General features: G+C 71.5%; 56 protein-coding genes (1 of these 56 cut by a window edge). 18 read left to right on the top strand and 38 right to left on the bottom strand.

The genetic code is table 11. The features are described 5' to 3' along the window. Positions 1 to 516 precede the first annotated feature (516 nt). The 6 genes from rdgB to FYW99_RS16815 all read right to left on the bottom strand — a co-directional run bounded on the left by rdgB (position 517) and on the right by FYW99_RS16815 (position 4,844). Complete coding sequence (rdgB, locus tag FYW99_RS16840; protein ID WP_150252967.1) at positions 517 to 1,122, bottom strand: RdgB/HAM1 family non-canonical purine NTP pyrophosphatase; 606 nt, start codon at positions 1,120 to 1,122, stop codon at positions 517 to 519. 56 nt (positions 1,123 to 1,178) lie between these two features. Beyond that, positions 1,179 to 1,898, bottom strand: coding sequence for a ribonuclease PH (rph, locus tag FYW99_RS16835; protein ID WP_082768660.1), 720 nt, complete (start codon positions 1,896 to 1,898; stop codon positions 1,179 to 1,181). 81 nt (positions 1,899 to 1,979) lie between these two features. Next, positions 1,980 to 2,732 carry an MBL fold metallo-hydrolase gene (locus FYW99_RS16830; RefSeq protein WP_150252966.1) on the bottom strand — a complete coding sequence of 251 codons (753 nt, stop codon included), beginning with the start codon at positions 2,730 to 2,732 and terminating at the stop codon, positions 1,980 to 1,982. A gap of 348 nt (positions 2,733 to 3,080) precedes the next feature. Then, on the bottom strand, positions 3,081 to 4,028 hold the full coding sequence (locus FYW99_RS16825) for a PLP-dependent cysteine synthase family protein (protein ID WP_150252965.1): 948 nt from the start codon (positions 4,026 to 4,028) through the stop codon (positions 3,081 to 3,083). Positions 4,029 to 4,035: 7 nt separating this feature from the next. Beyond that, the gene (locus tag FYW99_RS16820; RefSeq protein WP_017567442.1) at positions 4,036 to 4,314 is read right to left on the bottom strand and encodes a MoaD family protein; all 279 of its coding nucleotides are present in this window, start codon (positions 4,312 to 4,314) and stop codon (positions 4,036 to 4,038) included. 95 nt (positions 4,315 to 4,409) lie between these two features. Further along, a complete protein-coding gene (locus tag FYW99_RS16815; RefSeq protein WP_061083708.1) occupies positions 4,410 to 4,844 on the bottom strand; it encodes a M67 family metallopeptidase in 435 nt (144 codons plus the stop codon). Between the two features lie 133 nt (positions 4,845 to 4,977). On the opposite strand from FYW99_RS16815, the gene FYW99_RS16810 reads away from it, so the two are divergent. Together FYW99_RS16810 and FYW99_RS16805 are read left to right on the top strand one after the other, a co-directional pair. Continuing rightward, a complete protein-coding gene (locus tag FYW99_RS16810) occupies positions 4,978 to 6,279 on the top strand; it encodes a nicotinate phosphoribosyltransferase (RefSeq protein ID WP_150252964.1) in 1,302 nt (433 codons plus the stop codon). Positions 6,280 to 6,331: 52 nt separating this feature from the next. Further along, the gene (locus FYW99_RS16805) at positions 6,332 to 6,901 is read left to right on the top strand and encodes a nicotinamidase (protein ID WP_150252963.1); all 570 of its coding nucleotides are present in this window, start codon (positions 6,332 to 6,334) and stop codon (positions 6,899 to 6,901) included. An 84-nt stretch (positions 6,902 to 6,985) separates the two neighbouring features. Here the strand turns inward: FYW99_RS16805 and FYW99_RS16800 are convergent, their stop codons facing one another. From FYW99_RS16800 to FYW99_RS16745, 12 genes are all read right to left on the bottom strand, one after another. Continuing rightward, positions 6,986 to 7,849, bottom strand: coding sequence for an alpha/beta fold hydrolase (locus FYW99_RS16800; protein WP_150252962.1), 864 nt, complete (start codon positions 7,847 to 7,849; stop codon positions 6,986 to 6,988). Between the two features lie 89 nt (positions 7,850 to 7,938). Further along, positions 7,939 to 8,946, bottom strand: a complete 1,008-nt coding sequence (locus FYW99_RS16795; protein WP_150252961.1) for a tryptophan--tRNA ligase — start codon at positions 8,944 to 8,946, stop codon at positions 7,939 to 7,941. Between the two features lie 66 nt (positions 8,947 to 9,012). Beyond that, positions 9,013 to 9,999 carry a zinc metalloprotease gene (locus FYW99_RS16790; protein WP_150253000.1) on the bottom strand — a complete coding sequence of 329 codons (987 nt, stop codon included), beginning with the start codon at positions 9,997 to 9,999 and terminating at the stop codon, positions 9,013 to 9,015. A 135-nt stretch (positions 10,000 to 10,134) separates the two neighbouring features. Beyond that, on the bottom strand, positions 10,135 to 11,859 hold the full coding sequence (locus FYW99_RS16785; protein ID WP_150252960.1) for a DEAD/DEAH box helicase: 1,725 nt from the start codon (positions 11,857 to 11,859) through the stop codon (positions 10,135 to 10,137). Between the two features lie 158 nt (positions 11,860 to 12,017). Continuing rightward, on the bottom strand, positions 12,018 to 12,227 hold the full coding sequence (locus FYW99_RS16780; RefSeq protein ID WP_150252959.1) for a hypothetical protein: 210 nt from the start codon (positions 12,225 to 12,227) through the stop codon (positions 12,018 to 12,020). Positions 12,228 to 12,243: 16 nt separating this feature from the next. Further along, positions 12,244 to 13,041 (bottom strand): class E sortase, encoded by a 798-nt coding sequence (locus tag FYW99_RS16775; RefSeq protein ID WP_150252958.1) that lies wholly within the window; start codon positions 13,039 to 13,041, stop codon positions 12,244 to 12,246. Positions 13,042 to 13,082: 41 nt separating this feature from the next. Continuing rightward, complete coding sequence (locus FYW99_RS32380) at positions 13,083 to 13,232, bottom strand: hypothetical protein (protein ID WP_223839091.1); 150 nt, start codon at positions 13,230 to 13,232, stop codon at positions 13,083 to 13,085. Positions 13,233 to 13,726: 494 nt separating this feature from the next. Next, entirely contained in the window at positions 13,727 to 13,969 is a 243-nt protein-coding gene (locus FYW99_RS16765) for a DUF3039 domain-containing protein (protein ID WP_017567454.1), read from the bottom strand. Positions 13,970 to 14,033: 64 nt separating this feature from the next. Then, positions 14,034 to 14,612 carry a YqgE/AlgH family protein gene (locus FYW99_RS16760; RefSeq protein WP_150252957.1) on the bottom strand — a complete coding sequence of 193 codons (579 nt, stop codon included), beginning with the start codon at positions 14,610 to 14,612 and terminating at the stop codon, positions 14,034 to 14,036. 52 nt (positions 14,613 to 14,664) lie between these two features. After that, a complete protein-coding gene (locus FYW99_RS16755) occupies positions 14,665 to 16,071 on the bottom strand; it encodes an NAD-dependent malic enzyme (RefSeq protein ID WP_150252956.1) in 1,407 nt (468 codons plus the stop codon). A 305-nt stretch (positions 16,072 to 16,376) separates the two neighbouring features. Further along, a complete protein-coding gene (locus FYW99_RS16750; RefSeq protein WP_150252955.1) occupies positions 16,377 to 17,105 on the bottom strand; it encodes a cytidylate kinase-like family protein in 729 nt (242 codons plus the stop codon). A gap of 316 nt (positions 17,106 to 17,421) precedes the next feature. Continuing rightward, a complete protein-coding gene (locus FYW99_RS16745; protein WP_150252954.1) occupies positions 17,422 to 18,384 on the bottom strand; it encodes a tetratricopeptide repeat protein in 963 nt (320 codons plus the stop codon). A gap of 484 nt (positions 18,385 to 18,868) precedes the next feature. On the opposite strand from FYW99_RS16745, the gene FYW99_RS16740 reads away from it, so the two are divergent. Both FYW99_RS16740 and FYW99_RS16735 read left to right on the top strand, forming a co-directional pair. After that, entirely contained in the window at positions 18,869 to 19,645 is a 777-nt protein-coding gene (locus FYW99_RS16740; RefSeq protein ID WP_150252953.1) for a helix-turn-helix domain-containing protein, read from the top strand. Beyond that, positions 19,642 to 19,815, top strand: coding sequence for a DUF397 domain-containing protein (locus FYW99_RS16735; protein ID WP_150252952.1), 174 nt, complete (start codon positions 19,642 to 19,644; stop codon positions 19,813 to 19,815). The genes FYW99_RS16740 and FYW99_RS16735 overlap by 4 nt, the downstream gene beginning before the upstream one ends. Positions 19,816 to 19,867: 52 nt before the next feature. On the opposite strand, the gene FYW99_RS16730 is transcribed toward FYW99_RS16735, so the two are convergent. After that, positions 19,868 to 21,595 (bottom strand): acyl-CoA mutase large subunit family protein, encoded by a 1,728-nt coding sequence (locus FYW99_RS16730; RefSeq protein WP_150252951.1) that lies wholly within the window; start codon positions 21,593 to 21,595, stop codon positions 19,868 to 19,870. Between the two features lie 71 nt (positions 21,596 to 21,666). After that, positions 21,667 to 22,188, bottom strand: a complete 522-nt coding sequence (locus FYW99_RS16725; protein ID WP_150252999.1) for a MarR family winged helix-turn-helix transcriptional regulator — start codon at positions 22,186 to 22,188, stop codon at positions 21,667 to 21,669. Between the two features lie 663 nt (positions 22,189 to 22,851). On the opposite strand from FYW99_RS16725, the gene FYW99_RS16720 reads away from it, so the two are divergent. The 3 genes from FYW99_RS16720 to FYW99_RS16710 all read left to right on the top strand — a co-directional run bounded on the left by FYW99_RS16720 (position 22,852) and on the right by FYW99_RS16710 (position 27,838). Then, positions 22,852 to 24,531: a glycosyl hydrolase family 18 protein gene (locus tag FYW99_RS16720; protein ID WP_150252950.1), complete on the top strand. Its 1,680-nt coding sequence runs from the start codon at positions 22,852 to 22,854 to the stop codon at positions 24,529 to 24,531. A gap of 422 nt (positions 24,532 to 24,953) precedes the next feature. After that, a complete protein-coding gene (locus FYW99_RS16715; protein WP_150252949.1) occupies positions 24,954 to 26,912 on the top strand; it encodes a glycosyl hydrolase family 18 protein in 1,959 nt (652 codons plus the stop codon). A gap of 128 nt (positions 26,913 to 27,040) precedes the next feature. Beyond that, positions 27,041 to 27,838 (top strand): alpha/beta fold hydrolase, encoded by a 798-nt coding sequence (locus FYW99_RS16710; RefSeq protein ID WP_150252948.1) that lies wholly within the window; start codon positions 27,041 to 27,043, stop codon positions 27,836 to 27,838. 44 nt (positions 27,839 to 27,882) lie between these two features. On the opposite strand, the gene meaB is transcribed toward FYW99_RS16710, so the two are convergent. Next, positions 27,883 to 28,839 carry a methylmalonyl Co-A mutase-associated GTPase MeaB gene (meaB, locus tag FYW99_RS16705; protein ID WP_150252947.1) on the bottom strand — a complete coding sequence of 319 codons (957 nt, stop codon included), beginning with the start codon at positions 28,837 to 28,839 and terminating at the stop codon, positions 27,883 to 27,885. A gap of 239 nt (positions 28,840 to 29,078) precedes the next feature. Continuing rightward, a complete protein-coding gene (locus FYW99_RS16700; RefSeq protein WP_150252946.1) occupies positions 29,079 to 30,266 on the bottom strand; it encodes an acetyl-CoA C-acetyltransferase in 1,188 nt (395 codons plus the stop codon). 228 nt (positions 30,267 to 30,494) lie between these two features. On the opposite strand from FYW99_RS16700, the gene mce reads away from it, so the two are divergent. Both mce and FYW99_RS16690 read left to right on the top strand, forming a co-directional pair. Beyond that, entirely contained in the window at positions 30,495 to 30,959 is a 465-nt protein-coding gene (gene mce / locus FYW99_RS16695; RefSeq protein ID WP_150252998.1) for a methylmalonyl-CoA epimerase, read from the top strand. Positions 30,960 to 31,339: 380 nt separating this feature from the next. Further along, on the top strand, positions 31,340 to 32,635 hold the full coding sequence (locus tag FYW99_RS16690; protein ID WP_150252945.1) for a DivIVA domain-containing protein: 1,296 nt from the start codon (positions 31,340 to 31,342) through the stop codon (positions 32,633 to 32,635). A gap of 240 nt (positions 32,636 to 32,875) precedes the next feature. Here the strand turns inward: FYW99_RS16690 and FYW99_RS16685 are convergent, their stop codons facing one another. The 4 genes from FYW99_RS16685 to FYW99_RS16670 all read right to left on the bottom strand — a co-directional run bounded on the left by FYW99_RS16685 (position 32,876) and on the right by FYW99_RS16670 (position 35,968). Then, a complete protein-coding gene (locus FYW99_RS16685) occupies positions 32,876 to 33,616 on the bottom strand; it encodes an alpha/beta hydrolase (RefSeq protein ID WP_150252944.1) in 741 nt (246 codons plus the stop codon). A gap of 32 nt (positions 33,617 to 33,648) precedes the next feature. Continuing rightward, a complete protein-coding gene (locus FYW99_RS16680; RefSeq protein ID WP_190394687.1) occupies positions 33,649 to 33,981 on the bottom strand; it encodes an ATP/GTP-binding protein in 333 nt (110 codons plus the stop codon). Positions 33,982 to 34,198: 217 nt separating this feature from the next. After that, positions 34,199 to 35,410, bottom strand: coding sequence for a 3-hydroxyacyl-CoA dehydrogenase (locus FYW99_RS16675; protein WP_150252943.1), 1,212 nt, complete (start codon positions 35,408 to 35,410; stop codon positions 34,199 to 34,201). A 171-nt stretch (positions 35,411 to 35,581) separates the two neighbouring features. After that, the gene (locus tag FYW99_RS16670; RefSeq protein WP_150252942.1) at positions 35,582 to 35,968 is read right to left on the bottom strand and encodes an SCO5389 family protein; all 387 of its coding nucleotides are present in this window, start codon (positions 35,966 to 35,968) and stop codon (positions 35,582 to 35,584) included. 210 nt (positions 35,969 to 36,178) lie between these two features. Here FYW99_RS16670 and nucS point away from each other — a divergent pair, with 210 nt between their 5' ends. The 9 genes from nucS (at position 36,179) to FYW99_RS16625 (ending at position 44,965) form a co-directional block, all read left to right on the top strand. Continuing rightward, entirely contained in the window at positions 36,179 to 36,856 is a 678-nt protein-coding gene (gene nucS / locus FYW99_RS16665) for an endonuclease NucS (RefSeq protein ID WP_061078069.1), read from the top strand. A 199-nt stretch (positions 36,857 to 37,055) separates the two neighbouring features. After that, positions 37,056 to 37,967, top strand: coding sequence for an ABC transporter ATP-binding protein (locus FYW99_RS16660; protein ID WP_150252941.1), 912 nt, complete (start codon positions 37,056 to 37,058; stop codon positions 37,965 to 37,967). Then, positions 37,964 to 38,821: an ABC transporter permease gene (locus FYW99_RS16655; protein WP_150252940.1), complete on the top strand. Its 858-nt coding sequence runs from the start codon at positions 37,964 to 37,966 to the stop codon at positions 38,819 to 38,821. Before FYW99_RS16660 ends, FYW99_RS16655 begins: the two co-directional genes overlap by 4 nt. Further along, complete coding sequence (locus FYW99_RS16650) at positions 38,818 to 40,128, top strand: sensor histidine kinase (protein ID WP_190394686.1); 1,311 nt, start codon at positions 38,818 to 38,820, stop codon at positions 40,126 to 40,128. The genes FYW99_RS16655 and FYW99_RS16650 overlap by 4 nt, the downstream gene beginning before the upstream one ends. Beyond that, the gene (locus FYW99_RS16645; RefSeq protein ID WP_150252938.1) at positions 40,125 to 40,757 is read left to right on the top strand and encodes a response regulator; all 633 of its coding nucleotides are present in this window, start codon (positions 40,125 to 40,127) and stop codon (positions 40,755 to 40,757) included. Before FYW99_RS16650 ends, FYW99_RS16645 begins: the two co-directional genes overlap by 4 nt. A gap of 85 nt (positions 40,758 to 40,842) precedes the next feature. Next, the gene (locus tag FYW99_RS16640; protein WP_150252937.1) at positions 40,843 to 41,508 is read left to right on the top strand and encodes a DUF1707 SHOCT-like domain-containing protein; all 666 of its coding nucleotides are present in this window, start codon (positions 40,843 to 40,845) and stop codon (positions 41,506 to 41,508) included. Between the two features lie 244 nt (positions 41,509 to 41,752). After that, the gene (locus FYW99_RS16635; protein WP_150252936.1) at positions 41,753 to 43,366 is read left to right on the top strand and encodes a M20/M25/M40 family metallo-hydrolase; all 1,614 of its coding nucleotides are present in this window, start codon (positions 41,753 to 41,755) and stop codon (positions 43,364 to 43,366) included. 304 nt (positions 43,367 to 43,670) lie between these two features. Then, positions 43,671 to 44,267: a cob(I)yrinic acid a,c-diamide adenosyltransferase gene (locus FYW99_RS16630; protein WP_150252935.1), complete on the top strand. Its 597-nt coding sequence runs from the start codon at positions 43,671 to 43,673 to the stop codon at positions 44,265 to 44,267. 248 nt (positions 44,268 to 44,515) lie between these two features. After that, positions 44,516 to 44,965 (top strand): hypothetical protein, encoded by a 450-nt coding sequence (locus FYW99_RS16625; protein WP_150252934.1) that lies wholly within the window; start codon positions 44,516 to 44,518, stop codon positions 44,963 to 44,965. 169 nt (positions 44,966 to 45,134) lie between these two features. Here the strand turns inward: FYW99_RS16625 and FYW99_RS16620 are convergent, their stop codons facing one another. The 12 genes from FYW99_RS16620 to atpB form a co-directional block, all read right to left on the bottom strand. Then, positions 45,135 to 46,340, bottom strand: a complete 1,206-nt coding sequence (locus tag FYW99_RS16620; RefSeq protein WP_150252933.1) for a cation:proton antiporter — start codon at positions 46,338 to 46,340, stop codon at positions 45,135 to 45,137. 109 nt (positions 46,341 to 46,449) lie between these two features. After that, the gene (locus FYW99_RS16615; protein WP_150252932.1) at positions 46,450 to 46,965 is read right to left on the bottom strand and encodes a hypothetical protein; all 516 of its coding nucleotides are present in this window, start codon (positions 46,963 to 46,965) and stop codon (positions 46,450 to 46,452) included. Between the two features lie 93 nt (positions 46,966 to 47,058). Continuing rightward, positions 47,059 to 47,370: an MTH1187 family thiamine-binding protein gene (locus tag FYW99_RS16610; RefSeq protein ID WP_150252931.1), complete on the bottom strand. Its 312-nt coding sequence runs from the start codon at positions 47,368 to 47,370 to the stop codon at positions 47,059 to 47,061. A 44-nt stretch (positions 47,371 to 47,414) separates the two neighbouring features. Beyond that, positions 47,415 to 47,897: a DUF2550 domain-containing protein gene (locus tag FYW99_RS16605; protein ID WP_190394685.1), complete on the bottom strand. Its 483-nt coding sequence runs from the start codon at positions 47,895 to 47,897 to the stop codon at positions 47,415 to 47,417. Positions 47,898 to 47,927: 30 nt separating this feature from the next. Then, positions 47,928 to 48,317 carry a F0F1 ATP synthase subunit epsilon gene (locus FYW99_RS16600; protein ID WP_061078083.1) on the bottom strand — a complete coding sequence of 130 codons (390 nt, stop codon included), beginning with the start codon at positions 48,315 to 48,317 and terminating at the stop codon, positions 47,928 to 47,930. A gap of 125 nt (positions 48,318 to 48,442) precedes the next feature. Next, positions 48,443 to 49,885 carry a F0F1 ATP synthase subunit beta gene (atpD, locus tag FYW99_RS16595; protein ID WP_150252929.1) on the bottom strand — a complete coding sequence of 481 codons (1,443 nt, stop codon included), beginning with the start codon at positions 49,883 to 49,885 and terminating at the stop codon, positions 48,443 to 48,445. A 5-nt stretch (positions 49,886 to 49,890) separates the two neighbouring features. Then, positions 49,891 to 50,811 carry a F0F1 ATP synthase subunit gamma gene (locus FYW99_RS16590; RefSeq protein WP_150252928.1) on the bottom strand — a complete coding sequence of 307 codons (921 nt, stop codon included), beginning with the start codon at positions 50,809 to 50,811 and terminating at the stop codon, positions 49,891 to 49,893. Between the two features lie 3 nt (positions 50,812 to 50,814). Then, positions 50,815 to 52,455 carry a F0F1 ATP synthase subunit alpha gene (gene atpA / locus FYW99_RS16585; protein WP_061078085.1) on the bottom strand — a complete coding sequence of 547 codons (1,641 nt, stop codon included), beginning with the start codon at positions 52,453 to 52,455 and terminating at the stop codon, positions 50,815 to 50,817. Positions 52,456 to 52,520: 65 nt separating this feature from the next. After that, positions 52,521 to 53,345, bottom strand: a complete 825-nt coding sequence (locus tag FYW99_RS16580) for a F0F1 ATP synthase subunit delta (RefSeq protein ID WP_150252927.1) — start codon at positions 53,343 to 53,345, stop codon at positions 52,521 to 52,523. After that, entirely contained in the window at positions 53,345 to 53,890 is a 546-nt protein-coding gene (gene atpF, locus FYW99_RS16575) for a F0F1 ATP synthase subunit B (protein WP_061078087.1), read from the bottom strand. The genes FYW99_RS16580 and atpF overlap by 1 nt, the downstream gene beginning before the upstream one ends. A gap of 52 nt (positions 53,891 to 53,942) precedes the next feature. Continuing rightward, positions 53,943 to 54,173: an ATP synthase F0 subunit C gene (atpE, locus tag FYW99_RS16570; RefSeq protein WP_013151386.1), complete on the bottom strand. Its 231-nt coding sequence runs from the start codon at positions 54,171 to 54,173 to the stop codon at positions 53,943 to 53,945. Between the two features lie 123 nt (positions 54,174 to 54,296). After that, positions 54,297 to 54,490 carry the final stretch of a F0F1 ATP synthase subunit A gene (gene atpB, locus FYW99_RS16565; protein WP_026338246.1) on the bottom strand. The gene runs 637 nt beyond the window's last position, so 194 of the gene's 831 nt are visible here — the last part of the coding sequence; its start codon lies beyond the right edge, outside the window; the stop codon is at positions 54,297 to 54,299.

Genomic DNA, 54,490 nt, shown 5'->3' with positions numbered 1-54,490 from the left:
AAATCAAACACGCGCTGTTGAGTTCTCAAGAAACAACCGCTCTTCGCTTACAAGCCGCTGTGGGCTTTTCCGCCGAAGGCGTCTGCGTTTCCGCTTTGTTGTGTCTTTACTTTATCAGGTGTTCCGCACCCCGCCAAATCGGCGGTTTCTGCGAAATTGCACCGGATCAAGAAGACCGGTTCCTCTTTTCGAGGCAACTCCCCGAGCCTACACGCTCCGAGCACATGCTCGAACCATCGAAGTCTGGAGAGGAGGTCAGAACAGCGGTCCGGTTCCGAGCCGACCCCGTGGGGTGTCTCGCCGTCCCGCAGCGACCCGATCGAGTTTAGGCAACCTCAGCGGCGGCGTCAAATCCGCCTGGACTCGGAGGGGACTCCTGTCCGGGGCCTGGTCGTTCGTCGGCTTGCTTGTCGTCTGACACAGACCCTTCCCGGAGGCTGCGGGGCCAAACATGGGAGGACGGGATTTCCCGTCCCCGGGGCGGGGCCGCCCCGGGGACGAGCACCGACGAGGACCTCAGAGGATGTCCGCGAGCTCCCGGGCGAGCATGCGGAAGGCGATCCCCCGGTGGCTGATCGCGTTCTTCTCCGCCGGGGACAGCTCCGCCGTGGTGCGGCTCTCTCCCTCGGGAACGAACACCGGGTCGTACCCGAAACCGTTCTCCCCGCGGCGCTCGCGCAGCAGGCGGCCGCGCAGCACCCCCTCGGCGACGGCCTCGGTCCCGTCCGGCATCACCAGCACAGCCGCGCACACGAACTCGGCGCCCCTGCGCTCGGCCGGGGCGTCGGCCATCTGGTCCAGGACCAGGTCCAGGTTGGCCCGGTCCTGGTCGCCCGCACCGAAGCGGCCCGCCCAGCGCGCGGACAGCACGCCGGGCATCCCGCGCAGTTCGTCCACGGCGAGACCGGAGTCGTCGGCGACGGCGGGCAGTCCGGTGTGCTCGGCGATGGCCCGTGCCTTGAGCAGCGCGTTGCCGAGGAAGGACGCCTCGGTCTCGGGTACCTCCGGCGCGTCCGGGAAGGCGTCGAGCGAGAGCACCTGAGCCTCCACCCCGGCGTCGGCCAGGATGGTCCGCATCTCCGGGACCTTCTTCGCGTTGCGCGTGGCCAGGACGATCTTCACGGTTCCCCCTCCCTGGGGCGCACCGCCGGTACGGGCACCGACCCGCGGGGTGGCGGTCACTCCGACAGGGCCTTCTTCTGGATCGCGGTCAGTTCCCCGCAGCCGGAGACGGCGAGGTCGAGCAGCTGGTTGAGCAGGTCCCGGTCGAAGGGTGCGCCCTCGGCGGTGCCCTGCACCTCGATGAACTTCCCGTCGCCGGTGAGGACGACGTTCATGTCGGTGTCGGCGACCGAGTCCTCCAGGTAGTTCAGGTCCAGCCGGGGCTGACCCTGGACCACGCCCACGCTGACCGCAGCCAGGGAGCCGGTCAGCGGGTTGTTCTTGAGCTTGCGGCGCTTGCGCAGCCACTTCATCGCGTCGGCCAGCGCCACGTAGGCACCGGTGATCGCGGCGGTGCGGGTGCCGCCGTCGGCCTGGAGCACGTCGCAGTCCAGGGTGATGGTGTGCTCGCCCATCGCCTTGAAGTCCACGACGGCGCGCAGGGAGCGGCCGACCAGGCGGGAGATCTCGTGGGTGCGGCCGCCGATCTTGCCGCGGACCGACTCGCGGGAGCCCCGGGTGTCGGTGGCGCGGGGCAGCATCGCGTACTCGGCGGTGACCCACCCCTCGCCGGTGCCGCGGCGCCAGCGCGGGACACCGTCCTCGACGCTGGCGGCGCACAGCACGCGGGTGTCCCCGAACTCGACGAGTACGGAGCCTTCCGCGTGGCGGAGCCAGTTGCGGGTGATGGTCACAGGGCGGAGTTGGGTCGGAACGCGTCCGTCAGGTCGGGCCATGGACAAGAGCGTATATCCGTGGAGTGCCCCGCGGTGCTGGAGCGCGGAACCGCGCGGCCGGACCCCTTCCCTCTGCCCCGGTCAGCCGCCGACCGTGTGCACCTGGCCGCTGCGGGCCAGGCCGATGGGCCCGTCGTAGGCGGAGCGCGCCTCGGTGAGGGTGACGTCGTCGTCGTTCCACGGCACCAGATGGGTGAGCAGCAGGCTGCGGGCGCGGGCCCGGCTGGCGTGCTCGCCCGCCTCGCTGCCCGTCAGGTGCATGTCCTTGGGGTGGTCGAGGTGGTCCTGGAAGGCCGCCTCGCACAGGAACAGGTCGGTGTCGGCGGCCAGGTCCACCAGGGAGTCGCACACCCCGGTGTCGCCGGAGTAGGCCATGGCCGCACCGCCGTGCTCCAGGCGGATGCCGAAGGCCTCCACCGGGTGGTTGACGTGGTCGACACGGGCCCGGAAGGGGCCGAGCGAGAACGGCCCGGGGGCGAGTTCGTGGAACTCGAACACCTCGGTCATGCCCGGGTCGGGGTCCAGGCCGTAGGCCTCGGCCATCCGCCGGGCCACCCCCTGGGGCCCGTAGACCGGGATGCGGGGTTTGGCGCCGCCCGGGTGGTACGCCCTGGCCACCCAGTACGAGCACAGGTCGAAGCAGTGGTCGGCGTGCAGGTGGCTCAGATAGACGGCGTCGACGGAGTAGATGTCGACGTGCCGCTGGAGAGCTCCGAGCGCGCCGTTGCCCATGTCGAGCAGGAGGCGGTAACCGTCCGCTTCGAGCATGTAGGAGGAAGCCGGGCTGTCCGGCCCGGGGAAGCTCCCCGAGGACCCGATAATCGTGAGTCGCACGTCGTCGTCGCCTTCTCGATGGGCCGCGCGGCGTCCGTGGCACCCCCGCCGAGAGTCTGTGCGGAGTGCGGATGGCGGCTGGTTCTGCGGATGTCCCGTTGTTACGGGTGTACCCCAATGCCCGCCCGGGTGGTACAAAATGTGGCCCGCGTCTCACGCGACCTCGGTCACGTGTGAATTTTTCACACCGCTTGACGGCGTATGTCTTGTTTGTTCGGGGCCTGTTTCACCGGTGTTCAGAACGGCGCGGAGGCCGGCACCCGAAGGTGCCGGCCTCCGCCGGGGCCCGGACCGCCGCTCCCCGGACGGGTCACGGCGGATGCCGGGCGGGTTCCGCAGGTCCTGGACCTAGGCCCAGAGCTGGCCGTCGAGGCGTTCCTCGGCCTCCTCCAGCGTGCCCTCGTAGGCGCCGGTGGACAGGTACTTCCAGCCGGCGTCGGCGATGACGAACGCGATGTCGGCGCTCTCCCCCGCCCTCTCGGCCTTGCGTGCCATGCCCAGCGCGGCGTGCAGGGCGCCGCCGGTGGAGACGCCCGCGAAGATGCCCTCCTTGTCCAGGAGCTCCCGGGTCCGCCTGAGGGCGGCTTCGGAGGGCACGGAGAAGCGGGTGGTGAGCACCGACTCGTCGTAGAGCTCGGGCACGAACCCCTCGTCGAGGTTGCGCAACCCGTACACCAGCTCGCCGTACCGGGGCTCGGCCGCCACGACCTGCACGCCGGGCCGGTGTTCGCGCAGGTAGCGTCCCACTCCCATGAGGGTGCCGGTGGTGCCCAGCCCCGCCACGAAGTGGGTGATCCCCGGCAGGTCGGCGAGGATCTCGGGCCCGGTGGTCTCGTAGTGGGCCCGGGCGTTGGCCGGGTTGCCGTACTGGTAGAGCATCACCCACTCGGGGTGGGCCGCGGCCATCTCCTTGGCGACGCGGACGGCCTCGTTGGAGCCGCCCGCGGCGTTGGAGAAGTGGACCTCGGCGCCCCACATGGCCAGCAGCTGCTTGCGCTCGGCGGAGGTGTTCTCCGGCATGACGCAGACCATGCGGTAGCCGCGCAGCTTGGCGACCATGGCCAGCGAGATGCCGGTGTTCCCCGACGTCGGCTCCAGGATGGTGCAGCCCGGGGAGAGCAGCCCGTCCTTCTCGGCCTGTTCGATCATGAAGAACGCGGCGCGGTCCTTGATCGAGCCGGTGGGGTTGCGGTCCTCCAGTTTCGCCCAGAGCCGGACCTGCGGCGAGGGCGAGAGCCGGGGCAGGCCGACGAGCGGCGTGCCGCCGAGGGAGTCGAGCAGGGAGTCGTAGCGCATGTGCGGCCTAGCGGCTTCCGCCGGCCACGGCCGGCAGGATCGTCACGTTGTCGCCGTCGGAGAGCTCGGCCTCCAGACCGCCGACGAAACGCACGTCCTCGTCGTTGAGGTAGACGTTGATGAAGCGGCGCAGCTTGCCATCGTCCACCAGGCGCCCGGCGATGCCGGGGTAGCGGCTGTCCAGGTCGGCGAACAGCTTGCCGAGGGTGTCGCCGGAGCCCTCGACGACCTTGGCGTCGCCGGTCAGGTTGCGCAGGATGGTCGGGATGCGGACCTCGATGGCCATGAAGGTTTCTCCGTTAGCGGTCGTTGGTGTGCGTTCATTGCCAACAGGGGGCGCGCGGTGCCCATTCCTGGGCGCCGCCCCGTGTGGTGTGGAACCTACGGGGCGGTCGCGGCGCCGTCGCCGGGCCCGGTGACCTCCACCGGTTCCTCGGTGACCTGGCCGTCGACGATCCGGTAGGAGCGGAACTCGACGGTGTCGGGCTCGCGCGTGGACACGAGCACGTAGTGGGCGCCCGGCTCGGACGCGTAGGAGACGTCGGTGCGCGAGGGGTAGGCCTCGGTCGCGGTGTGGGAGTGGTAGATCACGACGGGTTCCTCGTCGCGGTCGTCCATCTCCCGCCAGACCTTGAGCTGTTCGAGGGAGTCGAACCGGTAGAAGGTCGGCGACCGTTCGGCGTTGACCATCTCGACGAAGCGCTCGGGGCTGTCGGAGCCCTCGGGTCCGGCCACGACGCCGCACGCCTCGTCGGGGTGGTCGCGGCGGGCGTGTGCGACGATCCTGTCGTAGATCGCGCGATCAATCCTCAGCATGCCTCCAGAGTACCTACATCCGGTTCCCTACCAACCAAATGGGTATTGTTGACGGGCCGTGGGGGCCGCGGCGGCCCGGTGCTGGTGGGGGCAACCTCATGCGGCCCACCCGGCACGGATTAGGCTCGTGCGCATGAGCGAGGACAGCAGCAGCGCGCTGCTCACCGACCACTACGAACTGACGATGCTCCAGGGAGCGCTGCACAGCGGCGCCGCCGCCCGCCACTCGGTGTTCGAGATGTTCGCCCGGCGGCTGCCGGAGGGGCGCAGGTACGGGGTCGTGGCCGGAACGGGCCGCTTCCTGGAGCTGCTGGAGCGGTTCCGGTTCGGCACGGAGGAACTCGACTTCCTGTCCGACAACGGGATCGTGGACGAGCGCACCGTGGAGTGGCTGGCCGACTACCGGTTCTCGGGCAACGTGTGGGGCTACGGCGAGGGCGAGGCGTACTTCCCCGGATCGCCGATCCTGGTGGTGGAGGCCTCCTTCGCCGAGGCCGTGCTCCTGGAGACCCTGGCCCTGTCGGTGTACAACCACGACAGCGCGATCGCCTCCGCCGCGACGCGGATGGCGGTGGCGGCGGGCGGTCGGCCGCTGATCGAGATGGGGTCGCGGCGCACGCACGAGCGGTCCGCGGTCGCCGCGGCCCGCGCCGCCTACGTCGCGGGGTTCGCCACCTCCTCCAACCTGGAGGCCGGGCGTTCCCACGGAGTGCCGACCGGTGGGACGGCGGCGCACGCGTTCACGCTGCTGCACGACAGCGAGCGGCACGCGTTCAAGGCTCAGCTGGAGTCCCTGGGCAGCGGGACGACGTTGCTGGTGGACACCTACGACGTGGAGCGCGCGGTGCGCACCTCCGTGGAGCTGGCCGGATCCGAACTGGGCGCGGTGCGGATCGACTCGGGTGACCTGGCCGCCCACGCCGGGCGCGTGCGGGCGCAGCTGGACTCCCTGGGCGCGACGGACACCCGCATCGTGGTGACCGGGGACCTGGACGAGCACTCCATCCAGGCCCTGGCGGTCGCGCCGGTGGACGGCTACGGGGTGGGCACCTCCCTGGTGACCGGTTCGGGCGCGCCGACGGTGTCCCTGGTGTACAAGCTGGTGGCGCGGGCGCGCGGTCTGGAGGAGGACGCACCACTGGAGCCGGTGGCCAAGCGCTCGGTGGGCAAGCCGAGCCGGGGCGGGCGCAAGTGGGCGGTGCGGCGCCTGGACGACAAGGGAACGGCTGTGGCCGAGGAGGTCTATCCCCATCCGCCGTCCCCGCAGGTGGGGACGCGCCCGCTGCTGCGGCCGCTGGTCGCCGACGGCGTGGTGGTGGGCCACGAGAGCGTGCACGAGGCCCGGGAGCGGCACCGGGCGACGGTGGCGGAGCTGCCCGAGGAGGCCCTGCGGATGTCGCGTGGCGAGGCCGCGCTGCCGACGGTGTTCCACTAGGAATGGCGGTACACGGACCCGGGCGGGTCCGACGACGGAAAGGGGTGCCGCTGTGAGGGCGCTCATCGTGGTGGACGTGCAGAAGGACTTCTGCGAGGGAGGGAACCTGGGGGTGGCGGGCGGGGCCAGCACAGCGGCCGCCGTCACCGAGTACGCCCGCGCGAGCGACTACGACCACGTGGTGGCCACACGAGACTTCCACATCGACCCGGGGGAGCACTTCTCGGAGGAGCCCGACTTCGTGGACAGCTGGCCGCGCCACTGCGAGGCGGGCACCGCGGGGGTGGAGTTCCATCCCGGCTTCGACGCCTCGCTGGCCGAGGAGGTCTTCGACAAGGGGCACTACACGGCCGCCTACAGCGGCTTCGAGGGCGTGACCGAGGAGGGCGGGGTCACGCTGGGCTCGTGGCTGCGCGAGCGCGGGGTGGACGAGGTGGACGTGGTGGGCATCGCCATGGACCACTGCGTGAAGGCGACCGCCCTGGACGCGGTGGCCGAGGGCCTGCGCACGCGGGTGCTGCTCGGGCTGACCGCCGGGGTGTCGCGCCCGACCGTGGACGCGGCGCTGGAGCGGCTGCGCGAGGCGGGCGTGCAACTGGAGGGCGAGCCGCTGGTCGGCTGACCGCGGTGTTCGCGGGCGGTCCGCCGCGGGCGCGCTGGCGGAGGAGGCGGACCGGGGTCGGTCGCGGCCCCGGTACCGCCCACGTCAGCGGTGGGCGAGCAGGGCGCGCAGCACGTCCCCGGCGTGCGTCCACAGCAGGGAACCGCCCGCGTCCGGAACGAGGTGGCGGCGGGCCCCGGGAACACGGCTGGTGAGCAGGGCGCCCCGGTCGGGCGAGTGGAAGGTGTCCAGTTCCCCGTACCAGACGTCGACAGGGACGGATATCAGTGCCAGGTCCAGGTTCCAGCGGGCGGTGGCCAGAACGGTGTCGCGGGCGTAACCCGCTCCGCCCCGGGCGAACCCCTCGGCGAGTGCGCGCCGGTAGGCGGCCTCGAAGCCGGGTGTGCGGTAGACGGCGAGGTCGGGTTCGGGGCTGGAGGCGTTGACCAGGTCCCACATGGACTCGGGGCCGAAACCGCACAGGTTCCGTTCGGCGGCCTCGGGATCGGCGGCGACCAGGTCGGCGAGGGCGCGCGGGCCGGGCGGCAGCGCCGCGGCGAACTCGGGCCGGGCGACCTCGTCGGCAGCGGAGACCAGGGCGAGGGAGCGGGCAGCGCCCGCGGCGGCGCAGGCCAGCGCGAACGGCGCGCCCTGGGAGTTGCCGACGACGGCGGGCCGTCCCAGGCGCAAGGGTCCGGCCAGGGCCCGCACGTCCTCGGCGAAGTCTGCGAGCGTGCGGCCGGGAGCCGGGTCGGAGGCACCCAGACCCGGACGGTCCACGGACACCAGGCGAGCGCCCAGCCCTGTGAGGAGGTGGACACCGAAGCCGAGGGACCGGCCGGTGGCCGCTCCGGGACAGAGCAGCACCGGGGTGCCGCCTGGGGTACCCCACTCGCTCCAGGCAAGTGCCCTTCCGTCGGGCAGCGTCACGTAGCCGATGCGTTCGGGCGGGTCCGTTCCGAGTTCCATCGGCGCATCCTAGGAAGGCCGGGTCCGGCTCGCCAGCGGTTTTCGCGGGGGCGGCGGGTCAGCGCGCGCTGACCCGCCGCCCCCGCGTGTCAGGCGACGCCGACGGCGGCGCGCACGCGCTCCAGGGTGGCGCGGGCGCGCTGGCGGGCGCGCTCGGACCCGGCCGCCAGGATCGCGTCGATCCGCGCCGGGTCGGCCATCAGCTCCTCGTAGCGGTCGCGCTTGGGACCCAGTTCGGTGTTGATCGCCTCGAACAGCTCGTTCTTGAGGTCGCCCCAGCCCATGCCGCCCGCCTCCAGGCGCTTGCGCACCTCGGAGACCTTCTCGGCGTCGGCGAAGTGCGTGAGCAGCTGGAAGGGCACCGAGCTGTCGGGGTCCTTGGGGTCCTCGACCGGCGTGGAGTCGGTGGGGATGCGGCGGACGGCCTTCTTGAGCTTGTTCTCCGGCAGGAAGAGCGGGATGTGGTTGTCGTAGGACTTGCTCATCTTGCGGCCGTCGACGCCGGGCAGGATGCTCGCGTCGCTGTCGTCGATGACGCCCTTGGGGACGGGGAAGCTGTAGGCCCCGCCGAAGCGGTGGTTGAAGTACCCGGCGATGTCGGCGGTGTACTCGATGTGCTGGGACTGGTCGCGGCCCACGGGGACGTGGGTGCCCTCCATGACGAGGATGTCGGCGGCCATGAGGATGGGGTAGTTGTACAGCCCCATGTTGATCCCGGCGTCGAGGTCGGTGATCCCGGCCTCGTTGTTGCGGTCGCGGGCGGCCTTGTAGGCGTGCGCGCGGTTCATGAGGCCCTTGGGGGTCAGGGCGCTCAGGATGGTGGTGAGCTCGAAGGTCTCGGGCACCCGGGACTGCTGGTAGACGATCGTCCGCTCGGGGTCGAGCCCGCACGCGAGCCAGGTGGCAGCGCCTGACCGGATGCTGTGGCGGAGCTCGTCGGCGTCCTTGATGGTGTTGAGCGCGTGGTAGTCGGCGATGAAGTAGTAGGTGTCGTAGGCCGTGGCCGCGCTCAGGGCGGGCTTGATCGCGCCGATGTAGTTGCCCAGGTGGAAGTCGCCGGTGGGCTTGATCCCGGTCAGGTACGTGTTCGCTGCCATGGTGACAAGCCTAGCGGCGGCCGGGCCCGCGCACGGTCGCGGCCACGCCCCGGGGCCGCCGCCGCGTCAGGCGCGGAAGGCCGCCCAGTGCTCGACCATGCGCTGGGCCTGGCCCGTGGTGAAGTGGGTCATGCAGGCGTCGTCGCTGTAGTTCATGAAGTTGGTGACGGGGTCCTCACCCTTCTGCTCGGGGCAGGTGTCGCGGCCCTCGGGGCAGCCGGAGGCGGCCTCGCGCTCGTAGGCGGTGTCGTCCACGTAGTCGCCGGGCGAGGAGCAGCCGTTCTGGAACGTGTGGAAGAGGCCGAGCCAGTGGCCGACCTCGTGGGTGCCGGTGTGGCCGAGGTTGAACCGGTCGCGGTCGCCGCCGGGCAGGGTGTCGTGGGCGATCACCACGCCGTCCTGTTCGGGCGCCTCCTCGTAGTCCTGGGGGAAGGAGGAGTAGCCGAGCAGACCGGTGCCCAGGTTCGAGGTGTAGATGTTGAGGGTCCCCGCGTCACCCTGGCGCAGCTCGGCGTGGACGGTGTCGCGGTGCTCGGCGAAGCTGGTGAACCAGTCGTCGTTGACCGTGCGGGTGACCTCGCTGAGCTCGAAGCGGAAGCCGGTGTCGATGGGCTCGGCGCTGCCCGCGGCCCCGGTCCGCCGTGCGGCCTCGGCTGCCTGGGCCGGATCCGCGGCGGTGTCGCCGCCGTAGGCGGCGTTGAGGACGTCGACCTGCCGTTGGACGCGTTCGTCGCTGACCTCGCCGCTGCCGTCCTCGGCGGAGATGACGTGCACCACGACCGGGACGGTGTGGGGCGGCTGGAGCTCCTGTCCCCGCAGGGGCACGAGCGCCTCCTGGAGCTGCTGCTCGTAGAGGGCGGCCTGACGCGGCGTCACCTCGCTGCCACCGGATGGCCGGGCGGCCGCGTCCGGGTCGGCGACCCTGGCGGCGCCGGGCAGGCAGGGCTCCAGCGCCTCGGGCTCCCCCGGTGCCAGCTGGGCGCGCGAGGAGTCGGTTCCGACGGTGCCGGGCGTCGTGGCCGTGACCATTCCGGCCAGGGCGAACCCGCACATCAGCAGTCCGGTGCAGAGCGCGGCTGAGCCGCCGCGAGAGCTGTGTCCACTCATCTCACACAAGGTAATGAAGTGGACACTGAGGGCTTATGGGACATGCGTGAGCTTGCGAAGTGTTTGCCCGTTTCGGGTGGACTACCGCCCGCCGACGGCCCAGACGCGGATCTTGGCGATCCGCTCGCGGATCTGCGTCGGGGTGGCCTGCGCGACCGGTGGCCCGCCGCAGGCGCGGCGCAGCTCGTTGTGGATCACCCCGTGCGGCTTGCCGGTGCGGTGGTGCCAGGCACCCACGAGACCGCTCAGCTCGCGGCGCAGGTCGGCCAGGACCTGGTGGGTGGGCCCCTCCTCCTCGGCGGGCTCCTCCACCTTGCGGGTCCTGACCTCACTCGCCTTGAGGTCGGCCTTGCGCTTGCGCAGGAGCTGGGAGACCTGCTGCGGGTCGAGCAGACCGGGCAGGCCCAGGAAGTCCTCCTCCTCGGTGGACCCCGGCACTCCGCCGTACTCGGCCCCGTCGTAGAGGGCGCGGTCGAACTCCGCCGCCGACTCCATGGTCTCGAAGGGCAACTCCTCCCCCGCGTCGGGGGTGTCCCGCTTCTTGTTGGCCTCCCGGAGCAGGTCCTCCTCCGGGTACTCGTCGCCCTCCGCCGGGGTCCGGTCGAGCACGTGGTCGCGCTCGCGCTCCATCTCGCCCGCGTACTCCAGCAGGGTGGGCACGGAGGGCAGGAAGACCGAGGCGACCTCGCCGCGCTGGCGCACGCGCACGAAGCGGCCGATGGCCTGGGCGAAGAACAGCGCGGTGCTGGTGGAGGTGGCGTACACGCCCACCATCAGCCGGGGCACGTCCACACCCTCGGAGACCATGCGCACCGCGACCATCCAGCGGTCGTCGCCCACGGCGAACCGGGAGATCTTCTTGGAGGCCCCGGGGTCGTCGGACAGGATGACCGTGGCGCCCTTGCCGGTGATCTGGCGCAGGATGCGCGAGTAGGCACGGGCGTTCTCGTGGTCGCTGGCGATGACCAGCGCCCCCGCGTCCGGGTGGGTCTTGCGGACCTCGGTCAGGCGGCGGTCGGCGGCCTGGAGCACGCGCTTGATCCAGTCGCCCTTGGGATCCAGGGCGGCCCGCCACGCCTGGGAGAGCGCGTCCTGGGTGAGGGGCTCCCCCAGTCTGGCGGCGAGCTCGTCGCCCGCGCGGGTGCGCCAGCGCATCTCGCCGGAGTAGGCCATGAAGATGACGGGGCGCACGACCCCGTCGGCCAGGGCGGGCCCGTACCCGTAGCTGTAGTCCCAGGAGCAGCGGCGCACCCCGGCGACGTCCTGGACGTAGTCGACGAAGGGGATGGGGTTGATGTCGGACCGGAAGGGGGTTCCGGTCAGGGAGAGGCGCCGCGCCGCCGGGTCGAAGGCCTCGCGGGCCGCGTCGCCCCAGGACAGGGCGTCCCCGGCGTGGTGGACCTCGTCGAAGATGACGAGGGTCCTGCGCGCCTCGGTCCGGTTTCGGTGCAGCATCGGGTGGGCGGCGACCTGGGCGTAGGTGACGGCCACGCCGACGTACTGGCGGCCCAGGGCGCCCTGCCCGTTGCGGAAGTCGGGGTCGATGGCGATGCCGAACCGTGCGGCCGCCTCGGCCCACTGCTTCTTGAGGTGGTCGGTGGGGCACACGATGGTGATGGCGCGCACCGTGTGCCGGTGGAGGAGTTCGCTGGCCAGGGTGAGGGCGAAGGTGGTCTTGCCCGCACCGGGGGTGGCCACGGCGAGGAAGTCCCGCGGTTCCCGGCGGAAGTACTCCTCGAACGCCTCCCGCTGCCATGCGCGAAGGCCTCTGAGCCGGTCCTCCGTCGTGGTCTGCGTCACCGTCATGCTGCGAACCGTCCCCCGTTACTCACCCCCATGAGGTTAGCGGGCACCGTGGACCGTTCCGGGAGCCTGGCCAGTGGCGCCGCGCACACGGCGTGTCCCAGGCCCCGGAAAGGCCACCGGTCCCCGCCGGTTCCCTCATCGTCCACGAACACTCCGGGCTACCCGCCGGACCCGCCCCCGGGCTCCGCCCCGCCCCCGGTCTGGGCGCCCTCGACGTCGACGGCGCCGTCGTTGAAGGGCATGTGCGGCGAGATCGCCGGAAAGGCGAAGAACCACAGCAGCAGGGCCGCGCCCACCGCCAGACCGAGCGCCAGGATGAGCTTGGAGACCCACGGACCGGGCAGGACACGCCAGATCAGACCGTACATTCGCTTTCCTTACTCGCTAGGCCTCGGGGGCCATGTGGGCGATCGAGTCGGGCATCCCCTCGGACTTGGGCGTGGTCTCCACCAGCTCCGCCCAGACGATGAGGCGGTGCGTGTTGTTCAGCTTGGGCGCGCACGTGGTGAGGGTGAGCAGGGACCTGCCCGGCTCCTCGTCGGTGGCCTCGTCGAAGGGGTCCGGCTCGATCACCCACACGTCGGTGGGCAGGACCGTCTCGTCGCGGAAGACCTCGTAGGTGTAGAAGTTCTCCCCGTCCTCCAGCACCATGACGTCGCCGTTCTGGAGCAGGTCCAGGTCCCAGAACAGGCCCGGGGTGCGGTGGGCGGCCACGGCGTAGTTGCCCTCCCCGCCGGGGTCGCTGGAGTACTCGGTGTAGTGGCCGGGGCTGTAGCGGATGTCCTCCTGCGTGGTGCCGTTGACCACCACCCAGTCCAGGTCCAGGCTCGGCACGTACAGGCGGCTGTCGGCGCTGCCCGGCAGGGGCTCGGAGTCCGGGCCGGCCTCCGCGGCCGCCTGGTCGGCGGACCAGGCCTCCTCCAGCCCCTGGGCCAGGTCCTGCTGTTCGCGGTCGGTCTCCCACTGGGAGCCGTACACCTCGTAGCCGGCGTAGAAGAGCATGAGCAGACCGGCGGTCAGCATGATCTCGCCGAAGAACCGGACGATGCCGCGCACGACGTCGCCGGGGGTGGCCCTGGGCCTGGGGCGGCGCCGACGGCCGCCGGGGGCCCGCCGTCCACGCCCCTCCCCGCGTCCGGGCCGGGGACCCTCGTGGAACTGCCGTTCAGTTGTGGACACCAATACGACCTACTCCTGTGGACGCTTCCGTGTGCACCCGTCCCCTACCTGAGGGGGACGACCAGCGGGACTCCGGTACGCGGGTGCGGTAGGACTTCGACCTCGTGCTGGTAGACGGAGCCGAGCAGCGACGCGGTGAACACGTCGGCGGGGGAGCCCTGAGCGGCGACCCGCCCTCGGGAGGGTATCGCCACACGATGGGCGTAGGCTGCCGCAAGCCCCAAATCGTGCAGGACCACGATAACCGCACCGCCGCGCTCCGCGAGTTGGGAAGCCAGATCCAGTACGAGTTCCCGGTGCCGGATGTCCAGTGCGGCGGTCGGCTCGTCCAGCAGGAGCAGCTGGATCCCCTGGGCCGGGACGCGGGCGAACCGTTCGCGGGCTTCTGCGCCGCCGGGGAGCAGCCGGACCCGGTCCCGCTGACCGTGGGCATGGACGAGAGGTCCAGATCCCAGGCGGGGCGGCGGTGTACGCGGCCCGCAGGCGCGTTCCCGCCCCCGACGGGGGCGAGGAGTCCCCGGCCCAGGGTCCGTCGTTCGAACCGGCCCCGGACAGCACGAGGGCCTTGGCACACGCCGTGTGTCAAGGCCTTCTCCGTGCTCGCCGCGCGCGGTGCCCGGGCACGGCGGGGTCCGCGCCGGACGCGCGGCCGTCCCCTCGGGAGGCGTCGGCCGTCCGGGCGGGAGGACTACTTCATCATCTCCTCGTAGACCTTCTTGCACTCGGGGCACACGGGGAACTTCTTGGGGTCGCGGTTGGGCACCCACACCTTGCCGCACAGGGCGATCACGGGGTCGCCGGTCACGGCGCTCGCGGTGATCTTGTCCTTCTGCACGTAGTGGGCGAACCGCTCCCGGTCCCCGCCGTCGTGGGAGATGTCCGGTTTGGTCTCGCTGTCCGGGAGGACCTTGTTGAAGATGTCCATCGCCATCGTGCCTCACACCTTTCGACGTCTGCGTTCCACGGTATAGGGTGCCGCGCGCGGCCCCGGCTGCTCAGTTCATGGTGGGATCGTCGGGGAAGGTGGACAGGAGCGCCATGTCCCCGCCCTGGCGGCGCAGCACCCGCGACCACAGCCCCTCGGGGGCGGTGGTGAAGACGTCGTCGGCGACCGCGTCGACGACGTACCAGGCCCCCTCGTCGACCTCCCCGGCCAGCTGGCCCTCGCTCCACCCCGCGTAGCCCGCGAAGACACGGAACGCGCCGAGCGCCCCGCCGAGCACCTGGGCGGGGCCGTCGAGGTCGACCACGCCGATCCCGTCCAGGCCCAGGTGCGGGTCCAGGCCCTCCAGCGGGGACCAGCCGGGGGGAGGCTCGCCGGGGCCGGCCATCCCCAGGGCGATGCCGGAGCCCAGGCCCACGGGCCCTCCGGAGAACATCACCGCCGGCTCGCTGGCGTAGGTGCCCCAGTCGGTGACGACCTCGTCCACGGTCATGCCCAGAGGGCGGTTGAGGATCACCCCGAGGGTGCCGTCGGCGGCGTCGTCCACGACGAACACCACCGAGCGGCGGAAGGAGTCCTCCTGGAGTACGGGGGCGGCCACCAGGAGGCGTCCGGTCATCGGCTGGTCCATGCCCTCCCACCTACCCCGGAACGCCGGGCGGAGCGCCGGTGTTTCCAGGCCGTTATGCCTGTCCGGCCGCCTGACCGCGCTGGGCGACCTCGCGCACGGCCGTGGCCACGTGGTTGGACAGGTCGGAGTGGAACACGCTGGGGATGATGTAGTTGGGGCCCAGCTCGTCCTCGGTGACGACGTCGGCCAGGGCCTCGGCAGCGGCGACCATCATGTCCGAGGTGACGTCGTGGCTCTGGGCGTCCAGCAGGCCGCGGAAGAAGCCGGGGAAGACCAGCACGTTGTTGATCTGGTTGGGGTAGTCGCTGCGGCCGGTGGCCACGACGGAGGCGTGCAGGTGGGCCACGTCCGGGTCGACCTCGGGGTCGGGGTTGGCCAGGGCGAAGATGATGGCGTCCTCGTTCATCTCGGCGATGTCGTCGCCGTTGAGGAGGTTGGGAGCCGAGACGCCGATGAAGACGTCGGCCCCGGCCACGGCGCCGCGCAGGTCGCCGCTGTAGCCCTCGGGGTTGGTGTGCTCCGCGATCCACCGCAGGTTGGAGTCGAGGTCCTCGCGTCCGGCGTGCACGGCGCCGTGCACGTCGCTGACGATGACGTCGCGCGCCCCGGCGTGCATGAGCAGCTTGAGGATCGCGGTTCCGGCCGCGCCCGCGCCGGACATGGCGATGCGGACCTCGCCGAGCTTCTTGCCCACCACGCGCAGCGCGTTGCGCAGGGCGGCGAGCACGACGATGGCGGTGCCGTGCTGGTCGTCGTGGAAGACGGGGATGTCGAGCAGCTCGCGCAGGCGGGCCTCGACCTCGAAGCAGCGGGGGGCGGAGATGTCCTCCAGGTTGATGCCGCCGAATCCGGGGGCCAGCACCTGGACGGTGCGCACGATCTCGTCCACGTCCTGGGTGTCCAGGGCGATGGGCCAGGCGTCGATGTCGGCGAAGCGTTTGAACAGGGCGGCCTTGCCCTCCATGACGGGCATGGCGGCCTCGGGGCCGATGTTGCCCAGGCCCAGGACCGCGGAGCCGTCGGTGACCACGGCGACGCTGTTGCGCTTGATGGTCAGGCGCCGGGCGTCGTCCTTGTTGGCGGCGATGGCCTGGGAGACGCGGGCGACGCCGGGGGTGTAGGCCATGGAGAGCTCGTCGCGGTTGCGCAGCGGCACCTTGGACTTCATCTCGATCTTGCCGCCCAGGTGCATGAGGAAGGTGCGGTCGCTGACCTTGTGCACGACCACGCCCTCGACGGCGCCCAGGGCGTCGACGATGGCCTGGGCGTGCTCGGTGTCGCGAGCGGCGCAGGTGACGTCGATGCGGATGCGCTCGTGTCCGGCGGCGGCCACGTCCAGCGCGGTGATCATGCCGCCCACCTGCTCGACGGCGTTGGTGAGACTGCCGACCGCACTGCCCCCAGCGTCCAGTTCGAGGCGGACGGTGATGGAGTAGGAAACGCTGGGAAGGGTGGCCACGTGTTGCTCCTTGGCTCTGGCTGGTGTGGTGCGTCCGGGGCGCCCCGCCGGGGCGCTCGCCGGTGCACGGCGCCGCCTGCGCGTGCGCGCGGGATGGGGGGTGCCGTGTGTCCTGTGCGCGCGGTGCTCAACGCACCGTCACTCGGACCCCGGTTCCGGGCGGGGGCTGACCCGTGACCGAGTCGCCTTACCTTACCTGAGTCAAGGCCCAACCGTCAGCACAAGGTGACAATTACCGCTCTGGTAAAAAATCGCATAAATTACGCCAGCGCGAGGGTGTCACGGCGGACAACGCGTGGTTCGGCTCAGGCGCCCTCGGAAGGAGGGGTCGCCCGGTCGCGGGCGGCGCGCACGACGAGGTCCACACAGGCCTCCAGTGACAGCGACACCGCGTCCAGGACCAGGTGGTAGTGACCGGGGTCGGCGGGGTCGGCGCGGTAGAAGCGCCGCACGTAGGCCGCCCGGGCGCGGTCGTTGTCGTCGAGCAGGCGCGCGTTGGGCGGCTCGTCGGAGTGAGTGCCCCTCCACTCGCCGCGGTCACCGGACTCCCACAGCCTGCGCGCCCGGCGCAGGCGCGCGTCGGGGTCGCCGTCCAGGCGCACGTGCAGGGCACCGGGGTGGTCGCGCAGGACGACGGCCCCGGCCCGGCCGAGGACGACGCCGCCCTGCTGGGCCACCTCTCCCAGGACCCGTTCGGTCTGCTCCACGAACTCGTGGTCGTAGAGGAGGCGGCCCTCCTCGTCGGTGGTGCCGATGAGGGCGGTGTCCACGCTGCCGAGGGTGACGGTGGGCAGGCGCGCGGCGCTGGCGAGCAGGCGTTCGAGCCTGCCGGGGGCGCGGTCGTCGCGTTGGAGGGCCTCGTCGAGCGAGCAGCCGATGCGGGCGGCCACCGCGCTGGGGACGGCCCGGTCGAGGAAGGCCACGCCGAGCCGGGCGGCGACGGCGGGGCCCACCGCGCTGCCGCCCGCGCCGTAGGTGGCCGAGATCGTGACCACGGGTGCGCCGCGTCCGTCAGGGGTGTCGCCGGTCGCCATGTAAACCTGCCAGGTCCGCGACGGGCCGTGGGCCCGTCTCCTGACGGGGTTGTACCCGCTGTGCGCGGGTTATGTCCGGCGCCCCGCAGAGGGGGACGCGGCCCGCGGGGAAGACGCGATCCGCGGGAAGGCCGTGACTCCTGGGGAAGCCGCGGCCCGCAGGGCGACCGTGGTCCGGGAAGCTCCGCGAGCCACCGTGGCGGTGCCTCGCCCCGCCGGGTGCGACCCGGCGGGACGAGGCGGCAGCACCAGGATGCGCCGGCGGTGTCCGGGGAGCGGCGCGGGCCTCGGGCCGCGCGGCTCCGCGGAACACTCCCTAGAACAGCGCGGAGGTGAGCTTGCGGCGGGCGGCGGCGACCCGCGGGTCGCCCGGGGGCAGCAGCTCGAACAGGCCGAGCAGGTGGGTGCGCGCCCTGTCGCGGTCCCCGTCGGCGGTGCGCCTGACCGTGTCGACGAGGCGGCCGAAGGCGTCCTCGAACCTGCCGCCGTACATCTCGACGTCGGCCGCGGTGGCCTGGGCGGCGACGTCCTCGGGCCGGTCGGCCGCGGCCTGGAGGGCTGCTCCCGCGTCCACGTCCTGGAGACGGCCGACCAGCCGGACCTGGGCGAGCTTGGCCCGGGACTCGGCGTCGCCGGGGTCGGCCTCCACGGCCTTGGCGTAGACGGCCGCGGCGGCCTCGAAGTCGCCCCGGTCCAGGGCCTCCTGGGCCTCGACGTCCACGGGACGGCCCCGGGGCTCCTCGGGCTGGGCCGCCTGCGCGTCCTGCGCGCCCTCCGCGCCGGGCTCACCGGTGATGGTGCCGGGGTGGCCCGGGGGCAGCGCGCCCTGTTCCTGGAGGGCGGCGAACGCCTCGACCAGCCAGGCGGTGAGCTGCTCCTCGGTCGCCGGGCCCGCCGGACCGGGCAGGAGCTGGCCCTGGATCACCACGACGATCATCGGGGTGGTGGGCACCCGCAGGGCCTGGACCAGCTGCGGGCTGGCCTCGCTGTCGACCTTGGCCAGGAACCAGGTGCCGCCGGAGGCCGCCGAGATCTTGTCCAGGGCCTCCTCGACCTGCTTGGACTGCTCGGACCAGCCCGCGAGGACGGCCAGCACGACCGGGGTCGACATCGACCGCTCCAGGACCTGGGCCTGGAAGGTGGACTCGTCGACGTTGAGGGCGTAGGGGTTGGATCGACCCGCCGACTCCGCCGCGCGCTGTTTGGCCTCGCGTTCCATGGCCGCCTTGCGCGCGCCGAGGTCCACGGCACTGTTCGGTGAAAAGTCCGAAGGCTGCATGACTCCATCCTGCCGTATGCGCGGGCAGGACGTGGACCGTATCTCCCGACCATGGGTAGGGGCCCGCGCCCCCGGTGAGCGGGCCCCTACCCCCTTCCTCTCCGACCCCATCCCCCCATGGGGTCCCTCCCCCGAAGAGGGCTTCCGCTCCGGAGCACCGGAGCCGTCCGTGTCCCACCTGTCGTGTGCCGCCTGGTGTGGTGCCGCGGACCGCCCGTCCACGCGTACCGGACGGGCTGCTCCGCGTCCGTCCGTAGCGCGGCCGGAACAGACACCTCGTGCGACGAAAGACCACGCAAAGACCAGGCGCTGCGGCGGAAACGGTTCTGGCGGGCCGTGTGACGGAACCACCCAGAACACAGTGGAGGAACGACCTCGCCCTCCACGACTCCAACCTGTCGCACCGGCACGTGTCCCGCGAGCGACTGCGGTGCATTCCTAAAGCTACGGTCCAGAACGCAATTCACGTACTACGATCCGGGACATGGTGCAATCTCCCTTCCCCTCTCAGATAACGAAGTGGCGCGAACTGCGGGGTCTCACCCAACGACAGCTGGCAGCCCGCATCGGCACGTCCTCGTCGTCCCTCTGCCGATGGGAGTCCGGGGAGAACACCCCCAAACGTGATCACGTGGAGAAACTGGACCAACTCCTCCAGGCCTCCGGTCGGCTGCTGAAGGTCTGGGAGAAGCAGACCGTCGGCCCCTTGCTCCCACCGTGGATGCAGGACCTGTGGCGGCTGAAGGAGGAGGCCGTGCACATCGAGTTCCTGTCCCCGGTCCTGGTTCCCGGACTCCTCCAGTCGCCCGGCTACGCGCGGCTCGTCTTCGAGCACGGACAACCGCTCGCCACACCGGCAGAGATATCCGACCTCGTCTCCATGCGCTGCGCCCGCTACGAACGCCTCCGCGAACAGAACGACCCCGAGGTGGTCGCGGTGTTCCCCCACAGCGCGTTCACCTGTGTCCCCGACGACGTGCGCCGGGAACAGGCCGCGCACCTGGTCTCACTCACACGGCAGGGGAGAGTCCGCGTCCATCTCGTGCCGGAGGGCTCGGCGCTGATCGGGATCACCTCACCGCTGCTACTGTGCCGCCTCGTGGACGGCTCACGTGTCGCGTCCAGCGACCACGTTTCCGGTAACGTCCTCTACGACGAGACGAACGGATTCGACCGACTGTCCGAGCTGGTAAAACGCGCTCTGGGAAGCGCCCTTCCCCCGGAACAGTCGGTACAGGTTCTCGAGAGGTTGAGCACATGAGCGGTGAATGGCACAAGTCCAGCTACAGCAGTACGGGCGGACAGTGCGTGGAGGCCCGGGAGCACGAAACCGGGACGGACGTACGCGACTCCGCCCACCCCGATTCGGGTTATCTGTCCTTCCCCCCCGCCCAGTGGGTGCGCCTGACCAGGACCGCCCGCTCCCTTTGAGCCCCGGGCCGGAGGGGACCGCCGCACGTTCCGCGGTCCCCGTGCCACTCGCTCAGAACCGGGGTTCCTCGGTGTAGGTCCCGAACTCCTCCCCCATGGTCGCGCAGATCTCGCCGAGCGTGGCCTCGGCGCGGGCCGCGTCCATGATCAGCGGGATGAGGTTGCCCCCGTCGGAGCGCACGCCCGCCAGGAGGGCGGCCAGGGCGCGGTCCACGGCGGCGCCGTCGCGGGCGGCGCGGCGCTCGGCGAGCGCGCGCTTCTGCTCGTGCTCGACCTCGTGGCTGATCCGGAGGATGTCCAGTTCGCCGGAGACGGTGTTGGTGTGGCAGTTGACGCCCACGATCCTCTTGTCGCCCTTCTCCAGGGCCTGCTGGTACTGGAAGGCGGACTCGGCGATCTCGGAGCTGAAGTAGCCGTTCTCGATCCCGGCGAGGATGCCGGAGGTCATCGGGCCGATCGCGTGCTCGGCACCCTCGCCCCCGCCCATGCGCAGGACGTGGGCGAAGATCCGCTCCGCCTCGGCCTCCAGCTCGTCGGTGAGCGACTCCAGGTACCAGGATCCGCCGAGCGGGTCGGCGACGTTGACGATCCCGGTCTCCTCCATGAGGACCTGCTGGGTGCGCAGGGCGATCTCGGCGGACTGCTCGGTCGGCAGCGCCAGGGTCTCGTCCAGGGCGTTGGTGTGCAGCGAGTTCGTGCCGCCCAGGACGGCCGAGAGCGCCTCCACGGCGGTGCGGACGACGTTGTTGTAGGGCTGCTGGGCGGTCAGGGAGACCCCTGCGGTCTGGGTGTGGAACCGCAGCCACTGCGCCTTCTCGGTCTTGGCGCCGTAGACGTCCCGGAGCCAGCGCGCCCAGATGCGGCGCGCGGCGCGGAACTTGGCGATCTCCTCGAAGAAGTCGATGTGCGCGTCGAAGAAGAAGGACAGCCCCGGCGCGAAGGTGTCGACGTCCAGCCCCCGGGACAGGCCGAGTTCGACGTAGCCGAAGCCGTCGGCGAGGGTGAAGGCGAGTTCCTGGGCGGCCGTGGCCCCGGCCTCGCGGATGTGGTAGCCCGACACCGACAGCGGCTTGTACGCGGGGATGTCGGCCGCGCAGTACTCCATGAGGTCGCCGATCAGCCGCAGCTGCGGCTCCGGCGGGTAGAGCCACTCCTTCTGGGCGATGTACTCCTTGAAGATGTCGGTCTGGAGCGTGCCGTTGAGGGTGCGGACGTCCACCCCCTGGCGCTCGGCCGCCACCAGGTACATGCAGAAGGCCGGGACGGCCGGGCCGCTGATGGTCATGGAGGTGGTGGTCTCGCCGAGCGGGATCCCGTCGAAGAGCAGGTCCATGTCGGCGACGGAGTCGATGGCCACGCCGCAGTGGCCGACCTCGCCCAGCGCGTGGGGGGAGTCGGAGTCGTGGCCCATGAGGGTGGGCATGTCGAAGGCGACCGAGAGCCCGCCCCCGCCGGAGGCCAGGATCATCTTGTAGCGCTCGTTGGTCTGGCGCGCGTTGCCGAACCCGGCGAACTGGCGGATGGTCCACGCCCGTCCCCGGTAGCCGGTGGCGTGGAGGCCGCGGGTGTAGGGGTACTCCCCCGGCCAGCCGACGCGCTCGAAGCCGGGGACCTCGGCGCCGGGACGGGGGCCGTAGACGGGTTCCAGGGTGCGCCCGGACAGGGACGTGAAGTCGGCGTCGCGTGTGCGCGCGGAGTCGTAGCGGCGCTGCCAGCGCTCGCGCCCGGCCTCGATCTCCTGGCCCCCGCCGCCGGTGGGGTCGCTCGTGGTGTTCGCCATACCGAAATAGTAGGACGTCCAACTAATGATGTACAGGGAGAGCGCCCGCGGCACCGGGGCGCGGCGGGCGTTCAGCGGCCCTCGGCGGCCTCCACGACGGGCTCGGGGAAGTCCCCGAAGTCCACCCTGAGCCGGGTGAACATCTCGTGCATGCGCCACAGCTCCTCGTCGGAGTAGCAGCCCAGGCCGAAGTCCATGGACAGCAGTGCCCCGGTCGCCTCCTCGGTGACCCGGCGCCCGGCGTCGGTGATCTCGGCCAGCACGCCGCGACCGTCGCTCGGGTTGGGGAGGCGGCGCACGAAGCCCTGCCCCTCCAACCGGTCGATGGTGTTGGTGACGCTGGTCGGGTGCACCATGAGGCGCTCACCGATCTTGCCCAGGGGCAGCGAGCCGGAACCGCTGAAGGTGAGCAGGACGAGCGCCTCGTAGCGGGCGAAGGTCAGACCGAACGGCTTGAGGGCTCCGTCCAGCTCCCCGATCAGGATCTGCTGCGCGCGCATGACCGAGGTGACCGCCGCCATCGCGGGCGAGGGCCCCCATCTGCGCGTCCAGTTGTCGTGTGCCCGCTCGATCGGGTCGAACGGGAGATTCAACGGGTTACCCACGGGTTCACTCTAGTCAGCGGTACGGGCGCACCCGCCTGACCGGAGGGCGTCCGGCCCCGCTCCCGCGCGACCCGACCGCCGGGCACCGCGCCGGGCACGGCCCGGAGGCCCGCCCCGGTCGGCGGAAGCGACGGATGCGACGCTCCGGGGCGAGCGTGACGTGGGGGTTTCACGGGCCTCGGAGGGGCGCGGGAGCGAAAAGCGCACAGAGCACCTAACAGCGGGTGAGAAAGAAAGCAAGACTTTTCCGTGGCCACAAAGGGACAGATGCCACATTCGGAACTGGTCCACCCCGCCAACTCGGCAAATCCACCGGACCTCCGGCGAAGGGCCCGCGAAGTCCGCCGCCGCGCGCACGGGGCGACCGGAGAGTCCGCGCCGGGTCTTGACGGAGCAAGGAATTATTAGTTAAGTTTCCTAAAAATTTATCCCCCCACGTCAGAGGCTCAAGGTGAAGACCTGTCCTCACTTGGCCCGTGGACCACCCGCAGGGAAGGCACCGAACCCCGCCGACGGACCGCGGCTCTCCCCCGCGGCCCCCGCACACGACCGCAGCCCGTCCCCTCTGTTCCAAGAGCACGGCCCATCCGCTCCAGGAGCACGGTCGTCCATCCCCCCGACCCCCGTCCCCGCACCAGGAGATGCCACGACGTGAGAGCACGACGTTTCAGTACCCGCCTCGCGGCCGTCGCGGCCGCCGTGCTGCTCGCCCCGCTCGCGGCGACCGCGGTCCCGGCCGCTGCCGCCCAGGAGACCGACCCCGCCGACCTCACGGTCACCTACACGGAGTCGGCCCGGTGGAACACCGGCTACACCGGCCAGATCACCGTCCACAACGCCTCGGACGCCCCCGTCGACGACTGGGCCGTCGAGTTCTCGCTCCCCGACGGCAGCCGCATCCACGAGCTGTGGAACGCCACCCTCGCGGGCACCCCCGGCGGCTACACGATCACCCCGCCGCACTGGGGCGCCAGCGTCCCGGCGGGCGGCAGCTACTCCTTCGGCTTCAACGGACTGCACTCCGACGGCGCCACCGACCTCGTGGACTGCCTGGTCAACGGCTCCCCCTGCGCCGGGGACGACGGGAGCGGCCCCTCCCACGACAGCCGCAGCGTCGCCTACTACACCCAGTGGAGCGCCGGGGAGCGCGACTACCACGTCCGCGACCTGGTCGACAGCGACAGCGCGGAGAAGCTCACGCACATCAACTACGCGTTCGGCAACGTCACCGCCGAGGGCGTGTGCGCCACGGGCGACGGGACCAGCCAGGAGGGCGCCGTCGCCGACTACGCGCACCCCGTGCCCGCCGAGGAGAGCGTCGACGGGACCGCCGACGACCCCGGCCAGGAGCTGCGCGGCAACTTCAACCAACTGCGCGAGCTCAAGGAGATGTACCCCGACCTCAAGGTCAACATCTCCCTCGGCGGCTGGGAGTGGTCCCGGTACTTCTCCGACGCGGCCCTGACCGCCGAGTCCCGCGAGAGGCTGGTCAGCTCCTGCGTCGACCTGTACCTCCGGGGGAACCTGCCCGAGGTCGACGGCGCGGGCGGCGAGGGCGCCGCCTACGGGGTCTTCGACGGCATCGACCTGGACTGGGAGTGGCCCGGCTCCGGCGGCCACCCGCACAACACGGTCCGCCCCGAGGACAAGGAGAACTTCACCGCCCTGGTGCAGGAGTTCCGCGACCAGCTGGACGCGTTCGGCGAGGAGACCGACCGCCACTACGAGCTGACCGCGTTCATGCCCGCCGGGGGCTGGCGCCTGGACGCCGGGTACGAGCTGGACGAGCTCATGACCGACTTCGACTTCGTCACGGTGCAGGGCTACGACTACCACGGCACCTGGGAGAGCACGACCAACCACCAGTCCAACCTGGTCGTGGACGCCCGCGACCCCCAGCCGGTGATCTCCACCGAGCTCATCGTCCAGGCCTACCTGGACCGGGGCGTGGACCCCGACAAGCTCGTCCTGGGCGTGCCCTTCTACGGACAGGGGTGGACGGGCGTGGAGCCGGGCCCCGACGGCGACGGCCTCTTCCAGCCCGCGACGGGCCCCGCGCAGGGGACGTACGCGGCGGGCACCGAGGACTGGAAGGTCCTGGAGGAGAAGGTCGAGTCCGGCGAGTTCGAGGTCTTCCGCAACGACGAGGCCGGTACGGCCTGGATCTACGACGGCCAGACGCTCTGGAACTACGACGACGAGGCCGCCATGACGCAGAAGACCGACTGGGCCCAGGACAACGGCCTCGGCGGGGTCATGGTCTGGTCCATCGACGGCGACGACGCCGAGGGCAGCCTCATGGCCGCCATCGACACGGCGCTGAGCGACTAGGAACCGTCCGCCCCCGCCGCGGCCGCGCTTCCTCCGGGTGGCGCGGGAGCGGCGGGGACGGGCTCCGTGCGCGGCCCGGGCACCCGGAACGCGCCCCCACGACCGCAGCCGACAGAACTTCCGGTCCGGCGATCCCGGACCGGGACCGAGCGGCGTCGGTGCTCTGATCCGGGGAGCACCGCCGCCACGGCCGGTGCGGACCGATGTGCGACGGTCCGCACCGGCCCCCACACACCCTCCCCTTCCTCCCCCAGGTCGGAGGCCCGCCATGCCCCTGCCGCGCACACGCCACCTCTCACGCGCGCCGCCGAGACCACCACCGGTCAGCTCGCGACACCGCACTCCCTGGGCGCACACCCCGCAGCCGTCCGCCCCCGCGGCGGAAGGCCAACCCCCACACCGCTCACGCACCAGGAGCAACCGTGAGAGCACGACTTCGCCAACGAATCGCGGCACTGGCCGCCGCGGTCGTCCTACCCCTCGCACTGGCACCCGTCCCGGCCGCGTCGGCCGACACCTCGGGCGTCACCGTCACCTACGTGGAGACCAGCCGCTGGGAGACCGGCTACGGCGGGCAGCTCACCATCGCCAACGGCTCGGGCTCGGCGCTGACCGACTGGAGCATCGGCTTCCGGCTCCCCTCCGGCGCCGCGATCACCAGCCTGTGGAACGCCACCCTCAGCCGCTCCGGTGACGCCTACACCGTCACCCCGCCCTCGTGGGGCGCCTCCGTCCCGGCGGGCGGCAGCTACTCCATCGGGTTCAACGGCACCCACGGCGGCGGCGACACCGCTCCCGTGGACTGCACGGTCAACGGCGGCAGCTGCTCGGGCGAGCCCGGCGAGGAGGACACCGAGCCGCCCACAGCGCCGACCGGCCTGACCGTCACCGGCACCACCTCGACCACCGTGGCCCTGGAGTGGGGCTCCGCGGACGACAACGCCGGGGTCGCGGGCTACGAGGTCCTCTCCGGGGGCGAGGTCGTCCGCGCGGTCAGCGGCACCACCGCCACCGTCACCGGACTGGCGCCCGAGACCGAGCACACGTTCACCGTGCGCGCCTACGACACCTCCAACAACAGGGGGCCCGAGAGCGGTGCCGTCACCGCCACCACCGACGCGGACGGCGGCGGTCCCACCGACCCGCCCCAGGAACGCCGGGTCGCCTACTTCACCCAGTGGGGCGTCTACGACCGCGGCTACCTGGTGAACGACCTGGTCACCTCGGGCACCGCCGAGAAGCTCACCCACATCAACTACGCCTTCGGCAACATCAACGCGAACGGCGAGTGCTTCATGGCCAACCAGCTCGGCCAGGGCGACGCCTGGGCCGACTACGGCCGCTCCTTCGGGGCCGCCGACAGCGTCGACGGGGTCGGCGACACCTGGGACCAGGACCTGCGCGGCAACTTCAACCAGCTGCGCGAGCTCAAGGAGATGTACCCCGACCTCAAGGTCAACATCTCCCTCGGCGGCTGGACCTGGTCCGAGCACTTCTCCGACGCGGCGCTGACCGCCGAGTCCCGCGAGCGCATGGTCTCCTCGTGCGTCGACCAGTTCCTGCGCGGCAACCTGCCCCTCTTCGACGGCGCGGGCGGGCCCGGCTCCGCCTACGGCGTCTTCGACGGCATCGACCTGGACTGGGAGTGGCCGGGATCGGCGGGCCACGAGCACAACACCGTCCGCCCCGAGGACAAGGAGAACTTCACCGCCCTGGTGCAGGAGTTCCGCGACCAGCTGGACGCCCTGGAGACCGAGACGAGCCGCCAGTACGAGCTGACCGCGTTCCTGCCCGCCGACCCGGAGAAGATCGAGCTCGGCTTCGAGATGCCGCAGCTCATGACCGACTTCGACTTCATCACGGTGCAGGGCTACGACTACCACGGCGGCTGGGAGAGCACCGCCAACCACCAGTCCAACCTGCTCCTGGACCCCGCCGACCCCGGCCCGGACCTGTACTCCACCGAGACCACGGTCCAGGCCTACCTCGACCGCGGCGTGGACCCCGCCGACATGGTGCTCGGCGTGCCGTTCTACGGCCGCGGCTGGACCGGTGTGGAGCCCGGTCCGAACGGCGACGGTCTCTTCCAGAGCGCTACCGGACCCGCTCCCGGTAGCTACGAGGCGGGGATCGACGACTGGAAGGTCCTGAAGGACCTGGTGGGCACCGGCGGCTACGAGCTGTACCGCGACGACGCACTGGGCACCGCCTGGCTGTACGACGGCGACACCTTCTGGACCTACGACGACGAGGTCTCCATGGCCCAGAAGACCGACTGGGCCCAGGCCCAGGGCCTGGGCGGCGTCATGATCTGGTCCGTTGACGGCGACGACGCCGACGGCAGCCTCATGAACGCCATCGACACGGCGCTCGCCGGGTAGTCGGCGCTCCGGTCCGGCGTGCCCCGGACGGGAGAGGCCGGTGCGGACCGTCGCGGTCCGCACCGGCCGTTTCTCCGTCCACCCCCGGTGGGACCCTTGCTGACAAACACGCGGAAGGAGCGGTAGCCGTGGTGAGCACACATGCCCTGGACACACCTGACGGAACGCTGTACCACGAGGTCCGCGGCGAGGGAACGGTCCTCGTTCTGACGGGCGCGCCCATGGCCGCCGGGAAGTTCGTCCCCCTGGCGGACCTGCTCGCGCGGGACCGCATGGTCGTCACGCACGACCCCCGGGGTATCTCCCGCAGCCCTCTGAATGACCCGAAACAGGACTCCACGCCGGGGCTGCGCGCAGACGACGTCATCGCTCTCCTTGACGCCCTCGGCACGCACTCGGCGGACGTGATGGGTACCAGCGGCGGTGCGGTGACCGCGCTGGCACTGGCCGAACGGCATCCCGACCGGGTCCGCACGATCGTCGCGCACGAACCTCCCCTTTGGGAACTGCTACCCGACGCCGCCGACCAGCGCACCTCGACCGAGGAGGTCATTGCCACCTATCTCCGGGAGGGGCTGTCCGCGGCGCGAGCCGCATTCGCCGACCAGGCTGGATTCCCACAAGGAGAGTCCGTCTCGAACGGGGAGTTCGGCGAGCAGGTCCTCGCCGACAGCACCCGGTTCTACGTCCACGAACTCCGACACACCACCCGGTACGTGCCCGACACCGACGCGCTTGCGACCGGACCCGTCCGCGTCGTGGTCGGTCTCGGAGCCGACTCGGGGAGTCTGCTGACCGCGCGGACCTGCACGGTGCTGGCCGAGCGCCTCGGCACGAGGCCGGTCTCCTTCCCCGGCGGGCACGGCGGCTTCACCGAGGACCCGGAGGGCTTCGCCGCCGTGCTGCGCGGGGTCCTGGACTCCTAGCCAAGGTCGGCGCGGAGCTCCCTCAGCACCACGGCGGCACCCCACTAACCCAAATCGGCGCGGAGCTCCCTCAGCACCACATCAGCGGCGGCGTAGGGGTCCCTGCGCCCCTCCGCCACCTCCTCGGCCAACCCGTCCAGGCCGGTGTCGTCGCCCGCCCCGCCCATCCGTGAGCGCAGCAGGTCCAGCACGATCGCCTGCACCTCGTCCCGGGCGCGGGCGCGGCGGCGCCGGGTCAGGTCCCCGCTGGCCTCCAGGTGGGCGAAGTGCTGGTCCATCCGCTCCCACAGCTCGTCGACGCCCTCGTCCCTGGAGGCGACGGTCATCACGATCGGCGGCTTCCACTCCTGGTCGGTGCGGTCCTTCATGGCGATCATCTGGCGCAGCTCGCGCAGGGTGGACTTGGCGCCCTCCCGGTCGGCCTTGTTGATCGCGAAGACGTCGGCGACCTCCAGCACGCCCGCCTTGGCGGCCTGCACCGAGTCACCCATGCCCGGAGCGCACAGCACCACGGTGGTGTCGGCCTGCCCGGCGATCTCCACCTCGGCCTGGCCCACGCCCACCGTCTCCACCAGGATCACGTCGAACCCGGCCGCGTCGAGCACCCGCAGGGCGTGCGGCGTGGCCCAGGACAGCCCGCCCAGGTGCCCGCGGTTGGCCATGGAACGGATGAACACCCCCGGGTCGGTGGCGTGCTCCTGCATCCGCACGCGGTCGCCGAGCAGGGCGCCGCCGGTGAACGGCGAGGACGGGTCCACGGCCAGCACCGCGACGGTCAGCCCCTTCGCCCTGGCCGCGCGCACGACGGCGTTGGTGGTGGTGGACTTGCCCACCCCCGGGGAGCCGGTGAACCCCACCACCCGGGCCCGACCGGTGTGCGGGGCCAGGCCCGCCATGATCTCGCGCAGGGCCGCGGATCCGTTCTCGACCAGGGTGATCGCGCGGGCCAGTGCCCGGCGGTCGCCCTCGCGGACCCGTTCGACCAGTGGGGGGGTGTCCATGGAACTCCTCGGTGTGGGCGGAGCAGGACGGGGCGGGGGCTCGTGGCCCCCGCCCCGCGGCTGTCAGGTGCGTCGTGTCCCCGGGACTCTCCCGGGGACACAGTGTCTTCGGGTCGGGTCCCCCGCGCGGTCCGCCACGCGGGCGTTCGGGGATCTCCCGGCGCCCGCGGGCGGTGTCCGCGAGAGGGTCGGCCGCCGTCCGGCGGCCGCGGCGTCCGGGCTCGGGGCCCGGCTCGGTGTTACTCCGCGGGAACCGTGAACAGCAGGGCGTCGCCCTGGCCGCCGCCGCCGCACAGGGCGGCCGCGCCGAACCCGCCGCCGCGGCGGCGCAGCTCGTGGACCAGGTGCAGGGCGATGCGGGCGCCGGAGGCGCCGATCGGGTGGCCGAGCGCGATGGCGCCGCCGTTGACGTTGACGATGTCCTCCGAGACGCCCAGGTCCCGGGTGGACTGTAGGCCCACCGCGGCGAAGGCCTCGTTGATCTCGATCAGGTCCAGGTCCTCGACCGAGCGGCCCGCCTTACCCAGCGCGTGCCGGATGGCGTTGGAGGGCTGGGAGTGCAGCGAGTTGTCCGGTCCGGCGACGTTGCCGTGCGCGCCGATCTCGGCCAGGACCGGGGCGCCCAGCTCCTCCGCCTTGGCGCGGCTCATCACGACCACCGCGGCGGCGCCGTCGGAGATCTGCGAGGAGGAGCCCGCGGTGATCGTGCCCTCGCCGTCGAAGGCGGGACGCAGCCTGGCCAGGCTCTCGGCGGTGGTGTCGGCCCGCACGCCCTCGTCCGCGGAGAAGACGACGGGGTCGCCCTTGCGCTGCGGGATCTGGACGGGGACGATCTCGGCGTCGAAGTACCCGGCGGCGGCCGCGGCGGCCGCGCGCTGGTGGGAGCGGGCCGAGAAGGCGTCCTGCTCCTCGCGCCCGATGCCGAGCTTGCCGTTGTGGCGCTCGGTGGAGGCGCCCATGGAGTCGCCCTCGAAGGCGTCGGTCAGGCCGTCGTGCGCGGTCGCGTCCAGGACCTCGACCGATCCGTACTTGTAGCCCTTGCGCGACTTGGGCAGCAGGTGCGGCGCGTTGGTCATGGACTCCATGCCCCCGGCCACCACCACGTCGAACTCGCCCGCGGTGATGAGCTGGTCGGCGAGGGCGATCGCGTCCAGGCCCGACAGGCAGACCTTGTTGATCGTCACCGACGGCACGTTCATGGGGATGCCCGCCTTGACGGCGGCCTGGCGGGACGGGATCTGGCCCGCGCCCGCCTGGAGCACCTGTCCCATGACCACGTATCCGACCTGTTCGCCGGAGATGCCCGCGCGTTCCAGCGCGGCCTTGATCGCGAAGCCCCCGAGGTCGGCGGCGGAGAACCCGGCGAGGGAGCCGAGGAGTCTGCCGGTGGGGGTCCGTGCCCCACCGACGATGACGGAACCGGGCATCGTAACTGGCCTCCAAATGCATGGGTGACGCACCTGGTCTGCAACGATACCCACACCGCTGTCAGCGATCCCCGGGAGGTTCACCCCATGAGTGACGCACCGCACTCGGCCAGCGAGTTCACCACCCCGCTTTCCTCCTCCACCCCTTCCACCCCGCCTTCCTCCTCCGCCTCTTCTTCCCCCTCCGCTCCCGCGACCCCGTCCGCACCTCCCGTCCCGTTCTCCGGCCTGACCCGGCTCGACCACGTGGGCATCGCCTGCCGCGACCTCGACGCCTCGGTGGCCTTCTACCGGTCCACGTACGGGTTCGAGGTGGAGCACGAGGAGGTGAACGAGGAGCAGGGCGTGCGCGAGGCCATGCTCCGGGTCAACGGCACCGACGACGGCGGCGCCACCTACCTCCAGCTGCTGGAACCCACCCGCGCGGACTCCCCGGTGGCGAAGTTCCTGGAGCGCAACGGCGAGGGCGTCCACCACGTCGCCTTCGGGACCGCGGACGTGGCCGCCACCGCGGCGGGCGTCGGCGGGAGCGGCGTGCGCGTGCTGGACGCCGAGCCGCGGCGGGGGACGGCGGGGTCGAGGATCGTCTTCCTGCACCCCAAGGACTGCGGTGGCGTGCTCACCGAGCTGGTCCAGAGCCCGGAGGGGGCGCATGAGGAAAGGGGTGACGACCGTCCCGGAATTTCCGGATAGCGTCACAGGGGCGTTCCGGACAAGTCACAGGTTGAACGCCAGTGGCATGGTTAGCCTCAGAGCCCACCGGAAGTTACCCGAAACCCCCTTCCCAGGTGTTCCGCGCTTGATAAAGTCGGCTAGCTGCCGGATGCGCTATTCCGGCTTTGGTCCATGTCTTGCAGTCCGGTAGCCGAGTCGGGTCGGCCGTACCGCCGTGTCAGGTGACGGGGCGCACACGGACGATCTCGGAGGCGATCAGGGGCCCACCAGCCCGTCGTCACCCGCCCCATCCCCGGCTCGCGCCACCGGACCCGTCCCCGGGGACAGCGCAGCCGCCCTCCCCGCCGTCCCCGGCCCCTTGCAAGTAGCCGTCTCGCACCCGTTCAGGATTCCGCCACATGCCGTCAAACAACATCGACACCCAGCTCAACAACATCTTCGACGAGGACAACACCCCGCACGAATTCGACGTGGTGCTGCGTGGGTATGACCGCACCCAGGTGGATGAATACGCGGCCAGCCTGCGCAACGACCTGAAGCAGCAGTCAAAGCAGGCCGAGAAGCTCAAGGCCGAGCTCAACGCCAAGAACCGCCAGCTCCAGGAGCGCGAGCGCCCCTCCTACTCCGGTCTGGGATCGCGCATCGAGGAACTGCTGCGACTGGCCGAGGAGCAGGCCAACGAGCTGGTCCAGAGCGCGCAGATCGACGCCAACGACATCCGCTCGGCCGCCAAGATCGAGGCCGCCGACATGCGCGCGGCCGCCGAGTCCGAGGCCACCGAGGTGCGCACCCTCGCCCAGCGCGAGGCCGACGAGACCCGCCAGACCGCCGAGTCCGAGGCGGAGGAGATCTCCACCACCGCCCGCCGCGAGGCCGACGAGCTCACCTCCACCACCGAGCGCGAGGTGCAGAAGAAGCGCTCCGCGGTCGACCACGAGATCGCCGAGAAGCGGGCGACCTTCGAGGGCGAGATCGCCAAGCTGCGCACCACCACCGAGCGCGAGTGCGCCCAGGCCCGCGCCGCCGCCAAGCGCGAGCGTGACGAGACCATCCAGTCCGCCAAGAGCCAGGCCGAGGAGCTGCGCAAGAACGCCGAGCGCGCCTACGCCGAATCCGAGGCCCGGCGCACCGAGGCCGAGGACCAGTTCGAGCTCCAGCTGGCCGACCGCCGCGCCGAGGCCGAGCGCCAGGACGCCGAACGCCTCGCCGCCGCCCAGGCCGCCACGCAGAAGATGGTCAACGAGGCCGAGGAGCGGGCCGCCAGCGCCGAGCAGCGCGCCACCAAGGCGAGCCAGCAGGCCGAGCAGACCCGCCGCGACGCCGAGAACCACGCCAAGCAGCTGGTCGGCAACGCCAAGAAGAACGCCGCCCAGATCGACGCCGAGGCCAAGTCCAAGGCGGAGCACCAGCTCGGGGACGCCAAGTCCGAGGCCAACCGGATCATGACGGCCGCCAAGAAGGAGGTCGAGGAGCTCAACCGCCAGCGCGACAGCATCCAGTCGCACCTCCAGCAGCTGCGCCAGCTGCTCGGCGGTGGCGGCCCGGCCGCCCCGGCCCCGGCCCCCGCCGCGCCGGTCGCCCCGGCTCCGGCCCCGGCCGCGATCCCGCAGGAGTCCGCTCCGGCCGCCGAGGAGACCCGGCAGCCGGTGCACTCCGGCAAGGGCGCCGACGACGAGGACTGGTGGCAGGAGTAGGGTTCCGGCCCGCTCCGGGCTGACGCTCTCCCCCACACGCGAGGACCCGCCTCTCCCGGCTGACGCCGGGGAGGGCGGGTCCTTCGTCGTGTCGGATGCGGGAGTCGTGTCGGATGCGGGACGAGCGCTCCGCGCGGCAGGCCCGGGGACCGGGTGAGCGGCGGGGAGGGCCGGGCGCGGCGGCACCGGATCGACGGCAGCGGCGGCAGCGGCAGCAGCGGGTGGGACGCCCGCGCGGGTCTAACCGAGGGTCTGGACGTCCTTCTCGTACGGGCCGTCCCACTCCACGGGGAGCGGGTAGGCCCCGGGGTTGACCCGCTTGACGATCTCGTCCAGCACGCGGCGCACGTAGGGCTCGCCCACCCACAGGTGCTTGGCGCCCTCCACCCCGACGACCTCGCACTGGGAGAGCGTCTTGAAGCGCTCCCTGGCCTCGTCGGGGCGCAGGTAGTCGTCGTGCTCGGGGACCAGGGCGACCACCGTCTTGCCCGTCCGCGCCCACACCGCCATGTCGGCCTCGTCGGCGCGGTGCAGCGGCGGCGACAGCAGGATCGCGCCCTTGATCTGCGGGTCGGCACCCCACTTGAGGGCGAGCTCGGTGCCGAACGACCAGCCCAGCAGCCAGGGGTCGGGCAGACCCTCGAACTCGGTGAACTCGATGGCGGCGAGCACGTCGTGCTTCTCGGTCTCGCCCTCGCCGAACTCGCCCTGGCTGGTGCCGTGCCGCGAGCTGGTGCCGCGGGTGTTGAACCGCAGCACCGCGATGTCGGCCAGCGCGGGGAGCCGGAACGACGCCTTGCGCAGGACGTGGCTGTCCATCATGCCCTCGGCGGTGGGCAGGGGGTGCAGGCACACCAGGGTGGCCTTGGGGTCGCGGCCCTCGGGCAGGGCCAGCTCGCCGACCAGCTCCAGGCCGTCGGCGGTGTGCAGGGTGACGGGTCGTCTCACGGCGGGCAGCACCGTGGTGGCTCGGATCTCCATGGCTCCTCGTGTCCGGGGTAGGTGGCCGGGGCTCAGTAGCGGGGGGCGCGCGGTGCGCGGTGGGAGCGCCGGTCCCAGCAGGAGGAGTGCCAGTGGCGCCGGTCGCCGCCGTCGCCGTAGGGGCGCCAGGCCACGACGTGCGCCATGCCGGTCGGGATCTCCTGGGCGCAGCCGGGGCAGCGGTAGACCTTGGTGGCGGCGGCGCCGGGGATGCGGCGCGTCACCCACTCCCCGTCGGGGCCGGTCTCGCGGCGCTGTCCACCGGTGACGCGCAGCATGAGGGCGTCCTCGTCGTCGGGGGCGCCGCCGGGGGCCTTGCGGCCCCGGGCGGATGTGCGGCGGGGAGAGTTACGGCGCGGGCTCACACCGTCCAGGTTAGAAGAGAACCGGCAGTGGCCGCCGCCACAGGCGCAGCGGCGGCCCGCTTCGCCACCCCGCGCGACGACCGGAACCGCCTCGTCCGCCGTGATCTTGTACTCATAGCGAGCCTCGACCGCCGACATCGGCTACAAGTACAAGATCATCGCAGCTCAGGACCTCACGCATCACACCGGCAACACTTGCGGTCAGCCGGTCAGCGCGCTAGGCATGGCAGGCGCAGCCGCCGTGGCCCTCGCCCTCCGGCGCGTCGGGCAGCTGGTCCATCAGCAGCGGGGCGGGCACCGCGATGTTGGTGAGGCCGTACTCGCCCATCGCGACCAGGGTGGTGACCACGGACTCGGCGCCGCGCTCCTCCAGCAGCTCGGTCGGTCCCTTGGGGTAGCCGCAGCCGAAGCGCATGGCGGTGTCGATGTCCCTGGCGGAGGCGTAGCCCTCGCCGATCATGCGCAGGGCGTCGTCGATCTGCGGAGCGAGGAGGACCTCGCCCAGGTCCAGGGTCTCCTCCTCCCGGACCATCTGCGCGTAGCGGCCGGTGGGCCGGGGCTCGGGGGCCTCGTCGGTGCCCGCGTAGAAGCCCTGGCCGGACTTGCGGCCCAGGCGGCCCGCGGCCACCATGCGGCGCAGCAGCGGCGAGGCGGCGTAGCGCTGGTCGCGGTACTCCTCCCACAGGACGTCCATGACGGCCAGGCAGACGTCGAGGCCGACCAGGTCGGCGAGGGTCAGCGGGCCCATGGGCAGGCCCGCGGCCTTCTGCACCGAGGAGTCGATCTCCTCGCGGGTGGCCACCTTGCGCTCGTACAGGCGGATCGCGTCGTTGATGTAGGGCACGAGCAGGGCGTTGGCCACGAACCCGGCGCGGTCGCCGACCACCACGGGGGTCTTGCCGATGCGCTTGGCGACCTCGGAGACCACGTCGACGGTCTCGGCGCTGGTGGAGACCGTGGTGACGACCTCGACCAGCTTCATGACCGGGGCGGGGTTGAAGAAGTGCAGCCCCACGACCTTGTCCGGGCGGCCGGTGAGCGCGGCGATCTCGGTGACCGACAGCGAGGACGTGTTGGTGGCCAGGATCGTGCCGGGCGGGCAGATCCGGTCCAGGTCCGCGAAGACGTCCCTTTTGATGTCCATCCGTTCGGGGACGGCCTCGACGACGAAGTCCGCGTCGGCGAGGTCCTCGCGCGAGGTGGTGAACGTCAGCCGGGTGTCGATCCCGGTGCGTTCGTCCTCGGTGAGCTTGCCCTTGTCCACCGCCTTCGAGAGGGACCTGTCCACGTGGGCGCGGCCGCGGTCGACGGCGGCCTGGTCGATCTCGACCCCGGTGACGTTGAACCCCGCGCGGGCGAACACCTCGGCGATACCCGCGCCCATCGCGCCGAGTCCGACGACACCGACCTTGTCAAATTCCTGCACCATACGCCCAGACTACGGGCCCGACCGAACCGCCCCGCGCACGGGATGCCCGAGTCGGGCACTCGGTGCCACCCGGTGCGTCGGCACGCCGGTGGCGGGGCCGCCGCGCCCCGGCCGTGGCGCGGCGGCCCCGCTCCCTCCCGGGGGGGGCAGAACCACCTCTGGCAGGCGCCCCTAGCAGTCGACGAGCTCGGGCGACTGGTTGAGCAGCTGGGCGCGCGGAGAGGTGAACACGGCGTGGGCCTCCTCGGCCCCGGGCGCGAAGAGGGCCACGCGGTGGCAGTTCTGGAAGGCCAGGCGCAGGCCGAAGTGCCGCTCCACCGCGCCGCGCATGGCGTCGCTGGCGAGCAGGCGCAGCAGCTGGCCCCTCTCCTGCTCGCCGGGCGGGGGCACCTCGTTCGCCTCGAAGCCGGACTCGGCGCTCCGGGCGCCCTCGGCCAGACCGCTGACCACCTCCCAGGCGTAGGGCAGGGAGTCCCTGATGCAGGCGATGAAGTCGGCGTCCTCGACCGGGCCGCGCTTCGCCTGCTCCAGCAGGTCAGGAGAGACCGTCAGCGACATGGAAGTCCCTTCGTCGTCGCGGGCGCGCGGATCCGCGCGCCCCTGGCGACGTTAGAGGCCCGGCCGCGTCCCGTCATGGGGCCGGGGGGACACACCTGTCTTTCCCCGGGGGCACACCCCTGTGGACACGGTCGGCATCGCCGGACGAGGCGGGCAGCCGATACGCGGTTCCGCTCCGCGCGTCCCCCGGAGGCGGTAACGTGACGTTTCGTGCGTCTCGTCATCGCTCGGTGCAGTGTCGACTACGTCGGCCGCCTCACCGCCCACCTGCCCATGGCTCCCCGCCTGATCCTCATCAAGGCCGACGGGAGCGTGTCCATCCACGCCGACGACCGGGCGTTCAAACCGCTGAACTGGATGAACCCGCCCTGCAAACTGCGCGAGGAGACCGTCGCCGACGGACCCGACGTGTGGACGGTCACGCACGGCAAGTCCGGCGAGAAGCTGGTGCTGACCGTCGAGGAGGTCATGCACGACTCCTCGCACGAACTGGGCAAGGACCCCGGCCTGCAGAAGGACGGCGTCGAGGCCCACCTCCAGGAACTGCTGGCCGAGCACATCACCACCCTCGGCGACGGCTACACCCTCATCCGCCGCGAGTACCCGACGGCGATCGGCCCGGTGGACATCCTGTGCCGTGACGGCGGCAACGCCACCGTCGCCGTGGAGCTCAAGCGCCGCGGCGACATCGACGGCGTCGAGCAGCTCACCCGCTACCTGGAGCTGCTCAACCGGGATCCGCAGCTCGCGCCGGTGCGCGGCGTGTTCGCCGCCCAGGAGATCAAGCCGCAGGCCCGTGTGCTCGCCGAGGACCGCGGCATCTCCTGCGTGGTACTGGACTACGACGAGCTGCGCGGTATCGAGCCGGACGTGCTCCGCCTGTTCTGAGCGCCCCCTTCTCCGCCTCCCGACGGGCCTCGGGCGCGCGCCGCGCGCCGGGGCCCGTCGGCGCTGAGGCCCGCCGGCCCCGGTGCGGTTCCGTTGCTCCCCCCTCCCCTGGTCGGGGGGGGCGTCCTCCATCCGGAGGACACGGGTACGGCCCGGCGGCCGATACCCGGGAGGCCGCGTCCGGGAGAGAGTCGGTGGCATGAGCGAGACAGCGATCGAGGTCCACGGCCTCCGCAAGAAGTACGGCGACGACGAGGCCGTCGCCGGGATCGACCTGAGCGTCCCGCGCGGCGAGGTCTTCTCCCTCCTCGGCCCCAACGGCGCGGGCAAGTCCACCACCGTCGAGATCCTGGAGGGATTCCGGCGACGCGACGACGGCACCGTCCGCGTTCTGGGCGAGGACCCCGGCACCGCCGGGCGCCGGTGGCGCTCGCGCATCGGCGTGGTCTGGCAGGGGGAGGCCATGATCCCCCAGCTGTCCGTGCGCGAGGTGGTCCGCCACTTCGCGGGCTACTACCCCGACCCCCGCGACCCCGACGCGGTGGTCGACCTGGTCGGCCTCGGCGAGAAGTCCCGGGCGCGGGTGACGTCCCTGTCCGGCGGGCAGCGCCGCCGCCTGGACGTGGCCCTGGGCATCGTCGGCAGGCCGGAGCTGCTGTTCCTGGACGAGCCCACCACCGGGTTCGACCCCAGGGCCCGGCGCGACTTCTGGACGCTGATCGGCGACCTGGCCCGGGGCGGCACCACCATCGTCCTGACCACGCACTACCTGGAGGAGGCCGAGGCGCTCGCCGACCGCGTGTGCGTGATCGCACGCGGCAGGGTGCGCGCGCAGGGCTCCCCCTCCACCCTGGGCGGGCGCGCCTCGGCCCAGGCCACCGTCGGCTGGACGGTCGACGGACAGCGCCGCGAGACCCGCACCGACGAGCCCGCCCGGGTGGTGGGTGAGCTGTCCGCCCTGTTCTCCGGCGAGGTTCCGGGGCTGAGCGTGCACCGCCCCACGCTGGAGGAGGTCTACCTCGGCCTGATCGGCGAGGACGACCAGGACGGCGACGGAAGCGACGACAGGGACGGCCGCGACCGCCCCGCCGAGAGGAAGGTGTCCGCGTGAGCACCGCGACCGAACGCACCCCCGCCGACCCCTCCGTCCCGGCCTCCTCCTCCGACCGCCTGCCCGGCGCGCTGCGCGTCGGGCTGTCCCGGGGGTGGCTGGAGATCCGCGAGTTCGTGCACGAGTGGGAGAGCGTGATCTTCACCTTCTCCCTGCCCGCGCTGATCCTGGTGATGTTCTCGTCGATCTTCGACGGCATGTTCGACATGGGCATGCCCGCCGTGGACTACTACCTGCCGGGCCTGGTGGCGATGGGCCTGATGTCGGTCAGCTTCCAGCAGCTGGGCCTGAGCATCGCCAACGAGCGCGAGCAGGGCGGTCTGCGCCGCCTGCGCGGCACCCCGATGCCGCCGACCGCCTACTTCGTCGGCAAGACCGTGGTGGTGCTGTTCCTGGCCCTGGGCCAGCTGGTCCTGCTGCTGGGCGTGGCCGTCCTGGCCTTCGGCGCGCGCATGCCCGACGACCCCGCCGCCTGGGCGACACTGGCGTGGGTGTTCGCGCTGGGCACCGTCTCCTGCTCCCTGCTGGGCATCGCGATCAGCTCCCTGGCGCGCAACGTCCGCTCCGCCTCGGGCATCGTGGTCGTGCCCTTCCTCGTCCTCCAGTTCATCTCGGGCATCTTCGTGCCGGTCATCGCCCTGCCCGACTGGGTGCTGGACGCCGCCGCGCTCTTCCCGCTGATGTGGATGGCGCAGGGCCTGCGCGCGGCGTTCTTCCCCGCCGAGATGGCAGCCTTCGAACCCGGCGGTTCGTGGGACCTGTCCTCGGTCGCCCTCGCGCTGGGCGTGTGGTGTGTGGTGGGCTTGGCGCTGGTACTGCTGACGTTCCGGTGGAAGACGCGGAAGGACGGGTGATCACCGTGGCCGCACGGGCTCCGGGGGACGGCCCCGTCCCGACCGCGCCGTCCCCCGAGCCCTGCGGGGCCCCGTCCGGGGAGGAGGAGCGCGACGAACGGCACGCCTGGGACCTGGGCGTGTGGTGGGACGTGTACTTCATCTCCGTGATGACGGCCATGGCGGCCATCGCGCTGCTCACCAGCGTCCCCTCCTGGCGGTGGCCGCTCGTGGGCCTCATGGCCGCGGTGACGGCCGTGTACCACCTGTTCGGCAGGCGGCTGATGCTGCGCGAGGAGCGCGTCCGCCCGCCGGTCCTCATGGCCGTCCTGCTCGTGCTGTGCCTGCCCGCGGTGACGGTCAACCCCACCCTGACCTTCCTGGTCGTGGCCGTGGCCCCGCTGTGCTTCATGACCGCCTCGATTCCGGCCGCCATCTCGACGGTGGGCGCGATCCTGCTGATCCCGATGCCGCTGCGCGGCCTGCTCGGGATGAGCGAGTGGGACAACGTCGCCGTCAACGTCCTGGTCAACGGCGTGATGGTGGGCTACACGCTGTGGTTCGGCAGCTGGCTGGGGCGGATCATCGAGCAGAGCTACGAGCGCTCCGAGCTGATCCGGAAACTGCGCGAGAGCCGTCTGGAGGTCGCGCGGCTGTCGGAGGAGACCGGGGCCATGGCCGAGCGCGAGCGCCTGGCGCGCGAGGTGCACGACACCCTCGCCCAGGGCTTCACCAGCATCGTCGCGCTGACCCAGGCGGTGGAGACGGAGATGGACGCCGACCCCGCGCTGGCCCGGCGCCACCTCGCCCTGATGCGCGAGACCGCCGCCGAGAACCTCGCCGAGGCGAGGGCCATGGTGGCCGCCCGCCAGCCGGTGGGCCTGGACAGCCAGACCCTGGAGGCCGCCCTGGACAGGGTCGCCTCCCGTCTGAGCGGTGAACTCGGCGTCCCCGTGGACACGGCGGTGCTCGGCGCCCCGGCCACCCTGTCCAACGACCTCCAGATCTGCCTGCTGCGCACCGCGCAGGAGGCCCTGGCCAACGTCCGCAGGCACGCCGGGGCCGGACACGTGCGGGTGGCCCTGGAGTACACGCGGTCCGCCGACGGAAGCCCCGGCCCGGTGGAGCTGTCCGTCGCCGACGACGGCGTCGGCTTCGACCCCGGGAGGCCCTCGCCCGGGAACGGGCTGGCGAACATGCTGCACCGGGCGGACGCCGCCGGCGGCGTCCTGGAGGTGGACAGCGCCCCCGGCCGCGGTACCCGCGTCCGGATGTCGCTGCCCCTGCCCCCGAACGTTCCACGAGGTGACGAGGAGTCCGCGCCGTGATCCGTGTCCTGCTGGTCGACGACCACCCGGTGGTCCGCGAGGGCATCCGCGGCATGCTCGCCGCCGAGGCCGACCTCACCGTCGTGGGCGAGGCCGCCTCCGGCCCCGAGGCGGTCGTCCGGGCGGCCGAGCTGGAGCCGGACGTGGTGTTGATGGACCTGCGCATGCCCGGCGGCGACGGGGTGGAGGCCACCGAGCGCATCAGCGCCGAGCGGCCCGGCACGCACGTGCTGGTGCTCACCACCTACGACACCGACGGCGACATCCTGCGCGCGGTGGAGGCGGGCGCCACCGGCTACCTGCTCAAGGACACCCCGCGCGCGGAGCTGGCCGAGGCCGTGCGCGCCGCGGCGCGCGGGGAGACCGTCCTGACCGGGCGGTTGGCGGGCAAGCTGTTCACCGGCATGCGCCAGCGCGGCGAACCCGCCGCCGTCCTGTCGCCCCGCGAGGTGGAGGTGCTGCGCCTGGCCTCCGAGGGGCGCACCAACGCGGCGATCGGGCACGCCCTGCACATCAGCGCGACCACGGTGAAGACCCATCTGATGCGGGTCTACGACAAGCTCGGTGTGAGCGACCGGACGGCCGCGGTGAGCCAGGCGATCCGCCGCGGGCTGCTCCCCGAGGACTGACCCGGGCCCGCGGGCCCGGGTCTCAGGGTCGTCTCGGGGAACCTCCCCGATGCGGCGCGCCGCGCGGCGACGGAAGAATGGTCCTATGGTGGAAACGATGAGCGAAGCCACTCCCCCCGAGCACGGCCGGATGCGCGCCTCCGACGCCGACCGTGACTCCGTCGCGCACCGCCTGCGTGAAGCCCTCGCCGAGGGGCGCCTGGACCCGGACGAGCACAGCGAGCGGCTGGACGCGGTGTACCGGGCCAAGACCATCGGCGAGCTGGTCCCCCTCACCGAGGACCTCCCGGCGCCGAACGGCCCCGGCGCCTCCGTCGTCCCCACCGACTTCCGTTCGCCCCGGCCGCTCTACGGCGGCGGCCGGATCGTGGACCAGGAGCCCACCAGCCGGGCCGCGGTCGTCGTCATGGGCGGCGCCGACCGGTCGGGCAACTGGGTCGTGCCGGGCACCTTCACCGCCTTCGCGGTGATGGGCGGGATCGAGCTGGACCTGCGCGAGGCCCGGTTCACCCAGCGCGAGACCAGCATCTGGGTCTGCGCCGTCATGGGCGGGGTGGGCATCACCGTGCCCGACGACGTGCAGGTGCGGGTGCACGGCCTGCCGCTCATGGGCGGCTTCGGCGTCTCCGAGAACACCCCCAGCGTGGTGGACCCGGACGCGCCGGTCGTGCACATCCGGGGCATCGCCGTGATGGGCGGGGTGGGCGTCGAGTACAAGCCGCGCAAACACCAGGACGAGATCGAGGAGTAGGGGGCGTCTCCCTCTCCGGAAGGACACGGGCCCTCGGACAAGACGTTCTGCTCGCCCGGGGCCGTCCATGGAACCACACTGCCACCCCATGCGTAAGGTCTGTGGCTGATTGTGGCAATTGTGGTCATCGGTCCTTGCCGAGACCACCTCCGCGGTGTCAGGCTGCACCGGTACTTCGCCTACCCAAGGTGTCCATCCCCCGACTCCAAGGAGCGGTGGACCCCCGCACTCCGGAGGAAGATCCTTGCGCCCCAGTTCCGAAGGCAGGCCAGCACGCGGAGCGGCCGTCCCCGCGTCCCGGCGCCGTGCCGCCACGGCCGGTGCCGCGGCCGTCCTGATGACCGTCGCCGCCCTGGCGTCCTCCCCCGCCCACGCCGAGCCCGGGCAGCCCGGGCCCCCGGACCACTCCCGCGCCCCCGAGCACGCGGGTCCGCCCGCGCACGCGGGTCCGCCCGCGCACGCGGGCAGGCCGAGCGAGGACCCGCCGCTGTCGGAGCGGGTGAGCTCGGACGCCATCCGCGAACACCTGGAGAACCTCGACACCATCGCCGAGTACAACGGCGGCAACCGGGCCACGAACACCCCCGGCTACGACGTCGCCGCCCTCTACGTCGAGGACCAGCTGGAGCGCGCGGGGTACGAGCCCTACCGGCACGAGTACGAGTACGAGCTGTGGCGGGAGAACTCCCCGGCCGTCCTGGCCCAGACCGCGCCGGAGCAGGCCGCCTACGAGGTCGACACCGACTACGCGACCATGAGCTACTCCGGCTCGGGCGACGTCACCGCCCCGGCGGTGGCCGTCAACGCCGACAGCACCGCGAGCGGCTGCTCCCCCGACGACTTCACCGACTTCCCCGAGGGCGCGATCGCGATCACCGTGCGCGGCACCTGCCCGTTCTCGGACAAGGTGGACAACGCCGCCGCCGCGGGGGCCGCGGCCGCCCTGGTGGTCAACAACGAGGACGAGGTCTTCCTGGGCACCGTGGGCGAGCACTCCGCCATCCCCGCCCTGGGCGTGTCCGGGACGCTGGGCGCCGAGCTGCTGGCCGCCGACGGCCTGGAGCTGCGGGTGAGCGTGGACGCCGAGATCAGCGACGAGACCTCCTACAGCGTGCTGGCCGAGACCCCGGGCGGCCGGGACGACAACGTGGTGGTCGTGGGCGGCCACCTCGACAGCGTCGCGGACGGCCCCGGCATCAACGACAACGGCAGCGGCACAGCCTTCCTGCTGGAGACCGCCATCCAGCTGGCCGAGCAGGAGGAGCCCAACAACAAGGTGCGGTTCGCCTTCTGGGGCACCGAGGAGGAGGGCCTGGTCGGCTCCACCCGGTACGTGGAGGACCTGACCGCGCAGGAGGTCGAGGACATCGCCCTCTACCTCAACTTCGACATGATCGGCTCGCACAACTACGGCCGGTTCGTCCTGGACGGCCGGATGGAGCTGCCCGGGTCCGTGGCCGCCCCGTCGGGCTCCGGAGCGATCTCGAAGGTCTTCGAGGACTACTTCGCCTCCCAGGACCAGGTCAGCGAGCCCGGCGTGCTGAGCGGACGCAGCGACTACCAGGCGTTCATGACCGCGGGCATCCCGTCGGGCGGCCTGTTCAGCGGCGCCGACGGCGTCAAGACCGAGGAGCAGGTCGAGTGGTACGGCGGCACGGCGGGCGAGCAGTTCGACCCGTACTACCACACCGCCGACGACACCATGGAGAACATCAACTGGGACGCGGTGGCCGAACTGTCCGCGGCCGGTGCGCACGGCGTGGAGTTCTTCGCCCAGAGCACCCTGCCGGTGAACGGGGTGCTGCGCACGACGGCCGCGCCCAGCTTCCCGCGCCTGGGCGACGGCTGGCTGATGTAGTCCCCGCACGACCCGTGTGAGGGGCGTGCCCCGCACAGCGGGGCGGGCGGCGTGAACCCCCCGGTTCCACGCCGCCCGCCGCGGTGCCTCCCCCTCCGCGGCTCCCGGGTGACCCCCTCTGGCACCCGGACGCCGCACACGGACACCGCCGGAGACTACTTTCGGTAGCCCCCCGGTTTCCCAATGTATCAGTGAATTGCATCACCTTCACACGCTGATATTGAACAGTTATCCTGCGTCACGCCGGGCGTTCCTGCCCCACCGCCGCACCCGCCGGAGCGTCGCCGAACCCTAGGGTGGGGGCATGACCAAACGGGACACCGACAAGCCGGTCGTGCTGTCGAAGATCTACACGCGCACCGGCGACGCCGGGACGACGGCGCTCGGCGACATGAGCCGGACCGGCAAGAACGACACGCGCCTGGTGGGCTACGCCGACACCGAGGAGGCCAACGCCGCCCTCGGCACCGCCCTGGCGCTGGGCGACCTGCCCGACGACGTCCGGGGCCTGCTCGGACGGGTCCAGAACGAGCTGTTCGACCTGGGCGCCGACCTGTCCACGCCGATCGTGCCCGACCCGGAGTACCCGCCGCTGCGGGTCCTGCCCGAGTACGTCACCCGGCTGGAGGAGGCCTGCGACGCCTACAACGCCGACCTGCCCACCCTGCGCAGCTTCATCCTGCCCGGGGGCTCCCCCACCGTGGCGCTCATGCACACCGCCCGGATCGTGGTCCGGCGGGCCGAGCGCAGTGTGTGGGCGGCCGTCGAGGAGCACGGCGAGACCGTCAACCCGCTCACCGCCCAGTACCTCAACCGGCTCTCCGACCTGCTGTTCATCCTCGGCCGGTACGTCGCCCGGGAGGGCGACGAGGTTCTGTGGAAGCCCGGCGGCGAACGCTAGCGCCCCGGCCCCCGTCGCGGTCCCCGGACCGCGCCCGGCCGCCCGTCCGTACCCGAGGGGTCCCGCTCGGTCTCTGAGCGGGCCCCTCCGCGCTCCCCGGCCGTCCCGGGGCCTCCCCCGCCCCGGAACCCCGTCCCAACGGGCGTTCGCGACCTGCGCGGACGGAAATCGTCCGGTGGGACGCGTGTCCTCCGCGGGACTGGGGTTATGGGTTCCTGACACAGGAACGGACGAAGGAAGGAACCCAGATGACCACCAGAGCCAGACCGGCGACCGTCACGGCGGTCTTCGTCCTGCTGATCCTGATCGCGGTCTACCAGATCGTCATGGGCCTGCTCAACCTCCTCGGCGCCACCGCCATGGCCACCGTCCCGATGATCGCCGAGAACACGCAGATGCCCGCCTGGGCCGTACTGACCAACGCGGCCATCGGCCTGGTCTACGGCGCGCTGTCGGCCGTCCTGGCCGCCATGGTCAACCGGAACCGCGACGGCGTCCGCACCTCAGTGACCGCGGCCAACGCGGTCTACGCCGTCGTGATCCTGGCGCTGCTGTTCACCCCGGTCAGCGGGGTCCCCGAGATCGTCGCGGCGCTCTTCGCCATCACGGTGGCGGTCCTGGCCAACACCGCGACCGCCAAGGAGTACTTCTCCGGCGTCGCGGTCCCGGGCGGGCACGCCCACCCGCAGGTCGGCTGACCGCCCCCCTGACCGCGCCCGGTCCGTCACCCTCCCACGGGCCGGGCGCGCCCCTGTCCGAACCGTCGGCTCCGCGCTGTCGGCACGGACGGCACGGACGGCACCGGGAAGCGTCCCGCGAAAGGCCCTCCGGACCGCCACGGACACGAAACGGCACGGGGGACCCGCCCTAACGCTTCGTTCCCCCTGCCGGTGACCGGGAACGGCGGAGCAGGGCACCGCCCACCTGGGGCAGGACGAGCACGCTCAGCATGCCCGCGCCCAGGAGGGCGGCGGCGGAGGCGCCGTCGAGGGCGCCCGTCCCGGTCCCGATCGTCGCCAGGACCGCGATCAGGGGCAGCGCGGTCGCCGAGAACAGGACCAGGGGAAGCCGCTGCCGTTCGGGGACGTCGCCCCGAGACAGCAGGTACTCGGGGCCGCCCCGCACGACCAGGAAGGCCGCCAGCAGCAGGGGGACCAGCAGCAGCGTCACCGGGGCGGCCAGCAGCGCCGACAGGTCGAATCGCACCCCCGTCACCACGAAGAACACCGGTATCAGGAAGCCGAAACCGACGGCGTCCATCTTCGACTCCACCCGTTCGACCGCGCCCGGATGGTTGGTGGTGAACATCAGCCGCACGATGATCCCCGCCGCGAAGGCGCCCAGCAGCGCGTCGAGTCGCAGGCTCGCCGCCAGCCACACGAACAGCACGATCACCAGCATGCACAGGCGGACGGCCAACTGGGTGCTGGAGCCGAGAGTGGCCCGGATGAGCCGCGCCAGCCGCTCCGAGGGCGGCCGGGTCGCACGCCAGGCCGCCAGACCCGCGAGGGCGAAGAACCCGGCCAGCAGCAGGGTCGCCTCCAGCGGGCGGTACCCGCTGAGCAGCAGGGTGATCAGCACGATCGGCCCGAACTCCCCCATCGTCCCGGACGCCATGAAACGGGCTCCGAAGGCCCCCTCCAGTCCCCCGGAGTCCCGCAGGATGGGCAGCACCGTGCCCAGCGCGGTGGTGATCAGGGCCAGGCCGATGATCAGGGCCGTCTGGGAGGCGCCGAACAGGGCCCACCCCGTTCCCAGCCCGAGGGCGACCGAGCACAGCCAGGCCAGCCCCGCGCGCCGCAGCGGCCTGCCCCTGATCCGCGCGAAGTCGATCTCGTACCCGGCCATGAACATGAGCAGCGCGAGTCCGAGGTCGGCCAGCATCGCCACCGTCTCGGTCTCGCGGACCAGCCCGAGGACGGAGGGCCCCAGGACGATGCCGAAGACGATCTCCAGCACGACCGAGGGGACGACCACGAACACGGCCAGCCTGTCGGTGACCAGCGGGGCGAGGAAGGCCGCCACGAGGATCAGGAGCAGCATGCCCAGTGTCTGCGCGGCGTCGCCTTCCATGTCCCCCTCGTTCCACGGAGCGGAGCCGCTCCGGCCGTGGGCACACTACGCGCAGCCAGGACGGCACGGCGGGAGACACGCGGGTACGGGGTAGGGAGGCACCCGGCCCTCAGCACTCGGGCGGGAACTCCTCCTCCGGGACGAACTCCGGCTCGGCCGACCCCCCGGCGGTGGCGTACACGCCCTGGTCCTCGGCCAGCACACCGGTCGTGAACGCGACCGTGCCGATGTCGTGCTCGGTCTCCTCGCCCGGCGGGGCCTCCCGCGAGCCGATCCCGACGACGTACTCCTCCCGCTCCGACTCCGGGACCAGGCGGTAGACCTGTCGTCCGTCGCCGTCGGTGATCCGCCAGGCGTCACCGGGGGCGGCCAGGTCCACCTCGGTCCGGTCTCCCTCGAAGCCACGGGTGGCGATCAGGTGGATCCGCTGTCCGCCGCCGGAGAGATCGATCTGGCGGGGGACGGCGTCACCGCACCAGGCCACGACCAGCACGGGGAACTGGTGCGCGGCGGAGAAGTGGCCCGTGGCCACGGCGCCGACGTGGCCGCCCGCGGGCTGGCAGGCGGCGAGCAGGGGGACGAGGAGGGCGGAGCCCAGGAGCCGGGGAAGTCGCGAGGCGAGCATGGAACCGCATCCTGCCGTGTCCGGCCGCCCAGGGGAAGGGGCCACGGGGCACGGCGGCGCCGTGTCCCGTGAAGGTCCGGTTGGGGCCCGGGGTCAGGCGCCGCCGAGCTCGCGCTCGACGGCCTCGACCTTGGCGCGCAGGCCGTCGGTGACGCCCTCGCGGACGTCGGCCTTGAGGGTGAGGCTGACCCGGGAGGACCCCTCCCCCGCGGCCTGCACGGCGCGCTTGACGACGTCCATGACCTCGTCCCACTCACCCTCGACGCTGGTGAACATGGCGGAGGTCTCGTTGGGCAGTCCGCTCTCCCGGACCACCCTCACCGCGCGGGCGACGGCGGGGGCGACGGACTCACCGGTTCCGAGAGGGGCTACGGAGAAAGCGACGATGGTACTCATGCCAGCCATGCTAGGCACACGGGGGTGCACGGGGGAACCACCCACGCGGGACCTCAGCTCTCCCAGTGGGTTCCCGGGGGCATCGACTCCAGCCACGACAGGAAGCCGGTCTGCGTACCCTCGCTCATGGCGATCTCGTACGCCGCCTCGCGGGGGTCGGAGCCGTCGGCGAGCAGCCAGCCCACCTGGAGCACGGTGAGGTCCGCCGGCAGGTCCTCGCCCCCGGCGGGGGCGCGCCGCCCCACGACGACGAGACCGCGGCGCGACAGCTTCGCTGTCGGCCGCGGTCTGAGTGAGAAGATCGGGAACCAGCCCAGGTTCTCCGTGCCGTACCGGCCGAAGCCGATGCGCCAGGACCCCCGGCGGCCCGGCACCCCGACGGCGCGCAGGTAACACTCCACCGCGCCGCCGCGCCGTACCAGGATCCAGCGGCGCAGGGTGACGGCGAGTGCCAGCACCAGGAGGACGACGAGCAGGGCGAGCAACACCCACAGCGCGGACTCCCACCAGGGTGCTCCGGACCGGAGCCGTTGCATGCCCACCACTCGTTCCGCCGTCCCGGTACGCTAGGCGACTTCCTCGCCCGCAGCCCGCAGGCGGCTGTTGGCACGGCCCAGGGCGTCGGTGTCTCCGGCCTCGGCCGCGTTCTTCAGCGCCGTGCGCGCACGGTCCACATCGATGTCCTCGGCGAGCTCGGCGGTCTCGGCGAGGATGGAGACGCGTCCCTCACCCGACACCGAGACGAACCCGCCGTGCGCGGCGGCCCGGACCTCGCCGGTCTCCCGCGCACCCAGCACGCGAACGACCGCGTCGTGGGCGAGCAGGGACAGCACCGGGACGTGCCCGGGCATGACGCCCATCTCACCCTCGACGGTCTTCGCGATGACCATGTCGCCCTCGCCCGCCCAAATCTCACGTTCGGGCGAGACGATCTCGACGAAAAGCTTCTTCGACACTGCCACAAACTCCTCGGCTAGCGGGTGATTCGGCCGGGCCGGTCCCCGACTGGGGGGACCGGCCCGGCCGGAGAACTAGCCCGCCCGTCGCCCGCCACCATCCTCGGCGGACGCTACGCGCGGTTCTAACCCTGTAGCTTCTTGGCCTTCTCGACGGCCATGTCGATGTTGCCGACGTCGAGGAACGCCTGCTCGGGCAGGTGGTCGTACTCACCGTCGCACAGCGCCTTGAAGGAGGAGATGGTCTCCTCCAGGGGCACGAACACGCCCGGGTTGTTGGTGAACTTCTCCGCCACGAACATGTTCTGCGACAGGAAGCGCTCGATCCGGCGCGCCCGGTTGACGACGATCTTGTCCTCCTCGGACAGCTCGTCCATACCGAGGATGGCGATCTGGTCCTGGAGGTCGTTGTTGCGCTGGAGGATCTCCTTGACGCGCTGGGCCACCTGGTAGTGCTCCTCGCCCACGTACTGCGGGTCGAGGATGCGGGAGGTGGAGGTCAGCGGGTCGACCGCCGGGTAGATGCCCTTCTGCGAGATCGGGCGGGAGAGCTCGGTCGTCGCGTCCAGGTGGGCGAAGGTGGTCGCCGGAGCCGGGTCGGTGTAGTCGTCCGCGGGCACGTAGATCGCCTGCATCGAGGTGATCGAGTGGCCGCGGGTCGAGGTGATCCGCTCCTGGAGCTGGCCCATCTCGTCCGCCAGGTTGGGCTGGTAGCCCACGGCCGAGGGCATGCGGCCCAGCAGCGTGGAGACCTCCGAACCCGCCTGGGTGAAACGGAAGATGTTGTCGATGAACAGCAGCACGTCCTGCTTCTGGACGTCGCGGAAGTACTCCGCCATCGTCAGAGCGGACAGGGCCACCCGCAGACGGGTGCCGGGGGGCTCGTCCATCTGGCCGAAGACGAGGGCGGTGTCCTGGAGGACCTCCATCTCGTCCATCTCCAGGAAGAGGTCCGTACCCTCACGGGTGCGCTCGCCGACACCGGCGAACACGGACACACCACCGAAGTTGCGGGCGATACGCGTGATCATCTCCTGGATGAGCACGGTCTTGCCCACACCGGCGCCGCCGAACAGGCCGATCTTGCCGCCCCGCACGTACGGGGTGAGCAGGTCGATGACCTTGATGCCCGTGACCATCATCTCGGTCTTGGACTCGAGCTGGTCGAAGGCCGGGGCCTTGCGGTGGATCGGCCAGCGCTCGGTGACGCCCAGCTCCGCGGTCGGCACGTCCAGGGACTCGCCCAGGGTGTTGAACACGTGGCCCTTGACGACGTCGCCGACGGGCACGCTGATGGGCGCGCCGGTGTCGCGCACCTCGGCGCCGCGGACGAGGCCGTCCTGCGGGGCCAGGGAGACCGTGCGCACGAGGTTGTCACCCAGGTGCTGGGCGACCTCCATCGTGATGGTCTTGGCCTTGCCGCCGATGGTCACGTCGGTGTGCAGGGCGTTGTAGATGGCAGGCAGGGAGCCGACGGGGAACTCCACGTCGACGACCGGGCCGGTGACCCGGGAGATCCGGCCGGTGGCGGTGCCAGCCCCAGCCGTCCCTTCAACTGTCGCAGTCACTTTTGTTACTCACTTCCCGCGCTGGCAGCAGCGAGCGCGTCGGCACCGCCGACAATCTCACTGAGCTCATTGGTGATCTCAGCCTGACGTGCCTGGTTGGCCAGGCGGGTCAGGTTCTTGGCGAGTTCCTCGGCGTTGTCCGTGGCCGCCTTCATGGCGGCGCGACGGGAGGCCTGCTGGGAGGCGGACGACTCCAGGAGCGAGAAGTAGATCCTGTTGACGACGTACTGCGGCAGCAGCTGGTCCAGGACCTCCTCCGCCGAGGGCTCGAACTCGTACAACGGAAGCGGCTCACCTCCGTGCGCGGCCTCGAGCTCGGAGCTGTCGACCTCCTCCACCTCCAGCGGCAGGGCCCGGACGGTCCCTGCGCGCTGGGTCAGCATCGAGACGAACTCCGTGGAGACCACGTGGATCTCGTCGACACCGCCCTCGGCGGCGTCGGCGGAGAACTTCTCCATGAGGGCGGAGCCGATCTCCTGGGCGTGCGCGTAGGTGGGGCGCTCGGTGAAGCCCTCCCACTGCGCCTCCAGGGGGCGGTCGCGGAACTTGTAGAAGCCCACGCCCTTGCGGCCCACCATGTAGGTGAGGACCTCCTTGCCCTGCTCCCGCAGGAGCTGGGTGAGGGAGTCCGCCTCCTTGAGCACGTTGGTCGAGAAGGCGCCCGCCAGGCCCTTGTCGCTGGTGATGACCAGGACGGCGGCGCGGGTGGGGTTCTCGGCCTCGGTCAGCAGCGGGTGATCGGTCACCCGGCTGGCCAGGGCCGAGACCGCCCGGGTGATCTCCCGCGCGTAGGGCCCAGCAGCCTCCGCCGCACGCTGCGCCTTGGTGATGCGCGTCGTGGCGATGAGCTCCATCGCGCGGGTGATCTTCGCCATCGACTTCGTCGAGCGGATCCTCCGGCGATAGACGCGAAGCTGTGCACCCATGGGTTACTTCCCGCCCTTGGCGACCTTGATGGTCTCCTGGCCGACCTTCTCCTGGTCCAGCGCCTCGGCCTCGGCCTCGGTGCCCAGGAGGGTCCCGGCGGAGGTCTGGAAGCCCTGCTTGAACTTCTCCAGCGCGGAGTCGAGGGACTTCTGGGTCTCGTCCTCGAACTTGCCGCTCTCACGGATGTTGTCGAGGATGCCCGAGTGCTCGCGGTCCAGGTAGTCCAGGAAGTCCTCCTCGAAGCGGCGCACGTCCTCGACCGGGACGTCGTCGACGCGACCGGTGGTGCCGGCCCAGATCGAGACGACCTGCTTCTCCATGGAGAACGGCGAGTACTGGCCCTGCTTGAGGAGCTCCATCAGACGGGCACCGCGCTCCAGCTGCTGCTTGGAGACGGCGTCCAGGTCCGAACCGAAGGCGGAGAACGCCTCCAGCTCGCGGTACTGGGCCAGGCCCAGACGCAGGGTGCCGGAGACCTTCTTCATCGCCTTGGTCTGCGCGGCGCCACCGACACGGGAGACCGACACACCGACGTTGATCGCCGGGCGCTGGCCCTGGTTGAACAGGTCCGACTCCAGGAAGACCTGGCCGTCGGTGATGGAGATGACGTTGGTGGGGATGTACGCCGAGACGTCGCCCGCCTTGGTCTCGATGATCGGCAGGGCGGTCATCGACCCCTTGCCCATCTCGTCGGAGAGCTTGGCGCAGCGCTCCAGCAGCCTGGAGTGCAGGTAGAAGACGTCACCGGGGTAGGCCTCGCGGCCCGGCGGGCGGCGCAGCAGCAGCGACACCGCGCGGTAGGCCTCGGCCTGCTTGGTGAGGTCGTCGAAGACGACGAGGACGTGCTTGCCCTCGTACATCCAGTGCTGGCCCAGGGCCGAGCCGGTGTAGGGGGCCAGGTACTTGAAGCCGGCCGCCTCGGACGCCGGGGCGGCGACGATGGTGGTGTACTCCATCGCGCCGGCCTCTTCGAGGGCGCCACGCACACCGGCGATGGTCGAGCCCTTCTGGCCGATCGCGACGTAGATGCAGCGCACCTGCTTGTCGGGGTCGCCCGACTCCCAGTTGGCCTTCTGGTTGATGATCGCGTCGATGCAGACCGCGGTCTTGCCGGTCTGCCGGTCGCCGATGACCAGCTGGCGCTGGCCGCGGCCGATCGGGGTCATCGAGTCGATCGCCTTGATGCCGGTCTGGAGCGGCTCGTGGACGGGCTTGCGCTCCATCACGGAGGCAGCCTGGAGCTCCAGCTCGCGGCGCTCGGTCGACTCGATCTCGCCCTTGCCGTCGATGGGGGCGCCCAGGGGGTCCACCACGCGGCCGAGGAAGTTGTCACCCACCGGCACCGAGAGGAGCTGGCCGGTGCGGCGCACCTTCTGGCCCTCCTCGATGCTGGTGAAGTCACCCAGCACGACGACACCGATCTCACCGATCTCGAGGTTCTGGGCCAGGCCCAGGGTGCCGTCCTCGAACTGGAGCAGCTCGTTCGCCATCGCCGAGGGAAGGCCACCGACGCGGGCGATGCCGTCACCGGAGTAGGTGACGGTACCGACCTCTTCCGCGCGGGTGGCTTCAGGCTCGTACGACTGGACGAAGCGCTGTAGCGCGTCCCGGATCTCGTCCGGCCGGATCGTCAGCTCCGCCATCTCTACGTTGTCCTTGCTCTCAAATGGCGCCGGGCTGGCGCCGTGCGTGCTTGCCTTGCGTTCTGTCAGCCGGCCAGGCGGCGTTGGGCCTCGGCGATACGCCCGGCGATGGTCCCGTCGATGACCTCGTCACCCACCTGGATGGACAGGCCACCCACGATCTCGGGGGCGACCTCGATGTTGAGGTGGATGTCGCGGCCGTAGGCGCGCGAGAGCGCGGCTCCGAGCCGGGACTGCTGTTGTTCGCTCAGGGCGACGGCGCTGCGGACGACGGCGACGTAGCGCTTGGCGCGCTCGGCGACGAGCTGTCCGAAGTTGTCCAGCGCCTGCTCCAGGGTACGGCCCCTGGGCCGGGTGACCGCTTCTCCGACCAGGACCAGCGTCGCGGGGTTCACCTTGCCCGAGAGCAGGCTCTCCACGAGGGAGAGGCGCTTCTCGGGGGCGATCCCCTCGCGGGTGAGGGCGTCGCGCAGCTCGGGCTGGGCGATGACGATCCGCTGGAAGCGGAACAGCTCGTCCTCCAGCTCGTCGAGCCCCGAGGCGCTCTGGAGCTGGGCGACGGTCGCGTGGACCGCCATCCGCTCCATCGCGTCCACCAGGTCGCGCGGGCCCGACCACTTGGCCGAGACGACGTCACCGGCCACGAGGACCGCGGACGGCGACACCCGGGTCTCCAGGAGCTGCCCGATCAGGCCGGTCTTGGCCTCGGCCGGGTTCGCCTGGTCGGCGAGCCAGCGGCGCAGCGAGTGCTCGCTCCCCAGCAGGGCGACGACCTCGAAGAGCTCGCTGCCCAGGGAGACGCCGCTCTGCGGGGTGCCCGCCGACGCCAGGACGTTCTCGTCCAGGCGCCGGGTCACCTCGGCCAGCGACGTGCGGCTGATACCACGCATCAGCGCACCTCTGCCTGCTGCGTGCTGTCGCTCTGCTCCAGCTCGTCCAGGAACCGGTCGATGACGCGGTTCTGGGCGGCGCCGTCGCTGAGGGTCTCACCGACGATGCGGCTCGCCAGCTCGGTGGAGAGCGCACCGACCTCGTTGCGCAGCTGCACCAGGGCCTGCTGGCGGTCGGCCTCGATCTGGGCGTGGGCCGCCTCGACGATGCGACGCGCCTCGACCTGGGCCTCCTCGCGCGCCTCGGCGATGATCGCCGCCCGCTGCTCCTTGGCCTTCTCCAGCTCCTGGGCGTACTCGCGGTGCGACTCCTCGAGCTTCTCGCGGTACTGCTGGCGGATCTCCTCGGCCTCGGCCTCAGCCCTCTTGGCGCGCTCGATGCCGCCCTCGATGGCGTCGTGACGCTCGTCGAGGACCGCCATGACCTTCGGCACCGCCTTGCGGGCGACAAAGAAGTAGACCACGGCGAGCGCGATCGCACCGAAGGTGAACTTCACCCAGTCGATCCGCAGAATGTTGTAATCGGCTGCCAACTCCACCAACATGGTCAGCCCTCCTTCGCGTCAGTTGCCATCAGATTCCGCCGGCAAACCGTGGTCAGGAACCGGTGGGGGCGGCGAAGGCGAGAACGAAGCCCAGGATGGCCAGGGCCTCGATCAGGGCGAAGCCCAGGTAGATGTTGGTCTGGAGCGGACCGCGCGCCTCGGGCTGGCGGGCGATGGCCTGCATGCCCAGACCGAAGACGATACCGACACCAATACCGGCGCCGATGACGCTGATGCCGTAACCGATGGTGTTGATGTTGCCGGTGATCGCAGCGATGTCCATTGATGTTTCCTTTTACTCGACGTCCGGCGTTGCGCTTCGCAATGGGTCAGTTCGCCGGTGTGGACGGATCTGTGGCTTCCCACACCCCTTCCCGGCCCGGGGGGACCGAGGGGTGTGCGGGGTTCAGTGGGCCGCTTCGAGGGACTGGTTGATGTACAGGCTGGCCAGCAGCGTGAAGATGAACGCCTGGACGGCCATGATCAGGATCTCGAAGAGGAAGAAGGCCAGGTAGCCGAGCAGAGCGGCACCGGAGAAGAGCACCGAAACCGTACTCAGGACCGGTCCGGCCGTCAGGTTCAGCATGTACCAGCCGCCGT

The organism is Nocardiopsis deserti (assembly GCF_008638355.1).
GTDB classification, from domain to species: domain Bacteria; phylum Actinomycetota; class Actinomycetes; order Streptosporangiales; family Streptosporangiaceae; genus Nocardiopsis; species Nocardiopsis alborubida.
The sequence above is the reverse complement of the archived record's forward strand: the minus strand, read 5'-3'. Positions and strand labels throughout refer to the sequence as shown.

Bases quoted from the DNA above. Each gene is read 5' to 3' on its own strand.
- rph (WP_082768660.1), bottom strand. From the start codon at position 1,898: ATGGCCCGACCTGACGGACGCGTTCCGACCCAACTCCGCCCTGTGACC.
- FYW99_RS16825 (WP_150252965.1), bottom strand. From the start codon at position 4,028: ATGCGCTACGACTCCCTGCTCGACTCCCTCGGCGGCACGCCGCTCGTC.
- FYW99_RS16820 (WP_017567442.1), bottom strand. From the start codon at position 4,314: ATGGCCATCGAGGTCCGCATCCCGACCATCCTGCGCAACCTGACCGGC.
- FYW99_RS16815 (WP_061083708.1), bottom strand. From the start codon at position 4,844: ATGCTGAGGATTGATCGCGCGATCTACGACAGGATCGTCGCACACGCC.
- FYW99_RS16810 (WP_150252964.1), top strand. From the start codon at position 4,978: ATGAGCGAGGACAGCAGCAGCGCGCTGCTCACCGACCACTACGAACTG.
- FYW99_RS16800 (WP_150252962.1), bottom strand. From the start codon at position 7,849: ATGGAACTCGGAACGGACCCGCCCGAACGCATCGGCTACGTGACGCTG.
- FYW99_RS16795 (WP_150252961.1), bottom strand. From the start codon at position 8,946: ATGGCAGCGAACACGTACCTGACCGGGATCAAGCCCACCGGCGACTTC.
- FYW99_RS16790 (WP_150253000.1), bottom strand. From the start codon at position 9,999: ATGTGCGGGTTCGCCCTGGCCGGAATGGTCACGGCCACGACGCCCGGC.
- FYW99_RS16785 (WP_150252960.1), bottom strand. From the start codon at position 11,859: ATGACGGTGACGCAGACCACGACGGAGGACCGGCTCAGAGGCCTTCGC.
- FYW99_RS16780 (WP_150252959.1), bottom strand. From the start codon at position 12,227: ATGTACGGTCTGATCTGGCGTGTCCTGCCCGGTCCGTGGGTCTCCAAG.
- FYW99_RS16765 (WP_017567454.1), bottom strand. From the start codon at position 13,969: ATGGCGATGGACATCTTCAACAAGGTCCTCCCGGACAGCGAGACCAAA.
- FYW99_RS16760 (WP_150252957.1), bottom strand. From the start codon at position 14,612: ATGGACCAGCCGATGACCGGACGCCTCCTGGTGGCCGCCCCCGTACTC.
- FYW99_RS16750 (WP_150252955.1), bottom strand. From the start codon at position 17,105: ATGGCGACCGGCGACACCCCTGACGGACGCGGCGCACCCGTGGTCACG.
- FYW99_RS16745 (WP_150252954.1), bottom strand. From the start codon at position 18,384: ATGCAGCCTTCGGACTTTTCACCGAACAGTGCCGTGGACCTCGGCGCG.
- FYW99_RS16740 (WP_150252953.1), top strand. From the start codon at position 18,869: ATGGTGCAATCTCCCTTCCCCTCTCAGATAACGAAGTGGCGCGAACTG.
- FYW99_RS16735 (WP_150252952.1), top strand. From the start codon at position 19,642: ATGAGCGGTGAATGGCACAAGTCCAGCTACAGCAGTACGGGCGGACAG.
- FYW99_RS16730 (WP_150252951.1), bottom strand. From the start codon at position 21,595: ATGGCGAACACCACGAGCGACCCCACCGGCGGCGGGGGCCAGGAGATC.
- meaB (WP_150252947.1), bottom strand. From the start codon at position 28,839: ATGGACACCCCCCCACTGGTCGAACGGGTCCGCGAGGGCGACCGCCGG.
- FYW99_RS16700 (WP_150252946.1), bottom strand. From the start codon at position 30,266: ATGCCCGGTTCCGTCATCGTCGGTGGGGCACGGACCCCCACCGGCAGA.
- FYW99_RS16690 (WP_150252945.1), top strand. From the start codon at position 31,340: ATGCCGTCAAACAACATCGACACCCAGCTCAACAACATCTTCGACGAG.
- FYW99_RS16685 (WP_150252944.1), bottom strand. From the start codon at position 33,616: ATGGAGATCCGAGCCACCACGGTGCTGCCCGCCGTGAGACGACCCGTC.
- FYW99_RS16675 (WP_150252943.1), bottom strand. From the start codon at position 35,410: ATGGTGCAGGAATTTGACAAGGTCGGTGTCGTCGGACTCGGCGCGATG.
- FYW99_RS16670 (WP_150252942.1), bottom strand. From the start codon at position 35,968: ATGTCGCTGACGGTCTCTCCTGACCTGCTGGAGCAGGCGAAGCGCGGC.
- FYW99_RS16660 (WP_150252941.1), top strand. From the start codon at position 37,056: ATGAGCGAGACAGCGATCGAGGTCCACGGCCTCCGCAAGAAGTACGGC.
- FYW99_RS16640 (WP_150252937.1), top strand. From the start codon at position 40,843: ATGGTGGAAACGATGAGCGAAGCCACTCCCCCCGAGCACGGCCGGATG.
- FYW99_RS16630 (WP_150252935.1), top strand. From the start codon at position 43,671: ATGACCAAACGGGACACCGACAAGCCGGTCGTGCTGTCGAAGATCTAC.
- FYW99_RS16625 (WP_150252934.1), top strand. From the start codon at position 44,516: ATGACCACCAGAGCCAGACCGGCGACCGTCACGGCGGTCTTCGTCCTG.
- FYW99_RS16620 (WP_150252933.1), bottom strand. From the start codon at position 46,340: ATGGAAGGCGACGCCGCGCAGACACTGGGCATGCTGCTCCTGATCCTC.
- FYW99_RS16615 (WP_150252932.1), bottom strand. From the start codon at position 46,965: ATGCTCGCCTCGCGACTTCCCCGGCTCCTGGGCTCCGCCCTCCTCGTC.
- FYW99_RS16610 (WP_150252931.1), bottom strand. From the start codon at position 47,370: ATGGCTGGCATGAGTACCATCGTCGCTTTCTCCGTAGCCCCTCTCGGA.
- FYW99_RS16605 (WP_190394685.1), bottom strand. From the start codon at position 47,897: ATGCAACGGCTCCGGTCCGGAGCACCCTGGTGGGAGTCCGCGCTGTGG.
- FYW99_RS16590 (WP_150252928.1), bottom strand. From the start codon at position 50,811: ATGGGTGCACAGCTTCGCGTCTATCGCCGGAGGATCCGCTCGACGAAG.
- atpA (WP_061078085.1), bottom strand. From the start codon at position 52,455: ATGGCGGAGCTGACGATCCGGCCGGACGAGATCCGGGACGCGCTACAG.
- FYW99_RS16580 (WP_150252927.1), bottom strand. From the start codon at position 53,345: ATGCGTGGTATCAGCCGCACGTCGCTGGCCGAGGTGACCCGGCGCCTG.
- atpF (WP_061078087.1), bottom strand. From the start codon at position 53,890: ATGTTGGTGGAGTTGGCAGCCGATTACAACATTCTGCGGATCGACTGG.
- atpE (WP_013151386.1), bottom strand. From the start codon at position 54,173: ATGGACATCGCTGCGATCACCGGCAACATCAACACCATCGGTTACGGC.